This window comes from Microcoleus sp. MOSTC5, assembly GCF_036701825.1.
Taxonomy (GTDB): Bacteria; Cyanobacteriota; Cyanobacteriia; order Cyanobacteriales; family Microcoleaceae; genus Microcoleus; species Microcoleus asticus.
In genome coordinates this window covers 1-57,671 of record NZ_JAUBRK010000030.1, presented here as the reverse complement: position 1 = coordinate 57,671, position 57,671 = coordinate 1, and the positions used below count along the sequence as shown (strand labels likewise).

General features: G+C 47.1%; 35 protein-coding genes (1 of these 35 running past the window's edge). 12 read left to right on the top strand and 23 right to left on the bottom strand.

Translation table 11 applies throughout. The features are described from left to right. On the bottom strand, positions 1-522 hold the 5' portion of the coding sequence (locus QUA54_RS17885) for an HAD family hydrolase (RefSeq protein WP_333415669.1). It extends 219 nt beyond the left edge of the window; the window shows 522 of its 741 coding nt (coding positions 1-522); its start codon is at positions 520-522; its stop codon lies beyond the left edge, outside the window. A gap of 422 nt (positions 523-944) precedes the next feature. Beyond that, complete coding sequence (locus tag QUA54_RS17880) at positions 945-5,153, bottom strand: chemotaxis protein CheB (protein WP_333415668.1); 4,209 nt, start codon at positions 5,151-5,153, stop codon at positions 945-947. 719 nt (positions 5,154-5,872) lie between these two features. On the opposite strand from QUA54_RS17880, the gene QUA54_RS17875 reads away from it, so the two are divergent. Then, positions 5,873-6,130, top strand: coding sequence for a hypothetical protein (locus QUA54_RS17875; RefSeq protein WP_333415667.1), 258 nt, complete (start codon positions 5,873-5,875; stop codon positions 6,128-6,130). On the opposite strand, the gene QUA54_RS17870 is transcribed toward QUA54_RS17875, so the two are convergent. The 10 genes from QUA54_RS17870 to QUA54_RS17820 form a co-directional block, all read right to left on the bottom strand. Beyond that, positions 6,127-6,285 carry a hypothetical protein gene (locus QUA54_RS17870; protein ID WP_333189209.1) on the bottom strand — a complete coding sequence of 53 codons (159 nt, stop codon included), beginning with the start codon at positions 6,283-6,285 and terminating at the stop codon, positions 6,127-6,129. The two genes, QUA54_RS17875 and QUA54_RS17870, sit on opposite strands and share 4 nt — an antisense overlap. 345 nt (positions 6,286-6,630) lie before the next feature. After that, positions 6,631-10,365, bottom strand: a complete 3,735-nt coding sequence (locus QUA54_RS17865; RefSeq protein ID WP_333415666.1) for a chemotaxis protein CheB — start codon at positions 10,363-10,365, stop codon at positions 6,631-6,633. Between the two features lie 260 nt (positions 10,366-10,625). After that, positions 10,626-11,696 (bottom strand): adenylate/guanylate cyclase domain-containing protein, encoded by a 1,071-nt coding sequence (locus tag QUA54_RS17860; protein WP_445301563.1) that lies wholly within the window; start codon positions 11,694-11,696, stop codon positions 10,626-10,628. A 430-nt stretch (positions 11,697-12,126) separates the two neighbouring features. Beyond that, positions 12,127-16,344: a chemotaxis protein CheB gene (locus QUA54_RS17850; protein WP_333415665.1), complete on the bottom strand. Its 4,218-nt coding sequence runs from the start codon at positions 16,342-16,344 to the stop codon at positions 12,127-12,129. A gap of 230 nt (positions 16,345-16,574) precedes the next feature. Next, a complete protein-coding gene (locus QUA54_RS17845) occupies positions 16,575-17,984 on the bottom strand; it encodes an adenylate/guanylate cyclase domain-containing protein (RefSeq protein WP_333415664.1) in 1,410 nt (469 codons plus the stop codon). Positions 17,985-18,466: 482 nt separating this feature from the next. Further along, positions 18,467-19,600, bottom strand: coding sequence for a 30S ribosomal protein S1 (locus QUA54_RS17840; protein ID WP_333415663.1), 1,134 nt, complete (start codon positions 19,598-19,600; stop codon positions 18,467-18,469). Between the two features lie 820 nt (positions 19,601-20,420). Further along, positions 20,421-20,978: a transcriptional regulator NrdR gene (gene nrdR, locus QUA54_RS17835; RefSeq protein ID WP_333415689.1), complete on the bottom strand. Its 558-nt coding sequence runs from the start codon at positions 20,976-20,978 to the stop codon at positions 20,421-20,423. A gap of 194 nt (positions 20,979-21,172) precedes the next feature. Beyond that, the gene (locus tag QUA54_RS17830; RefSeq protein ID WP_083622085.1) at positions 21,173-21,268 is read right to left on the bottom strand and encodes a photosystem II reaction center protein T; all 96 of its coding nucleotides are present in this window, start codon (positions 21,266-21,268) and stop codon (positions 21,173-21,175) included. A 142-nt stretch (positions 21,269-21,410) separates the two neighbouring features. Beyond that, positions 21,411-22,940, bottom strand: coding sequence for a photosystem II chlorophyll-binding protein CP47 (gene psbB / locus QUA54_RS17825; RefSeq protein ID WP_333415662.1), 1,530 nt, complete (start codon positions 22,938-22,940; stop codon positions 21,411-21,413). A 198-nt stretch (positions 22,941-23,138) separates the two neighbouring features. Next, positions 23,139-23,468 (bottom strand): hypothetical protein, encoded by a 330-nt coding sequence (locus tag QUA54_RS17820; RefSeq protein ID WP_172188121.1) that lies wholly within the window; start codon positions 23,466-23,468, stop codon positions 23,139-23,141. Positions 23,469-24,049: 581 nt separating this feature from the next. On the opposite strand from QUA54_RS17820, the gene mnmG reads away from it, so the two are divergent. Next, positions 24,050-25,966 carry a tRNA uridine-5-carboxymethylaminomethyl(34) synthesis enzyme MnmG gene (gene mnmG, locus QUA54_RS17815; protein ID WP_333415661.1) on the top strand — a complete coding sequence of 639 codons (1,917 nt, stop codon included), beginning with the start codon at positions 24,050-24,052 and terminating at the stop codon, positions 25,964-25,966. 595 nt (positions 25,967-26,561) lie between these two features. Here the strand turns inward: mnmG and QUA54_RS17810 are convergent. Beyond that, positions 26,562-27,110 (bottom strand): hypothetical protein, encoded by a 549-nt coding sequence (locus QUA54_RS17810; RefSeq protein WP_333415660.1) that lies wholly within the window; start codon positions 27,108-27,110, stop codon positions 26,562-26,564. A gap of 265 nt (positions 27,111-27,375) precedes the next feature. On the opposite strand from QUA54_RS17810, the gene QUA54_RS17805 reads away from it, so the two are divergent. After that, a complete protein-coding gene (locus QUA54_RS17805; RefSeq protein ID WP_333415659.1) occupies positions 27,376-28,905 on the top strand; it encodes a hypothetical protein in 1,530 nt (509 codons plus the stop codon). Positions 28,906-28,984: 79 nt separating this feature from the next. Here the strand turns inward: QUA54_RS17805 and QUA54_RS17800 are convergent, their stop codons facing one another. The 4 genes from QUA54_RS17800 to metK form a co-directional block, all read right to left on the bottom strand. Further along, positions 28,985-30,967: a HAMP domain-containing sensor histidine kinase gene (locus QUA54_RS17800; RefSeq protein WP_333415658.1), complete on the bottom strand. Its 1,983-nt coding sequence runs from the start codon at positions 30,965-30,967 to the stop codon at positions 28,985-28,987. 574 nt (positions 30,968-31,541) lie between these two features. Then, on the bottom strand, positions 31,542-33,458 hold the full coding sequence (locus QUA54_RS17795) for a HEAT repeat domain-containing protein (protein WP_333415657.1): 1,917 nt from the start codon (positions 33,456-33,458) through the stop codon (positions 31,542-31,544). A 333-nt stretch (positions 33,459-33,791) separates the two neighbouring features. Beyond that, positions 33,792-34,967, bottom strand: coding sequence for a family 10 glycosylhydrolase (locus QUA54_RS17790; RefSeq protein WP_333415656.1), 1,176 nt, complete (start codon positions 34,965-34,967; stop codon positions 33,792-33,794). Positions 34,968-35,169: 202 nt separating this feature from the next. Then, positions 35,170-36,432, bottom strand: coding sequence for a methionine adenosyltransferase (gene metK / locus QUA54_RS17785; protein ID WP_172190749.1), 1,263 nt, complete (start codon positions 36,430-36,432; stop codon positions 35,170-35,172). Between the two features lie 303 nt (positions 36,433-36,735). Here metK and QUA54_RS17780 point away from each other — a divergent pair, with 303 nt between their 5' ends. Then, the gene (locus tag QUA54_RS17780) at positions 36,736-38,460 is read left to right on the top strand and encodes an AAA-like domain-containing protein (RefSeq protein ID WP_333415655.1); all 1,725 of its coding nucleotides are present in this window, start codon (positions 36,736-36,738) and stop codon (positions 38,458-38,460) included. A 92-nt stretch (positions 38,461-38,552) separates the two neighbouring features. On the opposite strand, the gene QUA54_RS17775 is transcribed toward QUA54_RS17780, so the two are convergent. Next, positions 38,553-38,900: a rhodanese-like domain-containing protein gene (locus QUA54_RS17775; RefSeq protein WP_333415654.1), complete on the bottom strand. Its 348-nt coding sequence runs from the start codon at positions 38,898-38,900 to the stop codon at positions 38,553-38,555. Between the two features lie 109 nt (positions 38,901-39,009). After that, the gene (locus tag QUA54_RS17770) at positions 39,010-39,636 is read right to left on the bottom strand and encodes a hypothetical protein (RefSeq protein WP_333415653.1); all 627 of its coding nucleotides are present in this window, start codon (positions 39,634-39,636) and stop codon (positions 39,010-39,012) included. A gap of 196 nt (positions 39,637-39,832) precedes the next feature. Here QUA54_RS17770 and rpsD point away from each other — a divergent pair, with 196 nt between their 5' ends. Then, on the top strand, positions 39,833-40,441 hold the full coding sequence (gene rpsD / locus QUA54_RS17765) for a 30S ribosomal protein S4 (RefSeq protein WP_172190738.1): 609 nt from the start codon (positions 39,833-39,835) through the stop codon (positions 40,439-40,441). Between the two features lie 272 nt (positions 40,442-40,713). On the opposite strand, the gene QUA54_RS17760 is transcribed toward rpsD, so the two are convergent. The 4 genes from QUA54_RS17760 to QUA54_RS17745 form a co-directional block, all read right to left on the bottom strand. Then, positions 40,714-41,916 (bottom strand): catalase, encoded by a 1,203-nt coding sequence (locus tag QUA54_RS17760; protein WP_333415652.1) that lies wholly within the window; start codon positions 41,914-41,916, stop codon positions 40,714-40,716. Between the two features lie 247 nt (positions 41,917-42,163). Beyond that, positions 42,164-44,965: a phospholipase effector Tle1 domain-containing protein gene (locus QUA54_RS17755; protein WP_333415651.1), complete on the bottom strand. Its 2,802-nt coding sequence runs from the start codon at positions 44,963-44,965 to the stop codon at positions 42,164-42,166. A gap of 633 nt (positions 44,966-45,598) precedes the next feature. Then, positions 45,599-47,032: an MFS transporter gene (locus tag QUA54_RS17750; RefSeq protein WP_333415650.1), complete on the bottom strand. Its 1,434-nt coding sequence runs from the start codon at positions 47,030-47,032 to the stop codon at positions 45,599-45,601. Positions 47,033-47,345: 313 nt separating this feature from the next. Further along, a complete protein-coding gene (locus QUA54_RS17745; RefSeq protein ID WP_333204085.1) occupies positions 47,346-47,774 on the bottom strand; it encodes a hypothetical protein in 429 nt (142 codons plus the stop codon). Between the two features lie 421 nt (positions 47,775-48,195). Between QUA54_RS17745 and cbiD the strand changes: the two genes are divergently transcribed. The 7 genes from cbiD to QUA54_RS17710 all read left to right on the top strand — a co-directional run bounded on the left by cbiD (position 48,196) and on the right by QUA54_RS17710 (position 57,567). Next, positions 48,196-49,317 carry a cobalt-precorrin-5B (C(1))-methyltransferase CbiD gene (gene cbiD / locus QUA54_RS17740; protein ID WP_333415649.1) on the top strand — a complete coding sequence of 374 codons (1,122 nt, stop codon included), beginning with the start codon at positions 48,196-48,198 and terminating at the stop codon, positions 49,315-49,317. Positions 49,318-49,652: 335 nt separating this feature from the next. Further along, positions 49,653-51,266: a glutamine-hydrolyzing GMP synthase gene (guaA, locus tag QUA54_RS17735; protein WP_333415648.1), complete on the top strand. Its 1,614-nt coding sequence runs from the start codon at positions 49,653-49,655 to the stop codon at positions 51,264-51,266. A gap of 35 nt (positions 51,267-51,301) precedes the next feature. Continuing rightward, a complete protein-coding gene (locus tag QUA54_RS17730; RefSeq protein ID WP_333415647.1) occupies positions 51,302-51,571 on the top strand; it encodes a hypothetical protein in 270 nt (89 codons plus the stop codon). 57 nt (positions 51,572-51,628) lie between these two features. Continuing rightward, positions 51,629-51,811, top strand: a complete 183-nt coding sequence (locus QUA54_RS17725; protein ID WP_333415646.1) for a hypothetical protein — start codon at positions 51,629-51,631, stop codon at positions 51,809-51,811. A gap of 199 nt (positions 51,812-52,010) precedes the next feature. Beyond that, complete coding sequence (locus QUA54_RS17720) at positions 52,011-54,032, top strand: ShlB/FhaC/HecB family hemolysin secretion/activation protein (protein ID WP_333415645.1); 2,022 nt, start codon at positions 52,011-52,013, stop codon at positions 54,030-54,032. Positions 54,033-54,146: 114 nt separating this feature from the next. Beyond that, a complete protein-coding gene (locus QUA54_RS17715; RefSeq protein ID WP_333415644.1) occupies positions 54,147-54,749 on the top strand; it encodes a hypothetical protein in 603 nt (200 codons plus the stop codon). A 52-nt stretch (positions 54,750-54,801) separates the two neighbouring features. Continuing rightward, positions 54,802-57,567: a two-partner secretion domain-containing protein gene (locus QUA54_RS17710; protein ID WP_333415643.1), complete on the top strand. Its 2,766-nt coding sequence runs from the start codon at positions 54,802-54,804 to the stop codon at positions 57,565-57,567. Positions 57,568-57,671 lie beyond the last annotated feature (104 nt).

Here is a 57,671-nt window from a genome sequence, read left to right as displayed (position 1 = left end):
TTTGTGAAGGGTTGAATCAACTCCCATTTCTAACTGAATGTAGTCGCTTAATTCGTGGTGTTTCACAAACTTCTGCACAACCTCCGTCGTAGCAGCCGAAAGAATTCCCAGCTTCAAACCCGCTTCCGAAAGATATTTCAGCACTTCCAAACTGCCGACAAATAAAGGAGAAACAGCACTATTTTTAAACATTTCGTCAGCTTCGTCAAAAGCGCGGCGCGCAATAGTTAAAGATTCCAGCCATCCCCTGCCGGTTTCCGCGATGTATCCCGCTGCAACAATCTCATTTTCCCTGCGGCTGCCCACTGCTAGCAAGCCCGTGGGGTCAATGCTGCCGCTTTCGATGCCGAAAGCCATTTGTAAAGGCTCTCCAACGCCCGGAATTTGAGCGTCTGCGAGGCGCGCTCGCTTCATCCCCAACAGTCTCAAAAACTCCTGAGAATCCTCTAGAGTGCCGTCTTTGTCAAAGATTGCGGCTTCGATATTTGAGAAGGTAATGCCCCGACATTTAATAGTTACCAAGAATCATAACTCCTGAATTTGTATATTTTTTTCTATTTTCTCACGTTGTGTTTTTTTTAGCAATTGTTTTTAGGAATTGTTAATTATAAAAACAATTTGGTGTTTCTATAAGATAAGGCTACAACCATGTTGTGTCCCTCTAAAATTAGGAGACAACCATGTTGTCTCCCAACAAAAGCAGGACACAATATTTGTAGGGAAACGGCAATGCCTTGTCCGGCGCGGGACTCTGCGACTTTTAATGATTAATATTAAGATTGAAGAAGGTTGTTTTCCTACAAAATCAGGACACAACAGTGTTGTGTCCCTACAAGATCGGATTGTATGCGACTGGGGAAACGGCCCAGGCTAAGTCTGGCGCGGGATTCTGAATGCGTGTGACAAGAAGCGGTTAAAACTGCCGAGTCGAATCTCAAAATAAATTAAAATCTCCCTACTAGATTGGCAATAATTAATCCTAGTTGAACAGGCTTGATCGGCTTAGCAATATGAGTTTGAAAACCAGCTTCGATCGCCCTTTCTTGTTCTCGATCGCTCGCATACGCAGTCAGCGCGGCGGCTGGGATTTTTCCTCCAGCTTCCGCAGCAAGAGCTCGCACTTGCCGAATTAAGAAATACCCGTTTTCCTCAGGCATTCCGATATCCGAGATTAGCACGTCATATCTGCCGGGTTTTGCCGTCAAAGCCTCCATCGCTGCTTTTGCAGATTCTACTGCCAAAACATCAGCCCCGTAGTTTTCCAGCACAAATTTTAAGAGATCCCGGGTATCAGCCTCATCATCTACAACTAAAACTTGCAAACCATCCAAACAGGGAAGGCGCTCATCGATGAGCGTCTCTGTGGCCTGCTCTGGCAATGGAGCCTGCTCTGGTGCGCTTGGCGGTGTCAACTCTTCAGGCGAGGCTCTCAACGGCAATCTCAAAGTTATTGTAGTTCCTTGTCCCTCACCCGGACTATCGGCTTGCACCGTTCCCCCGTGCAGTTGAACAAGATGGTACACGATCGACAATCCCAATCCCAGCCCTTGATTCGCCTTAGTCGTGCTGGAATCTCCTTGGCGGAAGCGATCGAAAATATACGGCAATAACTCAGGCTTAATCCCTTTTCCCGTGTCGGTGACTCGAACTTCAGCATAATTCTCGATCGCCGAGAGCGTGATTTCTACTCGTCCCCCCACCGGAGTAAACTTAATCGCATTAGACAGGATATTCCATAAAACTTGCTGCAAGCGATCGATATCGCCTAAGACATTTACAGAACTCAAATGCGGAACAATTTGAATGTTTTTTGCGGAAGCTGAGAATTGAACCCCTTCCAGCGCAGCTTGCACCACTAACCGCAGATCGATCGAACGGGTAGACAGTTTAAGCTGGCCGTTGGTAATCCGAGAAATATCGAGAAGATCTTCGATTAACTGAGCTTGCGCCCTCGCGCTGCGCTCGATCACCTCTAAAGCGCGATCGGTTTCTGCTTCTTTAAGCTTCCGGGATCGCAGCATTTGCGACCACGCCAGAATCGGAGTCAGGGGATTGCGCAATTCGTGGGAGAGATTCGCTAGAAATTCATCTTTAGCTCGGTTCGCCCTTTCTGCTTGTTGGCGGGCTGACTGTTCCTGCTCCAATAACTGCGATCGCTCTGTCTCAAACTGCTTGCGATCGGTGATATCCTCGATCGACAGCAGAATCATTGAAACCCTCTCTTCGGGTTCAACCTTACAAGCATTTAGCAGCAAAGTTTTCTGCCCCAGCCGCCCAAAAACCTGCTCGATCTCAAAGTTGGTAATCTCAACATTATTAACCAGAAGATCTTCCAAAAGCTCTCGCAGTTCCGGGCTACTCCACGGCCCGGTAGCAAATTCCAACCAGGAATCTTGAGCGGTTTCTGAAGATGAAACTTGAAACGTTTCGTATAACGCTCGATTGGCGGTGTTCACTTGCAAATCAGCATCCAGTACCATTAAAGGCGTTGGCACGCTTTCCACAATTGTTTCCGCATAGTTGCGGGCTGTTTCTAGAGTGGCAGCACTGCGTTTGAGAGCGTCAATATCGATTAAAACCATTACCACACCCTCAATCTGGTTTTCCGCTGTGCGGTAAGGACGAATGCGGAGGGCGTACCAATATCCCGATTGAGTTTGCACTTCTTGTTCTTTGGTCTGGAGATTCTCGATCACCTCCAAAATCATCTCTTCCAAGTTGGGAATCTCCAGATTAACTCGGATGTCGCTAAAGGGACGCCCGACATCGCTAGAAATCAGATTGAACAGCCGCTGTGCCATTGGCGTAAAGCTGCGAATCCGCAAATCGTTTCCCAACATTAAAATTGGAATATTGATACTGGCCAGCAAATTAGTCACGTCGTTATTAACCTGCTGCAAATCGAGATTTCGAGTGCGAAGTTCCTCCACAGTGGTAATCAGTTCTTCGTTAGTAGCTTGAATTTCTTCTTTAGCTGTTTCTAGTTCCTCGTTGATGCTTTGTAGCTCCTCGTTGCTCGATATAATTTCTTCGTTGGCAACTCTGAGGTCTTGCGTGAGATTTTCTTGCTGCTCTACCACCGATTGCAGGTGTGATTGAGCTATGTTTTTCTCTTGTTTGGCGATGGCAAGTTCTTGCCTCAGGCGCATTACTTCCCGCTCTAAATCGCTTGGTTCTAAGCTATCCAAACTGTCGATTATCAGGTCGATCGCTGGGGGTAAACTTTCTTCAAACAACACCAAAAAGTAGCGTGTTTCCGCGCTAGCCGGCTGGAACGGAATCACCTCAAAATTGACTAGATGCCTCTCCTCCCCCTCTTGCACCCTCAGCCGTTCTTTTCTAACCGTCACCTTCTGAGTTTGCGCTTGATAAATTGCTGTGCGAAGGTCAACAGACAATCCCGGTACCGCCATTGCGAACAAGTTTAAAGTCGGCGTTCCGGGTGTGAGTCTTAAGTACCGATTGGTGTCTCCCCGGAGTTGCACAATCTCCATCTGCTCGTTGACTACCGCACCCACAGCATTGTACCGCTTTAAAATCAATTGGTCTGTTTCGCGCTGTAAGTCAAAGCTATGAGAAAAATTTGCATTCATGGGCTGCGGATTATCGGGTCGGGTTAGGGGAAAGAAACTTGGCGCAAAAGGCAGCCGGGGAGGAGTCGAAGTTAACTTCTTGGCATAAATTTTAGATGGCCCATCCACTAAAGTAAATAATTCCGAAGATTTGCCCGTACTTTCGGAAGTGCCGAGCATCAGGAAGCCTGTTCGGTTGAGACTGTAATGAAAAACTGACACAACTCGTTGTTGTAAACGTTCTGCCAAGTAAATCATCACATTGCGGCAGCTAATCAGATCGAGATTAGAGAAAGGCGGGTCGATGCCTAAGTTTTGTCGGGCAAACACGCACAGTTCGCGGACTATTTTGCAGATGCGATATCCGCCTTCTACGGAGACAAAGAAGCGATCGCGCCGTTCTTCGGAAACCCCTAACATCTGGTTTTCTAAATAGAAACCAGACCTCGCTTTCTTGATAGCCGTCTCGCTGATATCCGTAGCAAAAATCTGAATCGGCGGCGGGATAACTCGATCGCTCAAAAACTCTAACAAGCAAATGGCGATCGAATAAACTTCTTCCCCTGTAGAACATCCTGCAACCCAAATCCGAATCGGAACTTCTGCCGATTTATTGTGGGTAATTGTGGGGAAAACGTACTCTTTTAAGCGTTCAAAAGCTTCTAAGTCGCGGAAAAAACTGGTGACGTGGATCAGGATTTCTTCATATAAAGCTGTGACTTCCGTCGGATGGTCGAGGAGATATTGAGCGTAATCTTCCAATCGTTCCATCTTGTACAGCACCATGCGCCGCTGCATTCGCCGGTTCAGGGTGGCCGCTTTGTACTGCGTGAAGTCAACGCCTGCGCTCAATTTCAGCAGCCCAAAAATAGTCGCTAAGGCCGATCCCGGTTCTGGCAATGCTTCAGCAATTGTGACGGGGAGCGGCCCAGCCAAAAAGGAATGGTGGCTGAGATTTGCCAGTTCCCGCGCAATTGCCTCAGGCGGCAGAACGAAGTCTACATTACCTGTAGCTACGGCGGTATTCGGCATACCCTCGAATTTTGCTGTTTCTTCGCATTGAGCAAAAGTCACGCCTCCGGCTGCTTTGATTGTCATCAGCCCCAAGGCGCCGTCTCCATCGGCTCCCGATAAAACTACGCCGATCGCTTTGTTGCCCCGATCGACTGCTAAGGAGTCGAAAAACGCATCTGCGGGCATATATTTGCCATCAATCTTCTCTCGGGGCAGCAGTCTCAGCAGCCCTTCTACCAGCAGCAGCTTGGTATCCGGCGGAATGATGTAGACGTGGTTCGGCTCTACAGCGATGCCCTCTTGCGCCTCATTCACGGGCATTTGCGTGCTTCTGCGGAGAATCTCGCTCAGCAGGCTTTGACGATCGGGCGCTAAGTGCTGGATCAGCACAAATGCCATGCCGGTATCTGCGGGTAAGTTGCTCAGCAACTCGATGAATGCTTCCAAGCCTCCGGCAGAAGCTGCAATCCCGACGACGGGAAAGGGGGCATCGGTTTTAGCTTCCGGATCTAGGTTTATTACGTTGGGGGCGATCGGTTTCAATGTATTTTTTTCAGATAAGTTCATAAAAACCCACTTAATTAATGCAGATTAACAGCTAACTAATCTTGCCAGCCTGAGAGTAACTAATACGGATGATCTCTCCTATATAGCATCTTAATTTTCCCGCTTGAGGCAACGGCCTTAAGGATTAAGTACAGTATTACAATGATTAAAGAAATTAAGCAAAAATACTAAAAAAAATCTATTTATTATACTCTCAACGGGGGATATAAAAATATTTTTTGCTTGAAACACCCGGTTCGTAAGTAAATGCCAAATATTATGTCATTGTTCGCGATCGGCAAGCAATCGCCGAGAAGACCCTCGCTTTAGTTTTTGTTACTTAAGGCGATCGGCTTAAGTTGATAACAATTAATTATGTTGTTTTCCTGCAAAATCAGATTGTACGCGATCTTTGTAGGGACAGGAAATTGTTGTGTCCGGCGCGGGACTCGGCGGCTTTTAATGGCTGGTATAAATCGTTTTTTTTTTTTGAAAAGTAAAACTTCTTAAGGTATGTTTCCGGCAAAATTAAGACACAATACTTGTAGAGAAAGGGCATTGCCGTTTTCGGCGCAAGACTCTGCGAGTTTTAATAGTTGGTATAAGATTAGACCTCTTGCAAAAGTCCTTTTCATCAACGATAGCACGGGTTCTCCCGCCCGTGCCACAAGAAAAAAATAACTCTTGTGGCACGGGCATCTTGCCCGTCCTAATTATCTTTGCAAGAGGTCTAGTGAGGAATGTTCCCTAAAAAATCAGGAGATAACATTGTTCGTTGGTATCAACTTAAACCTAAAGGCCGCCAGGGAATGAGTTCCACGGGGCTGATAGCTAAAGTCCTCTCAAAGAGGACTGAAGAATTGATTAGTCCTATGCAAGAGGAATTTAGCTTTGAGGCAGGGGTGAAACCCCTGCCGGACAATTGGTTGTACGTTAAGTTGACCCGCTTTGGGCCCAGGCTAAGTCCGGTGCGGGGATCTAATTCGTTTGACTCTTAAGCGGTTTCAACCGCCGAGTTGAATCGCAAAAAAGTTAAAAAGCTCCCTGCTAGATTGGCAATAATTAATCCTTGTTCAATCGGCTCAATCGGCTGAGCAATATGAGTTTGAAAACCAGCTTCGATCGCCCTTTCCCCGTATGCTAGCGATCGCATACGCACTCAGGCGGCTGGGATTCGTCCTCCGGCTTTCGCAGCAAGAGTTCGCACTTCTGGAATTAAGAAATACTCATTCATCTTCCTAATGAATTCCGATATCCGAGATTAGCACGTCGTATCGATCGGGATTCTCACTCACAGCAGCGATTCCCTGCGGGATAGCCTCGCTCGCGCGTACTTTTGGCAGATGCAAGTCAAAACCTCCGCCCCGTAGCCTTGCAGCCCAAATTGTCAGAGATGGCGCGTATCGATGCGATCGTCCACAGCTAAAACGTGCCAGCCTTCGAGAGAGGGGACAATATCGCTAGAGGCATTCAAAGGCGCAGCCAAAACAGTTGGCGTTCAATCCATTGTCGGTGTCAACTCTTCAGGCGAGTTTAGCAGCGGCAATCTCAGAATTATTGTAGCTCCTTGTCCCTCACCCGGACTTTCGGCTTGCACCGTTCCCCCGTGCAGTTCGACAAGATGATACACGATCGACAATCCCAATCCCAGCCCTTGATCCGTCTTAGTGGGGCTGGAATCTCCTTGACGGAAGCGATCGAAAATATACGGCAACAACTCAGGCTTAATGCCTTTTCCGGTGTCGGTGACTCGAACTTCAGCATGATTGTCGATCGTCGAAACCGCGATTTCCACTCGTCCCCCCGCCGGAGTAAACTTAATCGCATTAGATAGAAGATTCCACAAAACTTGCTGCAAGCGATCGCTATCGCCTAAGACAGTTGCAGCGCCCAAATACGAAACAATTTGAATGTTTTTTGCGGAAGCTGATAATTGAACCGCCTCCAGCGCAGCTTGCACTACTACCGGCAGATCGATCGCACAATTGCACATTTGAAGCTTGCCGTTGGTAATCCGGGAAATATCGAGAAGATCTTCGATTAACTGAGATTGCGCCTTCGCGGAGCGCTCGATCACCTCTAGAGCGCGATCCGTATGTTCTTCCTTAAGCTTCCCGGAGCGGATCATTTGCGACCACGCCAGAATCGGAGTCAGGGGATTGCGCAATTCGTGGGAGAGATTCGCTAGAAATTCATCTTTAACTCGGTTAGCTTTTTCTGCTTGTTGGCGGGCGAACTGTTCTTGTTCCAATAAGTGCGATCGCTCTGTCTCAAACTGCTTGCGATCGGTGATATCCTCGATCGACAGCAGAATCATTGAAACCGTGTCTTCTCGTTCAACTTTACAAGCATTCAGCAGCAAAGTTTTCTGCCCGAGTTCCTCAAACAAGTGACCCAACTCAACGTTTTGAAGCTGAACGTCACTAACCAGAATATCTTCCAAGAACCCTCGCAATTTGGGGATATTCCACTGCCCCTTCCCTAGCTCAAACAGCGAAGATTTCGCTGTACCTGAGGATGAAACCTGAAACGTTTCACAGAACGCTCGATTTGCTTTGTTCACTCGCAAATCAGCATTTAGCGCGACTAAAGGCGTTGGCACAGCTTCTACGATCGCCTCAGCATAATTTCGGGCTTCTTCCAAGGTTCTAGCAGTGCGTTTAAGAGCATTAATATCGATCAAAAGCATTACCACACCGTCAATCTGGTTTTCCGTGGTGCGGTAAGGATGAATGCGGAGGTTGTACCAATATCCCGATTTAGTTTGAACTTCTTGTTCTTTCGAGTAGAGATTTTCGATCACCTCCAAAATCATCTGTTCCAAGTCAGGAACGTCAAGAGTCGATCGGATATCGCTAAAAGGTCGTCCAATATCTGTGGGAATTAGATTAAAAATTTTCTTCGCCGTTGGCGTAAAGCGTCGAATCTGTAAATCGTTTGCCAGCATTATGACTGGGAGCTTGATACTAGCCAGCAAATTTGTCAGATCGTTATTGAGCTGGCTTTGTTCGAGATATCGGCTGCGAAGTTCCTCGTTCGTGGTGATGAGTTCCTCGTTCGTGGCTTGAATCTCTTCTTTGGCAGTTTCTAGCTCCTCGTTTGTGCTTTGCAACTCCTCGTTGCTGGATAGAATTTCTTCGTTGGCAATTTTGAGATCTTCGTTGAGATTTTCCTGCTCGTGAATCAAGGATTGCAGGTGCGCTTGAGCCACATTTTTTTCTTGATTAGCGGAGGCAAGTGCCTGCCTCAGCCGCTCATTTTCCTGCTCTAAATCATATTGCTGGCGGTTTTCAGCAGTGACGGCAAAGAAGTTGCTCGCGGTCGGTAAAACCTGTTCAAATACCACCAAAAAATAGCGTGGTGTGAAGGTGTGCGGCTGAAACGGCGACACCTCAATATTGACGATACTCGATCGCCGGTCGGCGTCAATAAATACCCCTTCTTTCCTAACGGTCGCGTTCTGCATTTGTGCCTGCTGAATCGCGGTGCGAAGCTCAACAAGCAATCCTGCCCTTGCCATTGTCAGCACGTTTAAGTCCGGCGTTCCCGCTGCCATTCTCAAGTAAGGATCGATGTCTCCCCGCACTTGCAGGATTTTCATCTGCTCGTCCACAACCACACCGGCTGGGGCATAGCGCTTCAACATCAGTTGGTCAGTTTCTCGATCTAAGTCAAAGTTCTTCATCAACATTTGACTCTCTTTTTGCCGTTCGCCTACTTTTTTAACTGCGGAATAGAAAGTCGGAGTAAACGAAATAGCGGGAGTTTTTTCACCTAACTTTTTTTCATAAATTTTAGACTTTTTATGCACTGAATTAAACAAGTATGAAACTTTTCCGGTACTCTCAGAAGTACCTAACATGAGAAAGCCTGTTGGGTTAAGGCTGTAATGAAAAATCGACATCACTTTCTGTTGCAATGACTCTCCCAAGTAAATCAGTACATTGCGACAGGTAACTAAATCGAGATTGGCAAAAGGCGGGTCACTACTTAAGTCTTGTCGGGCAAATACACACAGTTCGCGGACTGCCTTGGAGATTCTATAAGTACCTCCTTCTTGGAGAATAAAGAAGCGAGCACGCCGCTCTGGTGAAACGTCTATCATCTGGTTTTCTGAGTAGACGCCTGACCGAGCTTTGCTGATTGTCGCCTCGCCAATGTCCGTGGCAAAAATCTGGATCTGCGGCGCCATAACTCGATCGCCTAAAAACTCTAACAAGCAAATGGCGATCGAATAAACTTCTTCACCAGTCGAACATCCCGCCACCCAAATCCGGATCGGAGAATTTGGTGATTTATTTTGGGTAATCCTAGGGAAAACGTCGTCTTTTAACTTTTGAAAGGCTTCGGTATCGCGGAAAAAACTGGTGACGTGGATCAGGATTTCTTCATACAAAGCTTTGACTTCAGCCACATTGCCTCCAAGGTGTTCGGCGTAATGCTCCAACATCTCTAGCTTGTACAATACCATCCGCCGCTCGATGCGTCGGTTCACGGTAGCCGGTTTGTACTGGGTGAAGTCAACGCTTGTGGTCGATTTCAGCAGCGCCAAAATAGTTGCCAGGGCATCTCCCTTTTCGGGTGATTCCTCAATTTGTGTCTGTAGAAGCGGGCGAGTAAAAAACGAACTGCGACTATACTTTGCCAGTTCCTCAGCAATTTTTTGCGGTGGCATAACAAAATCGACATTGCCTGTCGCCACAGCGGTATTCGGCATACTATCGAATTTTGCCGTGCCTTCACATTGAGCAAAAGCCATGCCTCCGGCTGCTTTGATTGCCTTCAGTCCCTGTGAACCGTCTCCGTCTCCCCCGGATAATACTACGGCGATCGCTTTGTATCCGCGATCGACCGCCAATGATGTAAAAAACGCATCTCCCGGCATATATTGGCCATAAATCTTCTCGCGGGGTGATAGTTGCAGCGCGCCTTTAGAGAGCACCATCTTGGTGTTGGGCGGAATGACGTAGACTTGATTCGGCTCTACAGCTACGCCGTCTTGTACCTCATTAACAGGCATTTGCGTCATTTTGCCCAGAATTTCGGCGAGGAAACTTTTGTGATTGGGGTCTAAATGCTGAATCAGCACAAACGCCATACCCGTATCGGTTGGCAAATGAGTCAGTAACTCGGTGAATGCTTCCAACCCTCCTGCAGAAGCCGCTATTCCGACGATCGGAAACGGGGCATCGATTTCAGCTAATTGTTCGCTGTCAAAGGCGACTGTTGCCATGGCTATAGATTCGGGTGTATTTTGTGGAGATCGTTGATTAGAGTCATGGTGCGCAGTCTTAGCTTCAGTTATCTGACAAGTATAAGGCTGAGTAATTCCGACTATTTTTATCCGACTTTACTTAAGGTATCAGCCTTCTGCAACTCCCTTAAGAATTAGGTAGAGTTTTGGGGCAGCGATTCGATCGCTATAGAAGAACTCTATCTAATGTTGTGGCGAGCGCAACATTAGGGTGGCAATAATTTAATATATCTGCTTACTTATCTTTTTCCAGGGATCGGTGTAGCAGACAGCGCTATTACAGATTCTGTATTAATTCTAGCACTATAAGCAACTTGTGCGCCTTGTATTCCCTTTAAATCTTCAACACATTTTTGAATTTCGGACACTCCAGCAGCTTTTAATGCTGTTAAAAATGCTTGCTCGTTGTAAACCTCTTCGGAAAACGAAACTTCGTCACTTTTAGAAAGATTTTGAAGGCGGGCGGCTTTGTTGACTGTGGAACCAAAATAGTCGATCGAATTATTGAGATTTACGAGCAAAGCCGTACCTCGGTGAATGCCAATTCTGACTTGAATCCACTCTGCTTGTTCGCGAGTGGAGTTGTACTCTCTGAAACGAGCCACAGCAGCGGCCGCTGCCATAATTGCTTGTTCGTTGCTGATAAAGGAAGCCATGACGGCATCGCCGATGGTTTTAACGACTTTACCGCCAAATTTCTCGATCGACTCAAAGAAAATTTCAAAATGGTCGCGCACAATATTGTAAGCTTTAGTATCTCCCAGTGTTTCGTACATTCTGGTAGAACCGGTAATATCAGTAAACATAATAGTAATCGCCCGAATCTTGACTCGCTCTCTTTCCGATATGACGCGATCGCCGAACAAACGCTTGTAATCCGGGTGATGAACCAGTTGGATTCCTGACAGCCGCAGGGGCAGTTGTTCTAATGTCAGTTCATCGGGCAATTGATCTGAATGCAAAATCAGCCCGGACAAATTGTGATCGGTATTAGTTAATTCTATCTTCACTTTTCCCGGACGCACGGTCAGTTCTGTTTTGTCAAAATCTCTGCCGGCTAACTGCTTGAGTTTAATTTCTTGTATCTCTTCTGTTTTTTCGCCTTCCACCTTTAAAATCCCTTTAGCTAAAGTCAGGGGACAGCAGTAGCGGTATCGACCTTCTTCTAAGGTGACAGTCTCGGATTCGGTGCAGTATAAAGGTGTTACCAGTTGCAGTTTGTTTTGGAGTACGGGAGGGGGAGCGCAGACAGGCCGCAGTGGCTCTTGCCCCCATTTCTGCTGAAAATAGCTCTGCGTATTCTGCGTCAAATTCTGACCGCGGTATCAGGTCACTCAGGATTACCATCGATTCTTGGTTGATAATTTTCCCTCAAACGGAAGCTTAAACTCCGATGGTGGGGTGGTCGCTTTGGAGGCTGGTCGATACATAGTATGTGACCTAATCCCTGACGGTGATGCAAGATTTTCCGCTCATTTTACACTACAATCTTGCACCTCCACAGGTTTCTCTCACCCCCAAATCCACATCCTGTCAGCTTTTTGCTTTTTTTCAGCAAGCCCTAATTAGTATAAGATTGAGGAATGTTGTTTCCTACAAAATTAGGACACAACAGTGTTGTTTCCCTACAAAATCACTACGCGATATTTGTAGGGAAACGGCGCAGGCTAAGTCCGGCGCGGGACTATGCTTCCTTTGACAAAAAGCGCTTTCAAACGCCGAGTATTATCTCAAAATAAATTAAAATCGTCCTGCTAGATTGGCAATAATGAATCCTAGTTTAATTGGGTTTATCGGCTTAGCAATATGAGCTTGAAAACCAGCTTCGATCGCCCTTTGCCGTTCTTCATCGCTCGCATAAGCAGTCAGCGCGACGGCTGGGATTTCTCCTCCGGCTTCCGCAGCAAGGGTTCGCACTTCTCGAATTAAGAAATATCCATCTTCCTCTGGCATTCCGATATCAGAGATTAGCACGTCGTATCGGCCGGGATTCTCAGTCAAAGCAGCGATCGCACTTCTGGCAGATGCAACTGTCAAAACCTCAGCCCCGTAGCCTTCGAGCACAAATGCTACGAACTCCCGGGTATCGATCCGATCGTCCACAGCTAAGATGCGCAAGCCTTCGAGAGAGGGGACACTATCGCTTCTTGAGGCATTTAAAGGCGCTACCAAAAAAGTTGGCTCTAAATCGATCGCCGGTGTCAAATTTGGAGGCGAGACTCTCAACGGCAATCTCAGAGTCATTGTAGTTCCTTGTCCCTCACCCGGACTATCCGCTTGCACGGTTCCCCCGTGCAATTGAACCAGATGGCGCACGATCGACAAACCCAATCCCAGCCCTTGATCCGCCTTAGTGGTGGTGGCATCGCCTTGATGGAAACGATCGAAAATATACGGCAAGAATTCTGCCCGAATGCCTTTTCCCGTGTCGCTGATTTGAAGTTGAGCATGATTCACGATCGCCGAGAGCGTGATTTCCACTCGTCCTCCCGCCGGAGTAAACTTAATGGCATTAGACAGAAGATTCCACACAACTTGCTGCAAGCGATCAGCATCACCTAAAACAGTCGCAGAACTAAGCTCCGAAACAATTTGAATACTTTTTGCTTCGGCTGATAATTGAACCCCATCAAGTGCAGCTTGCACCACTAACTGCAGCTCGATCAAACTGCTATCAACAGCGAGCTTGCCGCTCGTAATCCGGGAAATATCCAGGATATCTTCGATTAACTGAGATTGCGCCTGCGCGCTGCGCTCGATCACCTCTAGAGCGTGAGTAACGGCTGCTTCCTTCAATATGCCAGAGCGCAGCATTTTTGCCCAGCCCAGGATCGGAGTCAGGGGATTGCGGAGCTCGTGGGAGAGATTCGCGAGAAATTCATCTTTAGCACGGTTGGCGGTTTCTGCTTGTTGGCGGGCCCACTGTTCCTGCTCCAATAACTGCGATCGTAGCGTCTCAAACTGATTGCGCTCTGTGATATCCTCGATCGACAACAGAATCATTAAAGCTCGATCTTCTCCTTCCAGTTTACAAGCATTAAGCAGCATGGTTTTCTGCCCGATATGATCGAACAGGTGAGCCCACTCAAAGTTTTCAAGTCGAACATCACTAACCAGAATATCTTCCAAAATCCATCGCAATTGGGGGATATTCCACTGCCCGTTCCCTAGCTCAAACAGCGAAGATTGCGCTGTTTCTGAGGATGAAACCTGAAACGTTTCATAGAACGATCGATTTGCTTTATTCACTCGGAAATTAGCATCTAGCACGACTAAAGGCGTTTGCACAGTTTCCACGATGGTTTCAGCGTAGTTTCGGGCATCTTCCAAGGTTCTAGCACTGCGTTTAAGAGCATCAATATCGATCAAAACCATCACCACACCGTCAATCACGTTTTCCGTTGTACGGTAAGGACGAATGCGGAGGTTGTACCAATATCCCGATAAAGTTTGAACTTCTTGTTCTTTCGTGTTGAGAGTCGCGATCACCTCCAAAATCATCTGTTCCAAGTCGGGAACGTCAAGAGCCGATCGGATGTCCCTAAAAGGTCGTCCAACATCTGTGGGAATCAGACTCAAAAGTTGCTGTGCCGTTGGCGTAAACCGTCGAATCTGTAAATCGTTTGTCAGCATTAAGATAGGGATATTGATACTGGCAAGCAAATTTGTCAGATCGTTATTGACCAGGCTTTGTTCAATATTTCGACTGCGAAGTTCCTCGTTAGTGGTGGTGAGTTCCTCGTTAGTGGCTTGAATCTCTTCTTTGGCAGTTTCTAGTTCCTCGTTGGTGCTTTGCAACTCCTCGTTGCTCGATAGGATTTCTTCGTTGGCAATTTTGAGGTCTTGGTTGAGATTTTCCTGCTCCTGGATCAGCGATTGCAGGTGCACTTGAGCCGCAGCTTTTTCTTGGCTAGCGGTGGCAAGTGCCTGCCTCAGGCAGTCACTTTCCGAAGCTAAAGCACCTGGCTCGCAGCTTTCAGGAGTGACGGTGCCCAAGTCGATCGCCTGGGGTAAAACCTCTTGAAGTAGCAGCAAAAAATAGCGTGCTGTGAAGGTGTGCGGCTGAAACGGCATCACCTCAATATTGACGATAGTCGATCGTCCGCCCCATTCAACAACTACCCTTTCTTTCCTAACTGTCACGTTCTGCGTTTGTGCCTGATAAATTGCGGTGCGAAGCTCAACAAGCAAGCCTGCCCTTGCCATTGTCAGCAAGTTTAAGTCCTGCGTTCCGGCTGCCACTCTCAAGTAAGGATCGACGTCTCCCCGCACTTGCAGGATTTTCAGATCCTCGTTGACAATCACACTGGCTGGGGCATAACTATTCAAAATTTGTTGCTCAGCTTCTCGCTGTAAGTCCAAGCTCTTTATTAAATTTTCTTCATTCATTTCCTGTTTTTTAACAGTTTTAGCGACGGGATAGGAACTCGGCGTAAATGAAAAAGTGGGACGAGTGGCAGTTAACTTTTTTGCATAAATTTTATACTTTTTATCCACTGACTTAAACAAGTATGAAAATTTTCCGGTACTCTCAGAAGTACCTAACATGAGAAAGCCTTTTGGGTTAAGGCTGTAATGAAAAATCGGCATCACTTTCTGTTGCAATGACTCTCCCAAGTAAATCAGCACATTGCGACAGGTAACTAAATCGAGATTGGAAAAAGGCGGGTCACTACCTAAGTCTTGTCGGGCAAATACACACAGTTCGCGGACGGCCTTGCAGATTTTATAACTACCTCCTTCTTGGAGAATAAAGAAGCGAGAACGCCTCTGTGGTGAAACGTCTACCATTTGGTTTTCTAGGTAGACGCCTGACCGAGCTTTGCCGATCGTCGCCTCGCCAATGTCCGTGGCAAAAATCTGGATTGGCGGGATAACTCGATCGCCCAAAAACTCTAACAAGCAAATGGCGATCGAATAAACTTCTTCACCTGTGGAACATCCCGCCACCCAAATCCGAATGGGATCATTTGCCGATTTATTTTGGGTAATCGTGGGGAAAACCAGCTCTTTTAATTTTTGAAAGGCTTCGCTGTCACGGAAAAAACTGGTGACGTGGATCAAAATTTCTTCATACAAAGCTTTGACTTCAGCCGTATTTTGTTGAAGCTGTTCGATGTAATCAGCCAAGCTCTCTACCTTATACAATACCATCCGCCGCTGGATGCGTCGGTTCAGGGTAGCCGGTTTGTACTCGGTGAAGTCAACGCCTGTGGTCGATTTCAGCAGCGCCAAAATAGTTGCCAGGGCCGATGGCTGTTCGGGCGATTCCTCAAATTCTGCCAGGGGAAGCGGGCCAGTGAGAAGCCCACTGCGACTATAGTTTCCCAGTTCCTCGGCAATTTTTTCCGGTGGCAGAACAAAATCGACATTTCCTGTCGCAACAGCGGTATTCGGCATACTATCAAATTTTGCCGTGCCTTGACATTGAGCAAAAGTCACGCCTCCGGCTGCTTTGATTGCCTTGATCCCCAGTGAACCGTCTCCGTCTCCCCCGGATAATACTACGGCAATTGCTTTGTGTCCGCGATCGATCGCCAATGATGTAAAAAACGCATCTCCCGGCATATATTTGCCATAAATCTTCTCGCGGGGTGATAGTTGCAGCACGCCTTTAGAGAGCACCATCTTGGTGTTGGGCGGAATGATGTAGACTTGATTGGGTTCTACAGCTACGCCATCTTGTACCTCACTCACAGGCATTTGCGTCTGTTTGGTCAGAATCTGGGTCAGCAAACTTTTGTGATTGGGGGCTAAATGCTGAATCAGCACAAAGGCCATACCCGTATCTACCGGTAAATGGCTGAGTAACTCGGTGAATGCTTCCAACCCTCCTGCTGAGGCGGCAATCCCAACTATGGGAAAGGGGGCATCGGTTTTTGCTGAATGTTCGCTGTCGAGGGCGGCTGGTGCGATCGATTCGGGTGTATTTTCAGGTTCTAATTGAGGAGAAGTCATAATGTGAAGTCCTCGACTTCAGTTATTTAGCAGCATACATATCTGGTAAGCCTGCTGGTCATTAATTCAGACTATTTTTATCGCAGCTTAGGTTGCTATCCTAACGCCAGTCACTTTAGGATGAGCTACACTGTTGGAGCCATTATCTGAGGGCGATCGAAGAATTCTTTCTGCTGTTGGGGCGATCGCAAGTAGAGGCTGGCAATAACCAGGTATATTTGTTTACATATTTAGCTTCTGTCAGTGACCTGTGTAGCAGACAGCGCGATTACCGATTCCGTACTGATTCTAGCAGTATAAGCGACTTGTGCGCCTTGTATTCCCTTTAAATCTTCAACACGTTTTTGAATTTCGGAAACTCCAGCCGCTTTTAATGCTGTTAAAAATGCTTGCTCGTTGTAAACCTCTTCTGAAAACGAAACTTCGTCACTTTTAGAAAGATTTTGAAGGCGGGCGGCTTTGTTGACTGTGGAACCAAAATAGTCGATCGAATTATTGAGATTTACGAGCAAAGCCGTACCTCGGTGAATGCCAATTCTGACTTGAATCCACTCTGCTTGTTCGCGAGTGGAGTTGTACTCTCTGAAACGAGTCACAGCAGCGGCCGCTGCCATAATTGCTTGTTCGTTGCTGATAAAGGAAGCCATGACGGCATCGCCGATGGTTTTGATGACTTTACCGCCAAATTTCTCGATCGACTCAAAGAAAATCTCAAAATGGTCGCGCACAATATTGTAAGCTTTAGTATCTCCCAGTGTTTCGTACATTCTGGTAGAACCGGTAATATCAGTAAACATAATAGTAATCGCCCGAATCTTGACTCGCTCTCTTTCCGATATGACGCGATCGCCGAACAAACGCTTGTAATCCGGGTGATGAACCAGTTGGATTCCTGACAGCCGCAAAGGCAGTTGTTCTAATGTCAGTTCATCGGGCAATTCCTCTGAATGCAAAATCAGCCCGGACAAATTGTGATCGGTATTAGTTAATTCTATCTTCACTTTTCCCGGACGCACGGTCAGTTCTGTTTTGTCAAAATCTCTGCCGGCTAATTGCTTGAGTTTAATTTCTTGTATCTCTTCTGTTTTTTCGCCTTCAACCTTTAAAATCCCTTTAGCTAAAGTCAGGGGACAGCAGTAGCGGTATCGACCTTCTTCTAAGGTGACAGTCTCGGATTCGGTGCAGTATAAAGGTGTTACCAGTTGCAGTTTGTTCTGGAGTACGGGAGGGGGAGCGCAGACTGGCCGCAGTTGCGGGTCTTCGATTTCTTTGTTTAGGGAAAAAGTAACTTCAACGCGATCGAGCAAATCAATGTTAAACTCGCGCTCGCACATGGGGCAAAAAGACATTTCTGACGTGTCTGCCAAATCCTTGAATTCGTCTGTAATCATGTTGCAGTGCGGGCAGTGAATATCCCAGTGCAAGTCGAAAGCGCCGGCTGTTACTCCGTGCAGAAATTCCGAAGTAATTCTTTTAACATTCTTGACTGTATCGCCTGCTACGTAATAAGGGTTTATTCTCAATCTCTGCAAAATGTGGGAACCGATTAACCATTTTTCAATTTGGTCGATCGTTCCTTTGCTGGAATTGGGACGTTTTTTGAGCTGTTCTAGCTTTTCTTTTAATAGTTCGATGTTCATGATCCGCTTGCCTCTGAGCGTCAGGGCAAAAAATTTATAAGTATTTTGTTGTATACTTTGCTTGTCTGCTTTGTTCTTCCCTAAGAATTAGGATGAGTTTGCACCTGTGCGGATGTCCCTGATGTCTATAAATCTTAACAAATTAGCAGCATGAAGACCATGTTTATTTAGACCGAGCTATCGGCTGCCGATATTAATTCAAAGAGCGATCGCTGCATCTGTCTGTAGCAAGATGTTATAGCATTTGATAATTGAGCTTCCGGCGCGATCGCTGAGTCGAAGGATTTTAGATTAAATAATTGGCAACGACTGATTCTGTAAGCATTTGGAGCTAGCTTACAGTGGCATTTTTTGGGACGGTGGTATTAAATGGTTGCTAATTGCTAGTTGCTAATTGCTAATTGCTAATTGAGGCGTTGAAGGCAAAAAAAAGAGGGAAAATACCCTCTTTTAATGACAGTGACTTGCGATGACTTGCGATGTTATTCTACCGTCGCAGGAGGGATTGCTTCCTCTACATCTAATACTGCTTCCGGTGCTGCTTCCGGTGCTGCTTCCGGTGCTGCTTCCGGTGCTGCTTCCGGTGCTGCTTCCGGTGCTAAATCTTCTGGCAGATCTTCTTCCATTGCTGAGGGCACGTCTTCGAGTATTTCGTCGGAGATGTCATCATCAGCATCGATCGAGTCTACAGGAACGTCTATGCCTGCTTTAGCTTGCTTTTGAGCGAGCATTTTCTCCCGGAACTTAGCTGCCATTTCCTCAGCTTTTTCGTACACCAATTCGCGATTTTTGACCATCGCGCCCGGTTCCGGTTCCAACTGCTTGGTGGAGAGAGAAATCCGGCCCCTCTCAGCATCCAAGTCAATGATCATCACTTTCACTTCGTCGTTGACATTGAAAACGCTGTGAGGCGTATCGATGTGATCGTGCGAAATTTCCGAGATGTGCAGCAAGCCGCTGACGCCGCCGATGTCGATAAAGGCACCGTAAGGCTTGATACCGCGTACTGTACCGATGACCACTTCCCCGACTTCGAGGCGGTTCATCTTGCGCTCGACTAAGGCGCGACGGTGGCTCAATACTAAGCGGTTGCGGTCTTCGTCTACCTCTAAGAATTTTAATGGTAATTCTTCGGCGACTAATTCTTCCTTCGGTTTGCGGGTGCTGATGTGAGAACCGGGAATAAAGCCTCGCAAGCCTTCTATTCTCACGAGTGCGCCGCCGCGGTTGGTGGCAAATACTTGCGATCGTACTGTGGCATCTTCTGCTTGCAGTTGTCGCACTCTTTCCCAGGCCCGCATATACTCGATGCGCCGGATGGACAGAGTTAATTGTCCATCTTCATTTTCATCGGTTAGAATGAAAAATTCTCTGGTTTCGTTTGATTGCAATACCTCTTCAGGGCTTTCGACTCTATTGATCGACATTTCCTGAATGGGAATGTACGCTGCTGTTTTAGCACCGATATCAATCAGAGCGCCCCTCGGCTCTATACTAAAAACTGTACCCGCTACTACATCGCCCGGGCTAAAGTGATAGTCATATTTATCAAGTAGGGCTGCAAAATCTTCGTGAGTAAAGCCGATGTCTTTGACTGTGGTTTTGAGATTGACCATGCGAATAGTTTCCTAGGATTTCTCTCCTTCATGTTTTTCGTTTGTGCCGGCAGATATTAGAGATTTTGGTGAAAAAGCGGTTAACTTCTTTCAAAACCTTTTACTAAAGTCAGTTTTTGCTAACTTTTTCCCTGTGCAACTGCACGTCCGGGCTTGCCACTGCTATTACTCGAAACTCTGCGTTAAAAGGTTTAATCTTAACATTCAGAGTCCATTGACACTCTCAGGTATAAAGAAACTGAGATTCTTCATTGAACGAGCCGACGCCGCTTGCGACAGGATTGCTCCAGTTTAAGTAGAGGTCGGTTTCTCCAGAAGCATAAATTCCGGTATGCCTTACCGTATTTAATTAGTTCTTCACCTGTAGTTAGGTTTAGTTCAAATTTAGCTTTCCTAAACTGCAACACCGTGAGGTGTGACCGATCACTCAACCAATCGAGTTAAGTTTTTACGTTGTTTAGTTATACTCAATTTTAGACCGATGACGATCATAACACACCTAGCACAAAGACCCAGAAAAAAGAACACGGGGACTCTTCGTCTCTTGAGAGCTTCGGCGAAGCGCTCAGACTTCGGCAAGCCGCTCCCGCCGTCGCTTGGAATCCGGGGCCTAAACGGACAGGGTTTTCAATCTCAAGAGAATATTTCTATAACTTACCCCGCCCAAAAACGGATAGCGTGCCACGTACTCCTGTCGCGGACAGATCAAAATTTTAGACTTTTGTTCAAGTCTTGCAGATTGCATCTGTGGAGTAAATCTCAAATCTGAAATCTCAAATCGACTGACTAGCTTACTGCTTTTAAATTAATTTAAGCGATTTTAGCTGGGAGTAGCGCAGGATGTGGGGCTTTCTCGATCGACTGCATCCGGCTGTGGCGAATCTGCGTCAAAATCTGGCTTTGTTTCTGAATCTTCAGCTTCGTTGAGCGGATTCTGAAGGTGATTTAGGGTATCTACAAAGTCTCGGATGCCTCGAAATTGGCGGTATACAGAGGCGAAACGGACGTAAGCTACTTCGCTGAGCGGCCGCAGGTGCAACAGCACCAGTTCCCCAATTTCTGAGCTGGCGAGTTCTCGGAGCGATCGACCTTGGAGTTGCGCCTCGATTTCTTCTGCCAGGGTTTCGAGATGCCCGGAAGACAAACCGGTTTTTTCGCAGGCCCGAATCAGTCCCCTGACTAATTTTGACCTGTCAAAAGATTCGCGCTTGCCGTCCCGTTTGATCACCGTAATCGGCACGAATTCTATGCGTTCGTAAGTTGTGAAGCGGTGCTGGCAGCTCAAACACTCGCGCCGCCGGCGGATGCTTTGACCGGATTCGGCTGAACGCGACTCTAGAACGCGGCTATTTGTGTGTTGGCAGGAGGAACAGCGCATGATTGCTGATTTTAACAGGCATTGCCAGCAAATTGCCATTCATCTAACCGCTTGGGGTCTGATGAATGGCTGGACTAGAAAAATGACTTAACACACAGCCGGTGGAATAGTCCCGCACCAGATTCGATGCAATGGTGCGGGCTGACCGCAGTCCGGTTCAGGAGATTTTGGACTTGCTGCAGGCGTCTAGCTAATTATTTGCCAATCCGGGGAGGTTCCCGAAAGGCGATCGCAAAAAATAGTACACCTAAGGCTAAAGCCAGAATCAAAATGTAAGCAACACTTTCCATGTTAAATTTTCCCTATCTTCCCTTGCCGTATTATTTTATCTTAATTACTGGTTTTATTATTAACTAAAAAAACCCGGTTTCTTGAAGAAACCGGGTTTTTGTGTACCGGGGAAGTTCCCCGCTACCCAGAGGCTGGAGAAATCTAGAGAGATTCTTCTCTTCTTGTGGTCAAGTCGCCCACTTTTTGGAACAGGCCCCACTCGACTTGTTCTTCCATGTCGGACTCAACTCCAGCAAACACGTCGCGGAAAATAGTCCGAGAACCGTGCCAGAGATGGCCGAAGAAGAATAGCAAAGCAAAGCAAACGTGTCCGAAAGTGAACCAACCGCGAGTCGAAGTGCGGAAAACCCCGTCAGAATTCAAGGTTTCGCGATCGAATTCAAATACTTCACCCTTTTGGGCGGCGCGAGCAAACTTCTTAACATCTAGAGGATTATTAAAGGTTTGACCGTCAAGTTCGCCGCCGTAGAAGCTGACGGTAACTCCGCTTTGTTCAAAGCTGTATTTTGATTCAGCGCGGCGGAAGGGGATGTCAGCGCGAACGACCCCATCTTTGTCAGTCAAAATCACTGGGAATGTTTCAAAGAAGTTGGGGAGGCGGCGAACCGACAATTCCCGACCTTCGCTGTCAGTAAATACCGGATGGCCCAGCCAAGATTTAGCAATACCGTCGCCATTAACCATCGCGCCGGCGCGGAACAAACCGCCTTTAGCTGGAGAGTTGCCCACGTAGTCGTAGAAAGCCAATTTTTCGGGAATTTGCTCGTAAGCAGATTGGATGCTAGCGCCGGAGGCCAAACTAGCTTGAGCTCGGCGATCGATTTCTTGTTGGAAATAGTTTCCGTCCCACTGATAGCGAGTCGGGCCAAAAAGTTCGATCGGAGTAGCAGCAGAACCGTACCACATCGTACCCGCAACCACAAAGGCTGCAAAGAACACCGCAGCAATACTGCTAGAAAGTACAGTTTCGATATTTCCCATCCGCAGGGCTTTGTAAAGACGTTCCGGCGGCCGCACTGTCAAGTGGAACAAACCGGCAATTACGCCGACTACGCCCGCTGCAATGTGGTGAGCCACGATGCCGCCCGGATTATACGGGTCAAAGCCTTCAGGGCCCCAAGAAGGTGCCACTGCCTGGACGTGACCGGTCAGGCCGTAGGGGTCGGACACCCACATTCCCGGGCCGAAAAGTCCAGAAAGGTGAAATGCGCCGAAGCCGAAGCAGAGCAAGCCGGAGAGGAACAGGTGAATGCCAAACATTTTTGGCAAGTCGAGGGCTGGTTCGCCGGTGCGAGAGTCTCTGAAAAGTTCTAAGTCCCAAAATACCCAGTGCCAGACTGCTGCTAAGAACAGCAGGCCCGAGAGGATGATGTGAGCGACAGCGACGCCTTCAAAAGACCAGAAGCCCGGATCGACGTTACCTTCGCCGGTGATGCTCCAACCGGCCCAAGAACCCGTGACTCCCAAGCGAGCCATGAAGGGGAGCACGAACATCCCTTGACGCCACATCGGGTTCAGAACTGGATCTGTGGGGTCAAAAACTGCTAATTCATAAAGGGCCATTGAGCCGGCCCAACCTGCCACGAGGGCAGTGTGCATTAAGTGTACAGAAATCAATCGGCCTGGGTCATTTAAGACGACTGTGTGTACGCGATACCAGGGTAGTCCCATTGACTGCGGTTCTCCAAGGTGTAAGTGATGATGTCTATTTTGACGGCAAAATCAGATTCTGAATCCCTAGCAGTTACCTGCGGGCTTTAAAGTCTGCCTTTTGCCGAATGCCCTCTACCTTCAAAGGTGGAAGCATAAAAATGAAAGTTATTTAAAGAAGTGTATCGAGTGTTAGAACCGATTGCAATATGTTGGGCGTTATATTAGTTGCGGGTTGCCCATTTCGCAGCGGGCGGCGATCGTCCCGAGGCGTTCGAGGACTTGCTCCGCATCGATGAGTCTGGTCAGCACGACGTTGCCGATGTTTTTGGCAGGATCGTTCGGGTCGATCGGGGCTGTCGGTTTGACTTCTACCATGAGTACAGCGTCTTCTACGCGGTAGAGCCACATTTTTTCTTTTTGATCCCAGAGACAGAGGTCGAGTTGTACAATATCGGGGTGGCGCCTCCAAGCGGCGTAACTCCACTCGCCGCCGACTCCCCAGACGCGCCCCACTTTCCAGCCGTCGGATAAGAAGAAGTATTTCACTTGTTGTGTACGCTTGTTGAGATTTTTTTGTCTAACATAACGCAAAACTGCAAGATTACCGAATTATTGAACCGCGAAGAGGCGTTACGCGAAGCGGCGCGTCAGCGTTCTTGTCGCGAAGGGAGATCTGGGAAGTAGTAGGCAATCTTCTAGCTGTTGGGGATAAATCTACAGAATTGTTAAATAAGTTTCTGTCGGACTAACCGGCAAAAGATACAAACTTGGATTTTTAAATGAGAGTTTAATTCCTAGCATTTCGAGAAAGAATACTCTTAACAGTTGCTCGTTTCCGCCAGGAAGTTCTAAACATTCAAAAGTGCCTTCCGGCCCTAACAAGGTTGTCGTAATTTTGCCCTTTTGGTCTGGCAGTCGATCGCATAATCTTCATCTCAATTAATATGCCCTAATTTTATCCTAATCGACCAGCCCACTTCAAATTAAACCAGACATCCATCCGCGTTCATCTGCGTTCATCTGCGGTTAAAAATCACACATCAATATTTTTGCCAAAAAATCAATCCCAAAACCCTCGACATTACTGCTAAAATAAAGTACGAGTCCTTGCCGCTCAAACGCAGACCATGACCGCACAAACACCAGTACAATTCCAAGACAGTTTCGACATCATCGTAGTTGGTGGCGGACACTCCGGCTGCGAAGCCGCCCTCGCCACTTCTCGCCTCGGCTGTCGCACCCTTCTCCTCACCCTCAACCTCGACAAAATTGCGTGGCAACCTTGCAATCCGGCTGTCGGCGGCCCGGCTAAAACCCAACTCACTAACGAAGTTGATGCCTTAGGCGGGGAAATTGGCAAAATGGCCGATCGCACTTATTTGCAAAAGCGCGTCCTCAACGCTTCGAGAGGCCCCGCAGTTTGGGCGCTGCGAGCACAAACCGACAAGCGGGAATACGCCGCTGTGATGAATAATATTGTTGAAAATCAAGAGAATTTGACCATCCGCGAAGCGATGGTTACAGACTTAGTTTTGGGCAAAAACGAAGAAGTGATCGGAGTGGAAACATACTTCGGCGTCGCTTTTGAATGCAAAGCAGTAATCCTGACTACAGGAACTTTTTTAGGCGGCACAATTTGGGTGGGCAATAAGTCGATGCCGGCAGGACGTGCCGGAGAATTTGCTGCCGTTGGCTTGACGGAAACTCTCAATCGTTTGGGCTTTGAAACTGGCAGGTTGAAGACTGGAACTCCGGCAAGAGTAGACAAACGTACTCTCGATTATACCAACCTGGAACCGCAGCCGGGAGACGCAGAGGTTCGCTGGTTTAGTTTCGATCCAGAAGTTTGGGTGGAACGCGAACAAATGCCTTGTTATTTGACTCGAACTACGCCAGCAACTCATCAGTTAATTAAAGACAATTTGCACCTTTCTCCAGTCTACGGCGGCTGGGTTGATGCGAAGGGGCCGCGCTATTGTCCGAGTATTGAAGATAAGATTGTGCGGTTTGCGGATAAGGAAAGTCACCAGATTTTTATTGAACCGGAAGGTAGAGATATTCCTGAACTTTATATCCAAGGATTTTCGACTGGTTTACCGGAAAATTTGCAATTGCAAATGCTGCGGACTCTTCCGGGTTTGGAAAAGTGCGAGATGATGCGTCCAGCTTATGCTGTGGAGTACGATTATTTGCCGGCAACTCAGTGTTTTCCAACGCTGATGACTAAGAAGATCGAAGGGCTGTTTTGCGCGGGACAGGTGAACGGTACGACCGGATATGAGGAGGCGGCTGCACAGGGGATTGTGGCGGGTATTAATGCGGCTCGGTTTGCGAAAAATCAGGAGATGATTGTGTTTCCTCGCGAGCAAAGTTATATCGGGACTTTGATTGATGATTTGTGTACGAAGGATTTGCGGGAACCTTACCGGATGTTGACTTCGCGATCGGAATACCGGCTATTATTGCGATCGGACAATGCGGATCAACGCTTGACGACCCTGGGACGCGAAATTGGCTTGATTGGCGATCGGCGCTGGGAGTTATTTGAGCGGAAACAAGCTAATATTGTGGCAGAGAAGGAACGCTTGTACTCCACGCGGGTGAAAGAACACGAGGAAGTTGGCAAGGCAATTTTTGCTGACACCCAACAAGCGATTAAAGGTTCAATTACTCTCGCTGATTTGTTGCGCCGTCCTGGTTTTCATTATGTCGATTTGGAACGGTACAATTTAGGCAATTCTAATCTGAAGTTGGCCGAGAAAGATGGTGCAGAAATTGACATAAAATATTCGGGCTATTTGCAAAGACAGCAAAATCAAATTGATGACATTGCCAAACACGAACGCAGGCAATTGCCTGCGGATTTGGATTACATGGCAATTACAACTCTCTCGAAAGAGTCGCGGGAAAAGTTGGCTAAGGTGAAACCGCTGACTATTGGCCAAGCGGCGAGAATTGGCGGGGTGAATCCGGCTGATGTTAATGCTTTGTTGATTTTTCTGGAAGTGCGAAACCGCCAGCAACCCGCTGGTGTGGGAAAATAATTTGATGTTGCTGGTTTCGACTAGGCTCAACCAGCGGCAGATGATTAATTAACCACCAACCACGGGAGAATTTAATTTATATTGCTCCAGAAGATTATCCAATAACTGCAAAACATTCCCGAAGATAACCTCGCACAACTTTATGACTTGATTGACTACTTTCGCCTGGGTTTAGGGAGAGAGCGTGCACAGCCCCGCACTCCGGGTTTACTCACCGGACAACTCGGGGACGCTTTCTTTGAACCCCAACCAGAAAAGGAATTCAAGCAATGGGAATGAGCTACCTCCTCGATTTTGCTGTGGTGGATCTTTGATGACGCCAAACTCAACAACCACTGCCGAGACATCGCATTCTCGTCAGCAGCGCCTCTGCCTGGGAAATTTCCACCAAATCACACATCCGCAAGCATTTTTAGTATTGGGGGTAGGGACTTGACATATATCAAAATAATAGACTATATTAAACATGGATGCAGCAGACATCCTCTAAGGATGACATCCCGTTACCCACTAGGGTCGAGGAAATTCCGGTAAAGACGTTCTGAATACCAAAACTGATTTTTTGGCGAAGGCTCCTTAAGGAGCCTTTGTTATTTTATGGCTTCGGTAATTTGTTATTATTCAATAAGTTTTTGGCTATAACGAAGAAGCCAACTTTTTTCACTTTGCCTATGCCTTCGTATTTAGGGTAAGCACTTTGTACGTGTAATCTCAGCTTTTTAACTTCTTTGAATACTGCAAAAGCAACGTAATAATCAACCTCTCTACCATTTGAATCCAAAATTTTAACGGTTGCAAATTTTCCATACCCAGCGTGACAAACTAAGGTTTCTTTCTCGCCCAATGACTTAATAATACTCGGTAAGTGCTTTGAGAGTTGATATCTCTCAAAATTAAATTGTCTAGACTCTTTCGGTGCACTGTACATCAATAACTGTGATTCTTCGCTAGAAACATCATCTGAATCTTTAGTGAAGCAATGTAAGCCATAACTTACTATAAACTTGTATGCGATCTGTTTTTCTTCGTCTGTTTGGTCTAGATACTCAACCCACTGAGCATTAAGATGTGATAGGTCGTAGATATCATCATTTAGTATGAAGTTTTTCCAGGATGTAACTTCTTTTACGGTATTGAACTTCATACTTACCAGAACAGATTAACTAAGCTTCGGCTCATGTGTTTAAGACGAAGTGTTTGTCGGACTTGATTAAGGAGAGGCGACCCGGACAGTTTATAATACCCAGTACGTTTAGTCATGGAATGGAGACAAATGAGATAATCTAGAAAGATAAAAGACACTATACCGCAAATCGTAAATACTGGAAACTCCTAATTTTTTTTGATTTGTTTGACAAAAAAACAAATATGCGGTATTCTCAATGCTCTGCGAAATTTAAAATACCTCTATGACTCATCCAGGATGGATAAATGGTTTTCCGGGAAATTGGACCTATCAAGGTTATGCCAAACTGTTAGTTAAAGATACTGTTCAATTGATAACGATTAGCTTGCGTCTCATATTCATAGAAGAAGTTGAGATAGAGGTCAAGCTAATTTGGGAAGGTATTGCTGACGATGCTCTTCTGCAAATAGCTAGGCAAATGCACGAGGAGCGACAGCAAATTCTTGTTATTAACGGTAGCACATTACTAATTGGTTATTCTATCCCACCTTATGGTGGGATAACAAACTTTAATGTAGTCAAATTTATAACTTATTGGGGCTTAAATAAAGACTTTCATGTTGCAGAAAAGCCTAACTATCAAGTGAGAGCTTACTTAAATGATGAATTTTCATCAATTGACGATTCTTTTATTACAGAGTTTGAAAATACGCCTGGTGGATCACGAAATATAGATGCCGATACCATAGCAGACAAGCGAAGTTTGTATTGTGCGTTAAACTCAGGTTATGAAGTCAAGTGCGGGAAGAAGTATGTTACTCATAAAGACCACGATATCTTATACACAAAAAATATAGAGACTCTATACAAGCTTAGTTTTATAGATATTAGAATCCCCTTAAATAATCCGGCTATAAATAATTTGATTATCCAGGAATCTCAAGAAATTGAAGTTTCTTTGGCTAGACACTTAGAAAATGTTCTTAATGATGTTTGTGCTTTTCTCAGCATTCTCTGCGATCGTGAAATCTTGCCAATTTATTATGATTATTCAATGTGTTCTCAAAATAAATACATTTCCGGTCGGATAATTCCTATTTGGGAGAGAAGAAGAATCCCCAGAATTAGCAAATCTTGGCCTACTCTAGGTATTCATTTTGAAGGTAATGTCACTTCATTCCTAGAATGTTGTCCTTTAAGTAAGCAACTTAGCAGGGGAATAGGACATTTAAAAATAACAGTTTATGAATCTACTGTCGAATTAAAACTTATGGCAGCATGTTCTGCAATCGAATACTTTTATTCCTACTGGTTGTGGGAAATAGACGGACTTTCAAAGCTAAGAGATGGATGTTCACAAAATAATCAACTTCTATCTGAACATAAAAAGCTTGTCAAGAAGCTTAAAAATATTCAATCTTCCAGTGATAGCACGACACCAGCCCTTTCCACAGTCATCCGATTCTTTGTGAACGACTTAAATATTGAAGGTAAAAAATACATGGATATGGATAGCAAAGATATTCCTCTGTTTATTAAAGTTAGAAATGAGCTTTTGCACGGGAGTTTTATATCAGATGATAAAGAAATTTTCCAAGCTGAAGAGATAGCTCAAAAGTTGGGTACAGAAATTTTATTGGCAATTATGAAGATAATTTCTAAAGCAGATGATGCTCAATCCTATAAAAGTTTGCCTGTCCGTCCACTAGAAAAAGATTTTTATAAATTTTCAGATGGCTGGCCTGAAATTAAAGATATATTAGATGAGTTACATAGTGAGGAAAAGTCTAAACGATTTTGGAATCGAGACTAAATATCCCAGCTATATCAGTATACCCAGATACCCGACTTCTTTAAGCAGTCGGGTATCTAACAGCTATCGAATTTTACATTTAATTAGAACAACCTACTTTCCCATTTCCCGCAGGTATCCGCACAGTGAAAATAGACCCTTTTCCCTCCTCGCTTTCTACCAAAATCTCGCCGCCCATCATGTGACAGTAGTAGCGGCTGAGTGTCAGCCCCAATCCCGCGCCGTCGTAAGGTCGCGTTGTTGAACAGTCAGCTTGCACAAAAGCTTCAAACAATTTGTGCTGTTGTTCTTCCGACATTCCAATTCCGGTATCCTTAACAGATAAACAAATCCAATCCGACTCTTGAACATTCAGCAAGGGACAAGCGATCGCCGCAGAAGGAGTTTCATCGGCAGGCATTGAATTGTCAATCGCCGATCGCCCTGCTGCATTCAATTTGCCGCTTCCTTCAATGCGCCTGACAGTCAGTTTCACCCTGCCGTTTTTGGTGAACTTGGCAGCATTACTCAGCAGGTGCATCAAAACCTGCCGCACTTTTTTGAAATCAGCGTGCATGATACCCGCAGTTCGATCGCACTCTATGTCTAAAACATTGCCATTTTTCTCTACCAACGGTTTCGCGGCACCCGCAACATTGTCAACCAGGGATTCGATGTCAAATTCATCGATTTCAAGTTTCATCCTCCCGGCTTCAATTTTTGACAAATCGAGGATATCGTTAATCAAAGATAGCAGGTGCGTACCCGCCTTCTGAATCTTGTTCAAGTCGGGTACAAACTCATCACATCCAGCATCCTGAGCATCTTCTGAAAGTAGTTGACTGTAGCCGATAATCGCATTTAAAGGCGTCCGCAATTCGTGGCTCATATTTGCTAAAAACTGGCTTTTAGCAGTGTTAGCGGTAACGGCTGCTTCCTTAGCTTTTTTCAATTCTTTTGTATGTTCCGAAACTCGCTCAATTAAGTGATTGAGAGAGACAGCCAGACAGCCTATTTCGCCTTGTGCCGTGACGGGGACTCGCAAGTCAAAATTAGACTCGGCGGCTACTTGTTGGGCCACCTGAGTAACGCTGATAACAGGTTGGGCGATCGCCCGACTGGTGCGACAAGCCACAATTCCCGCCACCACTACCGACAGCAGCATACTAACAATAATTATGGCTTTTTCCATTCCTTGAGCGTCTTCCATCACTTCACCCCCTTGCCCCTCTTGCTGCTGGGCAATTTCGAGGATTTTGCTCAATTCCTCAAGGCTTTTGTTGAGCTGTTGGACACCTTCTCCGCTTTCTGTTGCCAACAATTTTCTGGCCGACTCTATCTCCAGAGGCGACAGTTGCGATTGCTGGATTTGCTGCAAAGTTGACTGGAGAGTATCGGCGTAGGATTCTAAATTTTCCGTGCACTCTTGCAGTACAGTTTTGAGAACTTCCGGCTTTGCTGCCAGCCAAGCGGGTTGGCTGTCTGCAAACTTTTCTATGCGCAAGCGCAGGTTTTTTGCTTTAGTAACACTCGCGACCAACTGCTCTTTTTGCAGTTGTAGTTGGGCGGAATTGTCTACAAAAGAATCTAGCTGTGCTCCCTGCAATTGCGCCGCCAGCGCTGCATCTTTAAAATTGCCCACCAATTGGGCTTGCAGGTGAGCATCATTGAGTTGGTTTACTCCTTGTCCTTGGTAGTAGTCGGCGATTACCAGTCCACTCAGGGAGCCAATAAAACCGATTCCTATTGCCAGCAAATACCCGCCACCAATTTTTTGATTGATAGGCAAACTGCCAATTTTAGATAGCCAACTTTTGCTGATTTTTAAGGATGATTTTTGTACGAAATCTTGGCTGGATGTTTTTTCGGTCGCGGTTTCTACAGAAGCCATTTGTCCGGAAATAAAGAGTGGCATCTGTTTACATACATTGCTATTTTTTGGGTTGATCTTTGGCTTTTCTACAGGTTTTTCCTGCTGATTAAATGGTTTTAACTCGGAATTTACTTCGCCTTTGCCTTCGCAAACGGCAACCGATAGACTTGCTTCGTCCCCTGTTTTTTTGAGCAAGTTAATTTTTGACATATGCAACCGCTGTATTCTGTTAAAATTTACCACGCTCTTAAATTCTCCAAACGGAAAAGCTTGTCTATTTTCTAGTAGGCATCGGCGAAAAAGTATCTAAAACTCTTGTCGAGTCCGAGGAAAAACTTAAATTCGGTTGATGTCTAATAGATAATTAGGCTGTTGATGGCTGTTGCCAAATTACTTTTTCGACTCGTAAAAGTGTGCAGCAGGCAAAATAAATAAAAATTTATCCCGGCAGTGAATTATCCCCGCGTGGAATGTTACAGCCAGAAAATTCTGTCTGATGCGTTTTGCCTGTGAGCTCCCCCAACCTGATATTGTCTGTTGACAATGCACCCGATTCCTCAGCTTTGGAGTTTTGCTGCCAGCAATACGACGATTGCTTGACGGTTTTTGTTGAGCATCCGACGACTTTGTAGCACAGAATGTCACAAATGCGGCAGCCGATCGAACTTTTGCACCCTGGCGATCGGCTTTTGGCACCGTTGCCCCGCAAAGACAAGTCTGAGGTGAAGTCTCGTTAGTAGAGTATAACTGTAGGGCTTACGAAAAGAAACCCGGTTTCTGCGAGTCAACTGTTGGCAATTGCGAGTTCTGGAGTGGCAGCGGTCAATTCGATCGCCAGTGCTAGCTTACCGTCTCTACCCAAAGCTTCATCCGCCAAGTGCACCATCCAGCGGTTCGGCTTGGCTTGGGGTCTGGCGGCGAGCACAACGGCCCAAGCTTCCCGTTCTTTGCCGCGACCCAACAGCGCAGCACAAACAATCAAAGCTGTGGCAGTTGAACGGCTGATTCCACTTTGGCAGCAGATGAGCAAACTGCCTCCCTGCGAGGACATTTTGACGGCGAAGTCAATAATTTTCAGTACATCCTCAAGGGTAGGCAAGATTTGATCGGGGTCGTCAACCGGGGTGTCGAGGTCGTTAAATTCCAGCCGCAGTCGGTTCGGGACTTTGTGAAAATTTCTGGGATCTGCTACGCCCGGACTGCCGATCGAGATCAGGTATTCGATCTCGCGCCCCACAGCGCGATCGACACTGTATTCGCTGGCTTCTGCTTGCGAAGCAATCAGGATTTTCGGCAATTTTTGATCCGATAAATCTGCGACAACTGATGGTTCAAAATCAACTGTTTCTGCCTCAGTGCTGACATCGGCCAAGTATTGGGCTGCCAGGGCGCGAACGTCAGCAAATTCTCGGTTTAAAGCTGTTTCCAGAGCCAAAATAGCCGCCGTCGAGCCAATTTGACCGAGGGATTTAACAGCATTGTGACGCACTCCAGAGGTTTCGTCCCCCAGCAGCCGCACTAAACCTGCCACAGCTTCCTCTGTCCCAATTTGCCCCAAAGCAGCAGCAACTCTCCACCGGACATAAGATTCGCTGTCGCCAATTGCGATCGCCAGTCCCGCTGTCACCATTTTTTGCAAGTTAGCATCTCCGGCTGTACTGATGTTCCCCAGGGCAACCGCAGCCCTGCCGCGCACGAAAATGTCTCGATCCGAGAGCGATCGCATTACCGCCACCACAGCCACCTCGCTGCTGATTTCCCCCAAGGCAGAAACTGCACTGCCGCGCACGTCTGAGTCGTCATGGTTGAGGGCTTCCAGCAGGCCGGCCACAGCCGTTTCCGTGCCGATTTGTCCCAAGGCCTCGGCGGCCCTCAAAGAAACTGCATAGGAGTCGGGATCGTCGTGGAGCAATTCTACTAAGCTGGGTACTGCCTCACAATTGCCGATTTTCCCCAAAGCCGTCGCGGCCCTAGCGCGGACGATGTGATTCGAGTCTCTGAGGGCATTTATTAGCGCGGGAACTACCTCAGAAACGCCGATTTTCCCGCAGTTGACCGCCGCCCGCCAGCGCACTTCGGAGTCTTGGTGTTTGAGGGCTTTGAGCAGTGCGGGGACGGCTGTTTTGGGGTGAATTTTGCCCAAGGCCCAAACAGCCCAGACGCGCACCCCGGAGGCTTTGTGGTTGAGGGCTTTGAGCAGTGCGGAGGCTGCTGGTTTCGAGTTGATTTCTCCTAAAGCCCAAGCCGCCCAAGCTTGCACTTGGGAATCTACGGATTCGAGCGATCGGGCTAATTCAATTACTGCTGCTTCGGAGCCGATTTTCCCGATCGCCCGAATGCCATGAAGGCGCACTGCACTTTCTTTGTGGTTCAATGTTGCCGCAAGTATCGGAATTGCCAGATCCGAACTTGTTAGGGCCAGCAGTTTAATTTTGAGCAGCGGCGAAGTTGGGATTTTTTGGATTAATTTTATTGTGGATGTTTGAAATTCTGGCTTTACCGTTCCTGCTAGCTTCGAGCCGAGTTTTAAATTTACTTTTAGGGCTAATTTTACTGCCCGCAAAGCCAGACTTTGCTCTTCTACTTGCGGCAATATTGTCGCCAAGGTGCGCATCCCTTCTTTTTGTTTCAAATATTTTTGATTGAATTGAGCATCGCTGAGATCGGGTAGCTGTTGGATGAGGGTTGCTGCGGCGTTCATTGATTTACCTAATATTTTAGCGAGCGCTTGAGATTGCTATTTTAAATTGTGTGTATAAAAAATAATATAGCGTCTACAAAACGCTACTTCTCAAAAAAGCTTGCACCACTTCTAAAATATGTCTTATGCCACTATTTTTGCAACTCCCCAATTATTAATTATCGGTTTTTTTTGGGCGATCGGCTTGACAATTAGTAGCGCTTGCTGCTGGGCCTCGCTGGGTTGTTAGATAGCCTAACTCTGCTATATCATTTTATAGCTCGTTGGTTTGAAATAGCGATCGGCGCGGTTGAGCGCAGCCAACCGGAAACAGCTTGATTGCGGGACAATTTCTCAACGAGCATAGGGCCCTTTTTTCAAAACCTCAGCCAAAGCGTTATCGTTATCTCGCAAACCTTCGTAAAAAAACATCACTTCTCCTTGAATGCCGCGAGAGCGGTTGTAAGCAATTACTTGCAACAACAGCTCGGGAGTTATGCTATATTTACTGCCTCGATTCGTCAACAAAATCCCGGGCGACACGCACTTTACTTGCTGCCCGCTAAGCTGTCTCTCAATCAGTTTATCTACCAATTGTTTGTAAGCGTTAAAATCGCGGCGATAAAACTGCGGGTGAAGCAAATCGACCAAGTTTTGGTCAACCCAAGCTTTAGAATCTTGCAAATATTCTTCCAGTCCCCACTCATAAGGACTCGGCGACATCGACAGCAACAAATCAGGATTAATAGCTTTTACTTCTCGGTGTAAACGAGCCACAAACTCAGTAATAATATCAGCGCGCCATTGCAGCCAATGTTTATCTTTACAATTCGACGGCGCTGCTTTACCGCACTCTTCTCGATAGCGTTTAACAGTTTTTTCGTCGTAACCGCCTTCTACGGGAAACGCAATGCGATCGTCTCCTTGAACGCCGTTTACCGGATAATTCTTAGCAACTTCCAGCATCAACCCCAGCACAAAGTTTTGCACTTCCGGGTCAAGAGAGTTCATCCAGTCAAAGTTATTTTTCTTAAGTAAATTGCCGCTGGAATCACGGGCGGCCCACTCAGGTTTTTTCGCCAGCAAATGACCGCCCTTGCGATTGTAAGAACTCACAAATCCGTATTCAAAACAAGGAATCACTTTTAAACCAACTCTTTTTGCCTCAACACATATTTCTGCTAAGGGGTCGCGACCTTGATAGCGCGAGTCAATTTCAACCCCAAAGTTTTCTCGCATAATTTGAGAAGGATAAGCCGTATAACCCTGGCTCCAAATTATAGGAAAAACGGTATTAAATCCCGTATCGGCGAGAAAGTCCATTGCCTCAGCAATTCGCTCTTTTGATGTGAGAACTTTGCAGTCAGTGGTGGGTATCCAAACGCCGCGAATTCCACCAGGATTGTTAGTCGCAAACGAACTGGGCAGCGTTGCTGGATTTGGTGCAGAAAATCCAGTCGTTGCCAACCGCTGTTGGATCGAAGAAGCAAAACTGCGAATTGCTGATTGGAAAGGTGTAAAAAATGGCATTTATTTATTCTATTTTTGTTGTAAGGTGCGCAGTGCGCACGCTACGTTATTAATTTGTAGCACCCGATATTATTTATAGATAAGGTGCGCGGTACACACCCGATATTATTTATAGATAAGGTGCGCGGTGCACACCCTACCTTTATTCGTAGCACCCGATATTATTATGGATAAGGTGCGCAGTGCGCACCCCAAAATTGTACTATCCAGCTACTCCCGACAGCTTCTGGCTCAAAGCTTCTTTCAAGAGTTCCGCCTTATCAGTTTCCTCCCAAGGCAAATCTAAATCAGTGCGTCCGAAGTGACCGTAAGCTGCTACATCTTGATAGAAACGGCCGCCTCTTTCAGCAGGCAAATTCTGCAAGTTAAATGCCTGAATGATTCCCGCAGGACGCAGTTCAAAATGTTGCTTCACAACTTCCAAAAGGCGATCGTCATCAACTTTTCCAGTGCCAAAAGTTTCGATCATCATGCTAACAGGCCGCGCAACGCCGATCGCATAACTCAACTGCACTTCGCACTTTTGTGCCAAACCAGCAGCTACGATATTTTTAGCAACGTAGCGACAAGCATAAGCCGCGCTGCGGTCTACCTTGGTGGGGTCTTTCCCAGAAAAAGCGCCGCCGCCGTGGCGAGAATAGCCACCGTAGGTATCCACAATAATTTTGCGGCCCGTCAAACCGGAATCCCCTTGAGGCCCGCCGACCACAAATTTGCCGGTGGGGTTGACAAGGAAGCGAGTTTCTGCATCCGGCTTCACGCTAATATCGGCAAACACGGGTTGGACGACAGCAGCCCAAAGGTCTTGTTTGATCTTGGCTTGAACTTCGGCTGTTTCTGTGAGGTCGCCGATCGTTTCGGTGTGCTGGGTAGAAATTAAAATCGTATCTATGCCAACGGGTTTGCCGTCCTCGTAAATCACCGTAACTTGGCTTTTGCCGTCGGGACGCAGGTAAGATAACTGACCGGTTTTGCGGACTGCTGCCAGTTGACGGCAAATCCGGTGCGCTAAACTGATCGGCAGAGGCATCATTTCCGGCGTTTCGTTGCAAGCAAAGCCGAACATCAAGCCTTGGTCGCCGGCTCCAATGGCGTCTAATTCCTCTTCACTCGATTGTTCCCGGCTTTCGTGGGCTGTATTCACCCCTTGAGCAATATCGGGAGACTGAGAATCAAGAGCTACCAAGACTGAGCAACTATTGGCAGAAAAGCCGTTGTCAGCGTGGATATAGCCAATATCGGCTATTTTTTTCCGGGCTAATTCTATGTAATTTACCTGAGCTTTAGTGGTAATTTCGCCCGTCAGCAGCATCAAGCCGGTGTTGACGACTACTTCGGCTGCGACGCGGCTTTTGGGGTCTTCAGTCAGTAAGGCGTCTAAAATCGTATCTGAAATTTGATCGCAGATTTTATCGGGATGGCCTTCAGTGACGGATTCAGAGGTAAACAGGTAGCGACGTGACAATGATTGTTCCTCCTTTGATGGGGGCGAAGCCTGCGCGACATCGAGAACCGACGAATTATTTTTCAGGTAATGGCCAAGAATCATGGCGTCTGGGCCGCCGTCGAATTTTTGTCGGTCTGCAGAAGTGTTGAAGCAGGGTTTGAGATTGGGTAAAGTCACACTACTATAGCAAAGTCAGTCGTGGGAAGTCGTTAAAAACTTAGATTTTGTAGGATTCTCGATCGAGCTTGGACACACCGCTAGTCTACCCCCCTAAGCTGACAAAGGTAAGATACAGTCAGCGTATCGCCTCGCGGAAGGACTATGGCAGGAATCCAAAAATCACCGAACTTAATCCAAACGGTTGCAGACCTAGAATTTCCCGGCGGCCCAATACCGATTGACTCTGCATTTTATATCGATCGATCGCCCGCCGAAGCCCGAGCTTGCGCAGAAATTACCAAGCCAGGGAGCCTGATTCGCATTAAAGGTCCCAGAAAAATGGGCAAAAGTTCGCTGATGCTGCGCATAATTCACGCGGCAGCCGAGCGTGGATACCGCACAGTAAATGTAGACTTTCAGCAAGCCGACGCAGCGGTTTTTGGTAGTTTAGATAAATTTTTGCGCTGGCTTTGTGTCAATGTCGCTCGGCAACTCAAACTCGAACCAAATCTCGATGAATTCTGGGATGAAGATATGGGCAGCAAGGTAAGCTGCACTCTTTACTTTGAGAACTATTTGCTCGAACAAATTGACAGTCCGGTTGTCTTGGTGCTCAACGAAGTAAACCTAGTATTTGAACGCGCCAATATTGCTCAAGAATTTCTGCCACTGCTGCGTTCTTGGTACGAACAATCTCGACACATTCTAAGTTGGCAAAAACTCCGCATCGTCGTCATTCACTCGACAGAAATTTATATTGCTTTGAGTCTTAATCAATCTCCATTTAATATAGGACTGCCGATTAAACTCTCAGAATTCACTGCTGAACAAGTCCAAGATTTGGCGCGCAGATACGGACTGAACTGGAGCGATAGCTATCCGATCGAGCAATTAATGAACATGGTAGGCGGGCATCCTTATTTAGTGCATTTAGCGCTCTATCACCTGGCAATTTTGCTGCAAAATCGCCTGTCGGGCGATCGGGACGAGCCTGGGGAAGAACTGGGGCGAGCCGAGTTGGCAGAACTGTTAACAGCAGCTCCTACTCACAGCGGCATTTATAGCGACTACTTGCAAAATCAGTCGATCGCCATTCAACAGCAGCCGGCACTGGCATCCGCCTTCCAACAGGTTGTCGGTGCTAAAAATAGCGTTCACATCGAACCTTTTATCGCCTATAAGTTAAACAGCATGGGACTTGTCAAATTAGAGGGAAATAACTGTAGCTTATCTTGCAAATTATATCGCCTGTATTTTCAAGAGCAAAATTTGTGCGAGGACTGTTTCTCGACTGTTGGTTGGGAGGAGTTGCAGCAAGAAAATGAAAGGCTGCTAGCTTTGGTGAATGTGGACGAACTTACTCAAATTGGCAACAGACGGCATTTTGACAGTTGCTTGCGAGCGGAATGGAAACAGATGGCTCGCGATGGGTCGCCGATATCTTTGATTATGTGCGACATCGATTTTTTCAAAATATATAATGATACCTACGGACATCAAGCTGGAGATGATTGTTTGCGAGAGGTAGCTCAGACAATTCGCCGAGCGCTCCAGCGTTCTGCTGATGTAGCGGCTCGCTACGGGGGCGAGGAATTTGCTGTGATTTTACCTCAAACTGATGCGGCGAGCGCTCTGCTTGTTGCCGAACACATTAGAGTGAAAGTTAAAGATTTGAAGATTTTTTTTAAGCCGGAGAGATTTGACGGTCTGCCTAATTCTGTGGTAACGATTAGTTTGGGAATTGCCAGCGTTGTTCCGGGGCAGGAAAATGATGCAGCAACGCTGGTACTGGCGGCTGATGAGGCTCTTTATCACTCGAAAAGGCAGGGGCGCGATCGGCTCACTATGAGTAAGGTTTTAAATTTTCGATTTGCTGCTGTTAATTAGCTAATCCCGGGGGAATATAATTCGTTTCTACACATACAAAGTCCGCCCGCGCGGACTCTGAAGAAAACGATAGTTAAGGACTGGATTTGAGGTTAATAGCGGGGAACGCTTCGATCGACCACCATTGAGTAAGCATCGATACCGCCAACGATATTTTTAACGTTGGTAAATCCTCGCTCGGCTAGCCAGTGGCACATTTGAGCCGATCGCACTCCGTGATGGCACAGAACTAGGGTTTCTTTGTCGCGATCGAGTCTAGTGTCAATTTCACCGGACCATTCGGCAAACTCGCTCAGCGGAAAAGCTACAAATCCCGGCAGCGCCGCGAGTTCAATTTCGTCAGGTTCCCGCACGTCTACAAGCTGAAATTTCTCAGCATTGGTTTCTGCTAATTGGCGACCTAATTCTTCGACTGTAATTTGAGCAAAAATTTCTGACATTTGATTATAAAAAAGTAGTCATTAGTCATTAGCCATTAGTCAGTCAACAGTCAACAGTTAACAGTCAACAGTCAACAGTTAACAGTCAACAGCCAACTGTTAACAGTGATTAATTGGGCAGCGAAGGCGGTGAAATTAGCTCCACAGGAGGAGTAGGTGCAGGACGCCCGTCCAAGCTCACTGTGTCCCTCGGGTCCAGACAAGTGGCGATTAACCTGTCAGTGGGAAATTCGAGCCTGCCGCTCAAACCGACTACGCATTCAGCAAACTGTTGTGGCAATAAACTGCGGCGACACCCATCGAGCACTAACAGGGGAGCCGCAGGTTGAGTTCGAGTTTTGCCGTTAATATTCACTACGCAAGTAGCCAATTCGGCGGGACGCCTCACCCGCCGACAGCTAGAGAGCGCTTCGACACCAGAAATATTGGTTTTGCGGTTTATTTGGAGAGCGCATTTAGATATGTCGCGGGGGCGGAGGGCGTCAGCACAAGCGGAGGCGGCTGCCTCTGCCCCCACTCCGGCTTCGATTAGTTCCAGGGCGCAGACGCGATAGGGATTCCTATTGCGAGGGATTCTAATAGTGATAGCTGATGCTGGCGAGATTGGCAGTGCTGTTGCCAACAAACCGAGTGCTGCTAGCTGCGTGCCGAGAGCCAATATCCAGCGCCCGGTAGGGCTTGAGCCTGTCGGTGCTGGCTTTGAGGAAGAAGTTCGGGAAAAATTGCGGTTGTGCATGGCAGATCGAGTAGTGAGTTTTTTTGGCTGATTGGGGCGATCGAGCGATCGGCTTTTCCTTCAGAATTTACCGCACATGATGGATCGCCCTGCGGTCGATCGTTTTTTTATCGATCTTTGTTGGAATTTTGATCGTTACCAACATATAATATAGAGTCTGCATAAAATTGCATACAGATATTAGAGAGGAAAATAAATGTCTCGATATCGAGGCCCCCGATTGAGAATCGTCCGTCGCCTGAAAGAGTTGCCGGGTCTAACCCGCAAAACCCCCAGACGAGATTATCCGCCTGGACAGCACGGTCAAAACCGCAAAAAGCTCTCTGAGTATGCGGTTCGCTTGCAAGAAAAGCAAAAACTCCGTTTCAATTACGGTGTGACGGAACGCCAACTGCTCCGTTACGTCCGCAAAGCCCGCCGTGTCACGGGCTCCACAGGTCAAGTGTTACTGCAATTTTTGGAAATGCGCTTGGACAATACTGTGTTTCGGATGGGAATGGCTCCAACCATTCCGTCCGCTAGACAATTGGTAAATCACGGTCACATAACTGTCAACGACCGTGAAGTCAATATCGCCAGCTATCAGTGCAAGCCTGGTGATGTAGTTGCGGTGAAAAATAGAGAGCGCTCGCGCACAATGGTAGAAGCTAATCTCAAAGACCCAGGCTTGGCTCACTTGCCCAATCACTTGGAATTTGATAAGCAAAAACTGGTTGGCAAAGTTAATGGCGTTATCGAACGCGAGTGGATTGCTCTACAGATTAACGAACTGCTAGTGGTGGAATACTACTCACGGCAAGCTTAAGTTATTAGTCATCAGTCGCTGGTCATTAGTCATCAGTTGGTTGCTAGCAGAATAATTAATAATTGGGTACGAACCCAGTTATTGATTAATTGCTACTGAATAATGAGGACTAAGGACTGAGGACTAAGAATTAATAATTTTCAACACTCCCACCCCCTAAAAAGGGATGGGATTTTTTGAAGGTTTCGCTTGTTAACTTCTTTGAGTTGCCATTTGCTCAGACGACACCTGCCTGATGGCATTAAATGATGTCCCAGCCTCAAATTATTACCTTAAAAAGTTTCTTTTCCGGTTGGTTCTTGGTGGACAAGACCTCGCTTTTGAAGGCGATAATTTGCTACAACGGGGTAAACAACACCGCGTATCCGATTGATCGCACCTACTGGACGATGAACTGCTAAGCCGTTCCAGGGAGAATATCTCAGGTTTTCGTTGAAATCAGATTGTTTTTCATAATCAATAATCTGATGCTTGACAGTGAGACGACCTACTCTCAAGAAGGGTGATTCCTGTTCCTTCCAGACATTGATGCCATCGTCGATCGGCATTTTTAGGCTGGTTTGGAACTGGATGCCAAAATCCCACCAATATTGGGCATCAGGTTTCGCCAAAGCTTGAATTAGATCGTTCCGGTAATAATTGTCTGGTTGTTTGGGATCTAAACCCAAGGCTTTAGCGCGATCGACAAAGGGAATTTTAGGAATTCCCGGTCGAGATTGTTCTGGAATTATCTCGTGCGGTGGTTTGCATGAAACCGGAGTAAACCCATACTTAATTACAGCAGGATATTCGACAGGAACTAGACCAGGCTGGGAGGGATCGAAATCGGGATTGAGACCCAAAGCAGAGGGTGAACCGCTCCAATATTTGGCTGTTAGCAAACTCTTCGGAGTCCGGCTACCCGTAAGCGTCGAGACAGCTAAAAAGTGTCTGGGATGTCGTATTAGCCACTTTTTCAATGTCTCTGGTGATTCAACCAGAGCAGAAAAAAAGCCGTAGTAGTCTTTGATGGTTTGGCTCACAAATATCTCTGAATTGTGAACAATGATGTCCTGGGTTTTTGACTCGTGGCTTTGCGCCAGTCGTTCCCCTTCCACCCCCATCACTTTCACTGAGATTGAGCGCGAATCTTTTTGGTAATCAGGGTATACTTTGGTAGCCCCGTTAGCAAATCGCAACCAAACAGGATATTCTTTGGGTTTTGCTAGCAAACCTTGCTTAAGGGAAATAGCATTGAGTTGCGAAGAAGTTAACGAAGCGCGTTTTCCCAATTCCTGTTTAATCGCTTGCTGATCGAAGTCAAAAATTTCCAGAGTTCCTTTAACGCACGCATGAGTTTTGGCGTGAGTATCTCGCAGCGCCCGCTCCTTATCCCCGTACAGATTATCCATCCGAAGCTTGGCCTGCTCAACCAAAAGATCGTAGTATTTGCGTTCGTCCTGTTCGGGATATTCGGTAAATAGCTTCTTGCTCATAAATAACCTTTTAAAAGCTGATTGTGGCGATAAGGGTTGGCATTTTCTCTTCTAATTTACCTGACTTTTAACGGGATGTCGAGGGTTCTCAGATTTAAGTTGTTCGCGGTTCATTGCGTCATCCTTTAAACCGCGAACAACTCACCACTGCGACGACTGTCGGCTCTAATTGAACTAGAGTTATACATTGGAAAGAAAGGCGTACAATTTACAATTTGTAAACCCACTCCCCTCGTGTTCTGTCAGATCATTTAGATGGTTTCCCACCCTCATTATAAAAAGAAACTTTGTACTCTTTACCGCGAGGAACATTACGGTTCAGCACCTGGGAGAGGGTCTTGGTATTCATAATCTCTTCCCAACCTACAGGTGAAAAAGTTTCGGGATTGAAGACATTTTCGGCTAATAGAGGATTGGTGAAAGCTTGAGAAAAGGCATCAATTCCTATCAGTCGTCCGACTAAAGGAGGTAAGGCTGAATTTTGCCGCAAATCTTCTGCGTAAAGTCCCACATACAACTCAATGTTGTCTACGTGACCGTACAATCGTTTCAATTCTTTTTGGACATCTTCATCGCCACTAATTTGATTGAAATCGGTCACCCGCGGATACTTGCACAGTTCGCGGTAATCGTTGTAGGTTCTTAATTTGGCTGCACGACCTGCACGAATGCTGGCGGTTTCGGTTGGAATTAGGAAATCAGGCGTATTGAATAAACCCAATTGCGCTGCTGGTTGGGAACAAGTTTCTTCAAATATAGCTCCCAAACCCTTGTTAATGATCATATCATTGTTCCACATCGACTCGGGCATAGACATTTCTTTCCCGTCATGAATTAGCTTATCGGGCAGCATACTATGCCAACGATAAACTAAAGTAAATTCTACTGACATCCAATTGGTGCGATACCATTTTTCATCAATAAATGCTGGGGGATCGACGAAGAATTGGAAGTGATAGGGAGTAATGTGGTTGATATAATCCTCTAGCACAATTTTCAGAAACTCTGCCATCACGATATTTCTGGCGGTTTGGAAAAGGCGTTCATCATCCCAAGTTGGATAATTCTTTGCCAAAAGGTCGCATACGCGATTATGTTCTCTTAAGCTAAGAACGTTGAGCATTACATAGCCAATTTGTACATTGACCCGCTCTAACTCTATCCCCATAGCAAATAATTTCTGTCTCTTTTCAGGGGGTAGTTTATCCGATTTCTTTTCGTCGTATTCACCGACTATTTGATGGGGAATTCCAAGGAATTCTTCCTTAGGCTGTCCGTTCTCATCATAGTAAAAAGGAGGATATTCTTCGCCATTGAGAATTTGGCTTTTTAGCTTGCCTCCTTGATGAGACCTCAGCAGCTTAGTAATATTTGCGTTCAACCCATAGACGTTACACAGATCGATGTGGTGGTTGGAGCTATTTTTGCGGTGATCCAGTCGATCTGTTCGCAGGAAACTGTCGGTAAACCATTGCACGAAATAGGGGAACATAAGAGAGGATTTGGCAGAATATTTCGTCTTTCCTCCTTTTTTGCGGTACAATACCTCCAAATCCTTAATAGGCGGGAGATTCTTTTCAAAATTCTCTGTGGGGCTTAAATTAACCCCTATGTAGTTTTTATTTGTTAAAGGCTTCCAATCATTAGGCGGTAGATGAAGTCCCGAATAAGTGCGATCGTTTAATGACTCCCAAGAGCTGTAGGGAGACATGGTACTAAACGGATAGGGGCGAGTCGGAATTTTTATGACGGCATTGTTAATCAGGGTTTTGTTCACTTTTTTGCTAAGCCCCTCGTTGCTTTGAATGAAGTTCCAAAGCGGCTTGAAGTTAGTTAAAAGCAAAGTCTCGATTTTGTTTTTCTGCCCGTCTCTTGAGGTGTCTCTTTTTGAAGGCATTATTGTTTCTCGTTTTGGTTGTTGTAGATTGGATATGGTTTTTCCTTTGGGTTCTTGTAGATTTGATTGATTGCCACGGCTCAATTCCGCCGGGATCTCGATCGAGTCTTCTTTATGCTCTGCAATTAGTTTTAAGGGTTTATTAGATAAAAGCGGTTCTAGATTCTTGGGGTGGTACGGGATGTCTACGCTTTGAAAACGCTCGATCGCGCTTTCATGAAGATCGTCAATGGTATCCCCCACATCGCGCCACTTGATTCCTGCCAATTTGAAGAACCCAGGATTGTTTTGAAATGGAGCCTTATAATTAGGCTGGATATCCTTAATGGCCTCTGGCTCGAATTCAAGCTTCAATTCAAGGTCACTGAGTTGATCCAACATCCACTTCAAGACAGTATCTGATAACCCGCGGTATGCTGGCGTACCACCGCCGATGCAGCCATGCTCGCCTGGAAACCAAACTTGACGAAGCTTCTGCTTCGGGGCATCAGGATTTTTCTTCATCAGGGTAACATCAAAGACTTCGCGAATTTCGTCGATCGCAACCGCGTGCAACGCATTCTCAATATCCTTATTTAAAGTGGTGTCGTGGAATTTGTACCTTTTTTTGAGCGGTTCTTCATACTTCTTCAAGACGGGTACAAGAGGAATACCAAGGGCTCCAACGGTGTCGAAACAACCGAGCAAGGTAATCGGGACGCTATCGCCGTTATCTTTGCCGTAATCTTTGCGGAAACGCTTTGCTTGGTCATCATTTGGTTTAACGCCTCGGTCACGGTAAAGCTCGTAAGCTTGTGATGCCTTGGTAATATAACGGCGGGACAGGAGACCGGAGCAATAGATCATCCCCGCTAGACTCCTGACTGTGTAAGCACCGCGACTGAACCCGAATAGATAGATTTCGTCACCGCGATCGTAGTTGAGAGAAAGAAAACGATAGGCATCTTGTATATTTTTATCGATTCCCAGCCCAGTGACTCCGCCCACAATCTTGTTACTGTCGACTCCAATTCCCTCGTCATAAAACACGATCTGCGGAACCCCGTCACTGGCTGTTCGTGTCACTGCCTGGGCAAGCTTAAGCACATTAGTTGGGCACTCAGTATCTAGTTTGTTCCAAGTTCCATCACAGCAAACGATCAGACGTTTCATATTTACATTCTCTCTTTGAATCGGAAATTTGATAGCGAGCTGTCATTGGTAATCGGTTACAAGAGAATTGCCAATTCGCGTTTTTCTGTCGCGTCAGGCGCTCCCTGCTAATTTTTGGCTTGAAATTGTTATGTGGCTGGGCAATCTTTAGCTATTTCGATTCTCAGGATATTAGTCCCAAAACACCCTATAGTCTAGTTGGCTGTATTAAAATGTTAATTTTATTTATATTTCTTAAATTAAAATGTTTACAGAGTGAAATAGTAGCTTTGGTTCTGGGAAAAGGCTTGATTCTCTTAAAAAGTAAAAAATTTAGAGTGTGAAATAGTAGCTTTGGTTCTGGGAAAATGCTTGATTCTCCTAACAGGAGTAACGATCTGATGCCATAGCTAACAAACATTTAAACACATTTACGCTCTGCCTGGTCAGTTTTGAGAACAGCTATATCCGATCGAGTTGTAAGTTATCTGCAAGATAATGGTGACGTATTAACCACACCCATAGCAGGTTTGGACTGTGTTTTGGATGAAAATTTGTTGCAGCGACTCTCAGATTTTCTGCGATGTGCTTGAAGTTTTTAACAATCTGTGGGCTTTTCTGGTTTCTCGATCGATAAATTTGTGCGAAAATTTTCTAGCCCCGGTCTAATTTGAAGCGTCCAAAAGTAGGGACGATCGACCGCAGCGACTGGCTGCGGGGTTCTCGCACCAAAACCAAAGGCAGAAGGCCAATCAGGCGCACAGCAGCCGAGAGGGCAAAGAGTGCTCCCAAACTCATGCCGGGAAGTTCGGCAACAAACCCGCCGGCAGTAGTTCCCAAAGCCCCAGCTAATCCCGAAACTGCTGCGGCGATCGCAAAATAAGTCGAGGGTTGCTCGATCGACGCTATCTCCATTTGAATATTGTTAGTGCACAAGCCGATCGCCCCTAAAGTCGTTCCCCCCAGCAAGTGCAGCAGCGGCAGCCACACCCAAACCGCAAACGGGTAATTGCCCGTACCCAACCACAGCAAAGGCGTTATCGCCACCACCAGCCCCACCGCAATTAGCAGGGGGCGATTTCCCAAGCGATCGGCCAACTTGCCCCAAAACATCAGCAGCAGTAGATTTGCCCCGGAACTCAAGCTGGTGTAAATCGTTACCAAACTTACATCCAAGCTTAATTCTTTCAGCAGGTAGATATTAAAAAAAGGCGCGCTGAGATTAACTGCAAATGTCCAGATGCTGAAGTAAAGAATAAACATTAAGAAATTAGAATCTTTGAACACAGAAGGCACAAAATCTGTTATTTGCTTTTCTTTTTTCTCTGTAAGTCGATCGCTCTGTGCATATTTTTTGTATACCTGCGGATTCACATCAACCATGAAGAATTGACACCCCAAACTAATCATTCCCGCCAAAACACCCACCAACAAAACAACACCGTAGCCCAAAATTGGATCTGCGCCCCAAGTTGACACGGACAATCCCATGAGCGGCACTCCCAGCAAACTAATCAAGCTCGTAGCACTGTTGCGAAAGCCAAAATAGCGTCCCCGCAAACGTTGAGGAACGACGGCGGCAAGCCAACTAAACCAGTTAGCACTGGCAAAAGCTCCTAGCACGCTAGCTGCTAGGACGGTTGCCAGCGTCCACAGCAGCAGTTGGTGGGAGTCTGCGTGCTGGGAACTCCAAACAATTGCCACCGCCAGCACCAGCCACAGCAGCCGAGACACGCCGAATATCCCTAGGTTGTAGCAGTAGCGACTGGTTGTGCGGTCTGCGATGTATGCTCCTAATGGTTGCAGGAGATTTACCACCATCGGAATAGCAGAGAATATACCTATTTCCACGCTGCTGGCACCGAGTTGCAGCAAGAAGTTGCTCAGCAGCACGCCGGCGGTCGCCGACTCGAAGATACTGGCAAAAACGCCGTCCAGAATTGAGGCTTTGAGAGTCGAGCGAATGTCTTGTTTAGAAATTTTGAGAGCTGTTTTTGGAGGTAGAACGAGCTGAGATATTTGATTATCTAGTATTTCAGGAGTCTGGAAAGATAGAGGTTGATTTAACTCTGCAACTGGTTCAACCATAAGTCATAGAATTTTATATTTTAGATCGCAGATTAAAGAATTAATTGCAAAATCTTGGTTGGGCAAGGGTTTGAGGCTGGCCGGCCATTAAATTATTTTTCATGCGCAGGTGTCAAAAAAATTTAATATTTCTGCTAGGAATTGCTGAGCTAGCCTATTAAGATAAAACCAGCCCCGCCTTCAAGATGTTAGCTTGAAAGCTAGACTGGCACTTCCGGGTAATTGTTATTAATATAGAGGGCAAGCGATCGCTGAGACATCAACCGCTTGGGAGATATAAATTTGCTAATTGTACAAAATTAGGTGTTAGGGCTTAACAAGGAAGCGATCGCAGCATTTCGCCTGACAAAAATTGCTCGAATTCCACCTCAAACAAGTCCCCCCAAGGGCCAAAGCAAATTTCGCGCGAGATCCTCCACTCGGCTCTCAAACCTTTACGGCTAGCTAAATCTATAGAATGTAAGACGATCGACTTGCCGAGTATAGCTGCTAACTCCAGCCCTCGGGCCAGGGCGGCAATTGCCTCTGGGGCGACAGCATCCACTTGCTGCATATCCACGACAACTCCAAGGGCAGCCGTTTCTAAGGCTTGCTCCAAATTGGTTTGGAAATCTAGGACAGCGATGCCGCCGAGGCAGCCCTTGGGTTGCAAAACAATGGTGTTGGATGCGGTGGTTTCTGGATCTAGTTGAGCGGTTGAATCCGAAACAACTGACGCCGTGAAGGTAGTGGCGGTCTTCATCTTTCCTCCTCCTGCGAACCCCTCACCATACCTGTACTCAGGACGGGGTAGATGCGAGGAAAAAGGGTGCAACGTCTGTGCAAGATAGCTGTAACCATCTTTTTTTTGAACCTGTTTACAGTAATTGTACTTAATTCCTGGAATCAGTTGGTCAGTCCCAGCGCTCGCGATCGAGATTCCTGGTTGTTTAGGGAAATCACCCGTACGTGCCCGTAAGGCTTCGGAGTCGGTTGTTGGCGAGCGCACCTCAAGAAAAGTGTGGCTGCGATCGGCAACTGGCAGGACAAAATAATGACTTGACAAAATTTACGCTAACTGATGATAATAGCAAACCCTAGAATCAAACTTAAATGTTTGAGGGGTATCACTGTGAAGGCGTGATGTCGATCGCCGGCAAATTTACGGATTTCTGAATTTGAGCGTGACCAAAACTCAACCTTTATCCGGGTATACACTGCCAGTATTTGCCTGTGCCGCTGCACTTGCAGCTTTGCGGTGCTTGCGTGATGGTATTCAGTCTTTAGATAGTGTATCAGTAAATTTACTGGAACCCCCAATAACGGCAGCAATTCCGATCGAGCAGGCATCTGTGCTCAAAACTGGTACCGCTTTGGGCGTGACTCGCTCCGATCCGGGGGACAATCTCGATCTGACTCGGAATACCCCCGTTTGGGCAATGGTGGAATTGGGGAGAGGGGAAGAGGGGGAACAAATACAGATTGTTGGCGGCGAGGGAATTGGACATCACAAAGCAGGTGGAGGAGCGGCAATCTATGATTACGCGATGCGGCTGCTGCGATCGAATCTGAGCCGAGAACTCGCACCGTCCGAAAAAATTACTGTCACCCTGATTCTGCCGTCAGGGCGCCAACTAGCCACCCGCACTTCTAACGAAGCTTTCGGCGTGGTAGAAGGACTTTCGCTGCTGGGTACAACTGGCATTTCTCAACCCCTGAGCGCCCCCGGACAGTTGGAAGTTTACCGCGAACAACTCCAACAAAAAGCCGAACTGTTTGACACTTTAGTATTCTGCATCGGCGAAAACGGCTTGGATTTGGCGCGACAACTGGGGATCAATCCCGATCGGCTCGTCAAAACCGCTAACTGGCTGGGCCCGCTGCTTGTAGAAGCAGGATGTCAGGGCGTGCAGTCAATTTTGCTGTTTGGCTATCACGGGAAACTGATGAAATTGGCGGCGGGAATTTTTCACACTCACCACCACCTCGCTGACGGGCGCAGGGAAATTCTCACAGCTTACTGTGCTAAAGCTGGAATGCCCGCTGATGCGTGTTCCGCAATTTTTGCCGCAGCGACGGCGGAAGATGCTCTCGGACAATTGCGGGCTTTGGACGCTCAAACTGGCAGCAATTGGGTCGATCGAATTTACGGCGACATCGCCCGACAAATAGACTTGCGGTCATCGGATTGCATTTTTACTCACACTAATCTGCGCATCCCCGTGGGCTCGGTGATGTTCGGGCGCGATCGCAAAATTATTGTTAAAAGTGACATAGGAGATACATTTCTGACCCAAATTTGTTAATGTAGTGTGAATATCCCTGAATTATGTTTAAAACATCGGTCAGGGATAATATTTAACAATTAATAATTCTTAGTCCCTAGACCTTAATTATACTAGGTTGCTTCGGGACGAAATTTTTGACGCAAGAGTTCAATTAATTAGGGTAAGGATCGAACTAAATCTATGCTTGCCCTCGACTCTATTAATCGACTAACATCGCTGACAGCAATCTAGTATAAATAAGATTTATTCCTAGCGACTAATGGTTGCTCGCCTTCCTCAGTCTTGCAATGAGACGGCGACAGATACCTCCGCTACTTTCGGTCCAATTAGCAATTAGCAATTACGCAATAACCGTGACTACTCAAATAGAAACTGAATCAGTCCTAACAAACTCTTTTCTGGAGCAGATAGATCGCCAGACGATCGTGATTCTCGACTTCGGTTCGCAATATTCCGAACTGATTGCTCGCCGCATTCGCGAAACTCAAGTATATTCAGAAGTTATTTCTTACCGCACTACGGCAGAACAGTTAAAAGCTATCAATCCTAAAGGAATTATTCTCTCAGGAGGCCCGAGTTCTGTATACGATGAAAGAGCTCCCCAATGCGACCCAGAAATTTGGAATTTGGGAATACCGGTGTTGGGAGTATGTTACGGGATGCAGTTGATGGTAAAGCAGCTCGGAGGAACGGTTGAGCGGGCTAAGTTAGCCGAATACGGCAAGGCATCGCTATTTATTGACGATCCTACGGATTTGCTGACAAATGTCGAAGAAGGCAGCACGATGTGGATGAGCCACGGAGACTCCTGTTCCGAGTTGCCGTCGGGTTTTGAGATCCTCGCTCACACGGACAATACTCCGTCTGCTGCTGTTGCTAACCACGATAAAAATTTGTACGGCGTTCAGTTCCATCCAGAAGTAGTTCACTCGATCGGGGGAATAGCTTTAATTCGCAATTTTGTTTACCACATTTGCGAGTGCGAACCGACTTGGACTACTGCTACTTTTGTGGAGCAATCGATTCGCGAAATTCGCGCGCAAGTGGGGGATAAACGAGTTTTGCTGGCTTTATCCGGCGGTGTAGATTCTTCTACTTTGGCTTTCTTGCTGCACAAGGCGATCGGCGACCAACTTACCTGTATGTTTATTGACCAAGGGTTTATGCGCAAGCAGGAGCCGGAACGGTTGGTAAAATTATTTAAAGAGCAATTCCACATTGACGTTGAGTATGTTAATGCTCGCGAACGCTTTTTAGCTCAACTTGAAGGGGTTACCGATCCGGAGGTAAAACGCAAGCGGATAGGTCACGAATTTATCAACGTATTTGAAGAAGAATCGAAGCGTCTTGGCCCCTTCGACTACCTCGCTCAAGGTACTCTTTATCCTGATGTGATTGAGTCGGCTGACACTAATGCAGACCCGAAAAGCGGCGAGCGAGTTGCTGTTAAAATTAAAAGCCACCACAACGTAGGCGGTTTGCCGAAAGATTTGCGATTTAAGCTGATCGAACCGCTGCGAAAACTGTTTAAGGATGAAGTGCGAAAAGTCGGCCGGTCGATCGGGCTACCGGAAGAAATCGTGAACAGACAACCTTTCCCCGGCCCGGGATTGGCGATTCGGATTATAGGAGAAGTTACCGCAGAGAGACTAAATATTTTGCGGGATGCTGACTTCATTGTTCGCCAAGAAATTAACCGCCACGGATTGTACGGCGAACTTTGGCAAGCTTTTGCAGTTTTGCTACCGATTCGCAGTGTAGGGGTGATGGGCGATCAGCGCACTTATGCTTACCCGATCGTTCTGCGGTTTATTAAGAGTGAAGACGGGATGACGGCTGACTGGGCGCGGGTTCCTTACGATTTGTTGGAACTGATCTCGAATCGGATTGTGAATGAGGTTAAGGGGGTGAACCGGGTGGTTTACGATATTACTTCTAAGCCGCCGGGAACGATCGAGTGGGAGTAATACCATTGTCGATTATTGATTTTCGATTTGGATAGATGCCGTCTGTAAGTCCTGTGTTAATTACAGGACTTACTAACTCTAAAACTCATTGTAGAGAGCGATCGTTGCAGATAGTAACTACTCCTTTATTATTAAATCTACCCCGAACGCTCGGCGAACAACGGGTGATTTTCCACCACTTGAATTGGCAAGCCTATCAGCAAATTGTCCGAGCAATTGGCGAGAGTCACTCTGCCCATTTTACCTACGATCGCGGCAGTTTAGAAATTACGATGCCTTCAGAAGAACATGAATTTTACCGATAACTGATCGGACGTTTTATTTATTTCTTAGTTGCTGAGTTCGGTTTAAAAATCAAAACTATGGGTTCTAAAACACTCGCTCGGGAAGATTGGGATCGGGGCGCAGAACCCGACAATGCTTATTACATCCAGAACCAACTGCGAGTGGCAGGAAGAACGGTAAATTTTCAGCAAGATCCGCCGCCAGATTACGTCAACAAAAAGGCGCTCGTTAAATCAACTGTGCTTTTCGGCTGTAACTAATTTGAGAGTATTAGCCTGCAATACCTGACTGTAGCAATTAGCTAACCCAGATGTTTCTTCTTGCTTCTTGGTTTTGCGTTCGATAGATTCTAACTTTGATAGCTTGGTGTTGCACGAAATATTTTTAGACCTTATTTGTACTTAAATCCACCCAAGTTAATATCAACCGGGTTTTTGAGGATTAGCGCATAAGTCTTGTATGATTGAAACTATTGTGGGGCGGTGGAGTTTTGCTATGAGAAATTTTCAGCTTTTTCGGCTGATTGTGCCAGCGATAATTTTTACAGTTGTTGGCAATCCTTTCAAAGTTTTAGCAGAGGGTGGGGCGATCGCAAATCCGACTCTTGTTACCGATACCGCTGGTGCAGGAGATGCAATATCGAATTCAGTTGCACCGCAATTATTTAACGATAAGCTGCCTGAGAGCGAGAAAGATTTGAATTCCGATCGCGAGAATATTGAAATATCGGCAAACACAAAAGTAGAACTTCAGGAAAAGCCTTTGCAAGTAGGGTTTGAAAACGAGACAGAAAAACCGATCGCCCCTGAAATTACCGCCCAGCAACTCCCAAATCCGATCGTTCCCGAACGGCCTCTGCCGCAGCAACTTCCAAATCCGATCGCTCCCGAACCGCCACTGCCGCGGCCAATTCCCGCACCGCAACCCGCACCGGAACCTCCCTTAAATATCCCCGTACCAGCACCTTTGCCGCCCCCAGAAACGCCCGATATTCCCGGTACTGTTATTGTTGAAAAATTCGAGTTTGTGGGAAATACAGCTTTCAGCAGCGAAGAACTAGCTAAAGTTACCGCAGAATTTACCAACAAACCGCTTACCTTTGCCGAATTGCTGCAAGTTGAAGCTGCTGTTACCAAGCTTTACGTCGATGCAGGCTACATCAATTCTGGGGCGGTGATTCCCGCAGGGCAAAATTTGTCCGCAGGCGCGGTAACTGTGCGAATTGTCGAAGGCGGTTTGCAAAATATTGTCGTCAGCGGTACGGGGAGGCTCGACCCTAACTATGTGAGAAGCAGAATTGCCCTTGCCGCCCGCCGCCCTCTCAACACCAACCGCTTGCTGCAAGCTTTGCAGCTTTTGCAGCTCGATCCGCTGATTCAAAATATCTCTGCGGAACTGCAAGCGGGTTCCCGCCCGGAACTCAGTATACTTGAAGTGAGAGTCAAACCCGCGAGAACTCTCAGCGCTCAACTGATTTTGGATAACGGGCGATCGCCCAGCGTCGGCAGTTTCCGGCGCGGCGTCGATTTCACCCAAGCCAACACCCTCGGGCTGGGAGACGCAGTGAGGGTGAATTATACAAACACTACCGGGAGCAACGCTTTCGAGATCAACTATACTTTGCCGGTCAATCCCCGCAACGGCACTGTCAGCTTGAGTTACGGCAGAACTGGCAGCGATGTGGTGGAACCGCCGTTCGATCGGCTGGAGATTGTCGGGAAGTCAAACAGGTACGAACTAGCGTACCGCCAGCCCTTGTATCAAACGGCGTCGCAGGAATTCGCACTAGGTATAAGCGGCTCGCTTCAAGAAAGCCAGACAACTCTCCTCGGCGTCAACGAACCCCTGTCTCCGGGAGCCGACGAGGAGGGGAGAACGCGGGTATCGGCTGTGAGATTTTTTCAGGAGTGGACGCAGCGGAGTCCGCGATCGGTTGTGGCGGCGCGATCGCAGTTCAGTTTGGGCCTCGGCGCCTTCGGCGCAACTATTAACTCAGAAGCCCCTGACAGCCGCTTTTTTGCGTGGCGGGGACAGGCGCAATACGTGCGGCTTTTGGCTCCAGAAACTTTGTTTGTAGCGCGATCGGACGTGCAGTTAGCCAATCGGGCCCTCGTGCCTTTAGAGCAAATTGGTTTGGGCGGTTTCCGCAGCGCGAGGGGATACCGGCAAGATGTTTTGCTGACAGATAACGGGCTGTTGCTTTCGGCGGAAGTGCAAGTTCCGGTGGCGCGTTTCGGGACCGGAAATCTACTGCAAGTTGTGCCGTTTGTCAATTACGGGCGGGGCTGGAACAGTTCTGGTAATGATAATCCGAAAGAGAATAATTTGCTGGGTGCTGGTTTGGGTTTGCAGTTGCGTTTGGGCGACAAATTTACCGGGCGTTTGGAGTACGGAGTGCCGCTGATTGATGCGGGCGAGTCGAGCGATCGAACTTGGCAAGAAAAGGGGATTTATTTTTCGGTGATTTACAATCTTTTTTAGGATTTTTTGAGGTGAGATGCGCACTATTAGACATAAGTCTTAGGGTGTGCCGGCATCGAAAGTCCTTAAAGTAATTCAGAAGTGTTATAATATAACATTGAAAATAATAAACCTATGCCATACAGTAAATTTACTATCAGCAAAGCAGTAGAAGCTTTCCATCTCACGATCGTTGAAGGGGGTCGATTTTTCCCAGAAATTTCCCCAGTTACTCCTAGTTCTTTACTACAGGATACTCTCAGAGAAACGATTCCCTGGGCAATCGCAGTGAGTAGCGAAAAAGCCCGCTCAGAAGGCATTATCAATCCCGTTTTACTGGAAGTAAAACGCCAACTTCAAGGACAGATTAGCGTTTTCTCTGGCGAGGAATTTAATGTAGAACCGGAGGCTGAACTCGCAGGTTATGTTGACTTTCTCTTGAGCCGTTCCCCGGAGCAACTATTTATCAAAGCTCCAGCAGTTATATTGGTGGAAGCTAAGAAAGAAGACCTGAAACCCGCTCTAGGACAATGCCTTGCAGAAATGGTGGCGGCTCAACGCTTTAACCAACAAAAGCAACAGCCGATTTCGACGATTTACGGAACTGTTACTAGCGGTACAGTTTGGCGGTTTCTTAAGCTAGAAGAGCAATGCGTGTCGATCGATCTTACAGATTATCCGCTACCTCCGGTTGAGCAAATCTTGGGTTTTCTCGTTTGGATGATGGAGGAAAGGTGATCTGAGTTGAGTATAATATCGGAAAATTAGATAAATAGTCGATCGCCAATTTATGAAATCAAATTTAGGCTTGAGTGCATTAATCTTTGCAGAATTAGCTGCTTTGTGCTGTTCGAATCCAGCAACAGCGCAGCTCGTTCCAGACACGACTTTAGGGGCAGAAAATTCTCTGGTTGCGCCGAATGTCGATATTAAAGGAATTCCGGGCGATCGCGTAGACGGGGGTGCGGTTCGCGGTGCTAATTTATTCCACAGTTTTCGAGAATTTAACGTCAGCGATGGCAGAGCAGTTTATTTTGCCAATCCCGCTGCAATTGAGAATATTTTGACCAGGGTGACTGGGGGCAATGCTTCTAATATTTTGGGAACAGTCGGCGTTTTGGGAAATGCCAATTTATTTTTAATCAATCCGAACGGTATCGCTTTCGGACCGAACGCGCGTTTGGATGTCGGCGGTGCTTTTTTTGCCTCAACTGCTAGCGGTTTGGTATTTAGAGACGGCTCGAATTTTAGTGCGGCAAATCCGCAAGCAGCGCCGCTGTTAACTGTGAATATTCCTGTAGGTTTGCAGTTTCGGGGAACGGAAAAAGGGATTCAGAATACAGGGGGCAAACTTGAGGTACAAAACGGCAGAATCTTGGCTTTAGTGGGGGGGCAAAATACCGCACCGGGAACGGCAGGAGTGACGATTTCAGCTGCAGGAAGTTTGACTGCTGCTGACGGCCGAATTGAAGTGGGAGGGTTGGCGGCTGCGGGAACAGTTGAATTGGGCGCTAATGGCTTGATTTTTCCCGATCGCCCTGCCCGGGCTGACGTATCCCTGAACAACCGCGCCAGCCTGAACGTCTCAGCTAGCGGCAGAGGCAGCATTGCGATCGCAGCCCGGAATTTAGACATTGCCTCCGGGAGCTCTCTGAATGCGGGCGTTCTGGCGGGTTCCAATTTGGGGGGCGCTGTACCCGGAAGTATCAGCATCAACGCTTCGGATAAAGTTGCGATCGCCGGCGCCGGCAGCCGGGTGGAAACCGATGTTAAAAGCGGGGGTATCGGCAATGCCGGGTCGATCGAAGTGAGAGCGGGTTCTCTGTTGGTGAGCGCAGATGCCGTGCTGCTGAGCGGCGTTCGGAAAGCCGACGCTCAAAACCCCGCCGGTCAAGGCAATGGGGGCAATATAGCTGTGGAAGCGCGCGATCGCGTTTCGCTGACCGGCAGCAAAACTGCGATCGTCGCCAACATCGGCGGCGGTGTTGTCGGCAGCAGCGGTAAAATTAGAATTACCGCCGCCAACGGCTCAATTTCCCTCGCTGACGGGGCTAAGCTGCAAACGAATACGTCGGGACGGGGAGATGCCGGTCAAATTACCCTGCGCGCGGGAGATGCGGTTTCCCTGACTGGCGGCAGCAGGATCGAAGCGGAAGTTGACAGCGGTGCTGTGGGGAACGGCGGAAATGTCAGCATAGCAGCCCGATCGCTCTCCTTGACAAACGGCGCTGCGCTGGTAGCGCGGGCGAGCAAAGCGGAAGGCGAAAGGCCGGCGGGACGGGGGAATGCGGGAAATGTTACCGCGATCGTCCGCGAAGGGGTGACGCTCGATCGCGGTTTTATTGTCACCGCCGTGGGAGACGAAGTGCTGGGGAGGAGCGGCGAAATTGCCATTAACGCGCGATCGCTGGCGCTCAGCAACGGTTCTCGGCTGGAAACGGCGACTTCTGGGGGGAATCCGGCTCAAAGGTCGGTCGCGGGCAATGCTAACATTAACGTGCGCGATCGCCTGACAATTACCGGCAGTGACAGCGCAAATCCGAGCGAGCGATCGGGCATTTTCGCAACAGTTACCGATCGGGCGCAAGGGGGTTTGGGAGGCAATATTAACATCACAGCTAGGTCTGTTACTGTCAGAAACAGCGCCCAAATAACCGCAAGCAGCCAAACTTTTCAACCGCTGCAAACAGCGGAAATTTTGCGGAACAATGCAGGCAGCGTCAACATCAAAGCCGACAACATCCGTTTAGAAACAGGCAGCATTGAAGCCAACACGCAAGCCGGAAAGCGAGCTGAAATTAAATTAGATTCATCGGGATTGCAACTGCGTAGAAATAGCACAATTACTACTAATGCCGAGAATACCGACGGCGGCAATATTACTCTCAATGTCGGCACGTTAGCTGGATTAGAAAATAGCGACATTACAGCGAATGCGAGAGATGGAGGAGGGGGAGTAATACGCATTTCTTCTCAAGCAATTTTTGGGTCGAGATCCCAGACCAGACAGCAAGTAGAATCTGGATTAACACCCGATCAAATTCTCGATGCCGACTTCAGCCAGCGATTTTTGTCTACCAGCGACATCCTCGCAATTTCTCAAACCGACCCCGCCCTCAGCGGCACGGTGACAGTAGTAACTCCTGATGTTGACCCCACATCTGGGTTAGTAGAATTGCCACAAAACGTTGTCGATCCGGCGGCATTAATCGGCCAGAATCCCTGCGAAAGAGGCCGAGCGAGCGAATTCACAATTACCGGACGCGGCGGCTTGCCGGAGAATCCGGGCGAAGCCCTAAATAGTGACAGCGTGCGAGTTAATTTAGTCGAACCCGCCGCGCCTGTAAATTCTGGAAATACCGTGCAAACACTGCCACAGTCCCAACCAAATATTGGGGCCGGGGACGGGGAAACTGCGCCGATAATTGTGGCGGCTAATGGGTGGATTAAAAATGAACGGGGGGAGTTAATTTTAGTTGGATATAACCCCGCAGGTACTGGAACAAATCGTCAACGTCAAACTCCCGCAACTAATACCTGTAGGATGCGTCAGTAGAGAGTCCAGGACTTACGCATCATACCCCAATACGGTTCAGTTAAGGCTCAAATAGTGGTAAATTAGGTATGGTGTCCAAAAATGGAGAGCAAGTAAGGTGCATC

Excerpts from the sequence above, each read along its gene's own strand:
- QUA54_RS17880 (WP_333415668.1), bottom strand. The coding sequence starts at position 5,153 with ATGAACTTATCTGAAAAAAATACATTGAAACCGATCGCCCCCAACGTA.
- QUA54_RS17875 (WP_333415667.1), top strand. The coding sequence starts at position 5,873 with ATGTTCCCTAAAAAATCAGGAGATAACATTGTTCGTTGGTATCAACTT.
- QUA54_RS17870 (WP_333189209.1), bottom strand. The coding sequence starts at position 6,285 with ATGCGATCGCTAGCATACGGGGAAAGGGCGATCGAAGCTGGTTTTCAA.
- QUA54_RS17865 (WP_333415666.1), bottom strand. The coding sequence starts at position 10,365 with ATGGCAACAGTCGCCTTTGACAGCGAACAATTAGCTGAAATCGATGCC.
- QUA54_RS17850 (WP_333415665.1), bottom strand. The coding sequence starts at position 16,344 with ATGACTTCTCCTCAATTAGAACCTGAAAATACACCCGAATCGATCGCA.
- QUA54_RS17845 (WP_333415664.1), bottom strand. The coding sequence starts at position 17,984 with ATGAACATCGAACTATTAAAAGAAAAGCTAGAACAGCTCAAAAAACGT.
- QUA54_RS17840 (WP_333415663.1), bottom strand. The coding sequence starts at position 19,600 with ATGGTCAATCTCAAAACCACAGTCAAAGACATCGGCTTTACTCACGAA.
- nrdR (WP_333415689.1), bottom strand. The coding sequence starts at position 20,978 with ATGCGCTGTTCCTCCTGCCAACACACAAATAGCCGCGTTCTAGAGTCG.
- QUA54_RS17830 (WP_083622085.1), bottom strand. The coding sequence starts at position 21,268 with ATGGAAAGTGTTGCTTACATTTTGATTCTGGCTTTAGCCTTAGGTGTA.
- psbB (WP_333415662.1), bottom strand. The coding sequence starts at position 22,940 with ATGGGACTACCCTGGTATCGCGTACACACAGTCGTCTTAAATGACCCA.
- mnmG (WP_333415661.1), top strand. The coding sequence starts at position 24,050 with ATGACCGCACAAACACCAGTACAATTCCAAGACAGTTTCGACATCATC.
- QUA54_RS17810 (WP_333415660.1), bottom strand. The coding sequence starts at position 27,110 with ATGAAGTTCAATACCGTAAAAGAAGTTACATCCTGGAAAAACTTCATA.
- QUA54_RS17805 (WP_333415659.1), top strand. The coding sequence starts at position 27,376 with ATGACTCATCCAGGATGGATAAATGGTTTTCCGGGAAATTGGACCTAT.
- QUA54_RS17800 (WP_333415658.1), bottom strand. The coding sequence starts at position 30,967 with ATGTCAAAAATTAACTTGCTCAAAAAAACAGGGGACGAAGCAAGTCTA.
- QUA54_RS17795 (WP_333415657.1), bottom strand. The coding sequence starts at position 33,458 with ATGAACGCCGCAGCAACCCTCATCCAACAGCTACCCGATCTCAGCGAT.
- QUA54_RS17790 (WP_333415656.1), bottom strand. The coding sequence starts at position 34,967 with ATGCCATTTTTTACACCTTTCCAATCAGCAATTCGCAGTTTTGCTTCT.
- QUA54_RS17780 (WP_333415655.1), top strand. The coding sequence starts at position 36,736 with ATGGCAGGAATCCAAAAATCACCGAACTTAATCCAAACGGTTGCAGAC.
- QUA54_RS17775 (WP_333415654.1), bottom strand. The coding sequence starts at position 38,900 with ATGTCAGAAATTTTTGCTCAAATTACAGTCGAAGAATTAGGTCGCCAA.
- QUA54_RS17770 (WP_333415653.1), bottom strand. The coding sequence starts at position 39,636 with ATGCACAACCGCAATTTTTCCCGAACTTCTTCCTCAAAGCCAGCACCG.
- rpsD (WP_172190738.1), top strand. The coding sequence starts at position 39,833 with ATGTCTCGATATCGAGGCCCCCGATTGAGAATCGTCCGTCGCCTGAAA.
- QUA54_RS17760 (WP_333415652.1), bottom strand. The coding sequence starts at position 41,916 with ATGAGCAAGAAGCTATTTACCGAATATCCCGAACAGGACGAACGCAAA.
- QUA54_RS17755 (WP_333415651.1), bottom strand. The coding sequence starts at position 44,965 with ATGAAACGTCTGATCGTTTGCTGTGATGGAACTTGGAACAAACTAGAT.
- QUA54_RS17750 (WP_333415650.1), bottom strand. The coding sequence starts at position 47,032 with ATGGTTGAACCAGTTGCAGAGTTAAATCAACCTCTATCTTTCCAGACT.
- QUA54_RS17745 (WP_333204085.1), bottom strand. The coding sequence starts at position 47,774 with ATGAAGACCGCCACTACCTTCACGGCGTCAGTTGTTTCGGATTCAACC.
- QUA54_RS17730 (WP_333415647.1), top strand. The coding sequence starts at position 51,302 with ATGCCGTCTGTAAGTCCTGTGTTAATTACAGGACTTACTAACTCTAAA.
- QUA54_RS17725 (WP_333415646.1), top strand. The coding sequence starts at position 51,629 with ATGGGTTCTAAAACACTCGCTCGGGAAGATTGGGATCGGGGCGCAGAA.
- QUA54_RS17720 (WP_333415645.1), top strand. The coding sequence starts at position 52,011 with ATGATTGAAACTATTGTGGGGCGGTGGAGTTTTGCTATGAGAAATTTT.
- QUA54_RS17715 (WP_333415644.1), top strand. The coding sequence starts at position 54,147 with ATGCCATACAGTAAATTTACTATCAGCAAAGCAGTAGAAGCTTTCCAT.
- QUA54_RS17710 (WP_333415643.1), top strand. The coding sequence starts at position 54,802 with ATGAAATCAAATTTAGGCTTGAGTGCATTAATCTTTGCAGAATTAGCT.